53 protein-coding genes and 1 tRNA gene (2 of these 54 cut by a window edge) are annotated in these 56929 nt (G+C 71.2%); 32 read left to right on the plus strand and 22 right to left on the minus strand.

What is annotated here, in order from left to right; translation table 11 throughout:
* The 3 genes in view from FHX31_RS31960 to FHX31_RS31970 are tightly spaced (at most 39 nt apart) and all read left to right on the plus strand, a layout consistent with a single transcriptional unit that may run on beyond the window.
* Positions 1–764: the 3' portion of an acyl-CoA dehydrogenase family protein gene (locus tag FHX31_RS31960; protein WP_091330654.1), read on the plus strand. It extends 403 nt beyond the left edge of the window; 764 of the gene's 1167 nt are visible here — the last part of the coding sequence; the start codon falls outside the window, past its left edge; the stop codon is at positions 762–764.
* Between the two features lie 37 nt (positions 765–801).
* Positions 802–1863 (plus strand): type III polyketide synthase, encoded by a 1062-nt coding sequence (locus tag FHX31_RS31965; protein ID WP_047893201.1) that lies wholly within the window; start codon positions 802–804, stop codon positions 1861–1863.
* Between the two features lie 39 nt (positions 1864–1902).
* Positions 1903–2505 carry a hypothetical protein gene (locus FHX31_RS31970; protein WP_114919051.1) on the plus strand — a complete coding sequence of 201 codons (603 nt, stop codon included), beginning with the start codon at positions 1903–1905 and terminating at the stop codon, positions 2503–2505.
* A 74-nt stretch (positions 2506–2579) separates the two neighbouring features.
* On the opposite strand, the gene FHX31_RS31975 is transcribed toward FHX31_RS31970, so the two are convergent.
* The gene (locus FHX31_RS31975) at positions 2580–3275 is read right to left on the minus strand and encodes a hypothetical protein (RefSeq protein ID WP_184977688.1); all 696 of its coding nucleotides are present in this window, start codon (positions 3273–3275) and stop codon (positions 2580–2582) included.
* A 328-nt stretch (positions 3276–3603) separates the two neighbouring features.
* Here FHX31_RS31975 and FHX31_RS31980 point away from each other — a divergent pair, with 328 nt between their 5' ends.
* The 3 genes from FHX31_RS31980 (at position 3604) to ispF (ending at position 5427) form a co-directional block, all read left to right on the plus strand.
* Complete coding sequence (locus tag FHX31_RS31980) at positions 3604–4089, plus strand: CarD family transcriptional regulator (RefSeq protein WP_013288937.1); 486 nt, start codon at positions 3604–3606, stop codon at positions 4087–4089.
* Between the two features lie 53 nt (positions 4090–4142).
* Positions 4143–4838, plus strand: a complete 696-nt coding sequence (gene ispD / locus FHX31_RS31985) for a 2-C-methyl-D-erythritol 4-phosphate cytidylyltransferase (RefSeq protein ID WP_184977689.1) — start codon at positions 4143–4145, stop codon at positions 4836–4838.
* Between the two features lie 106 nt (positions 4839–4944).
* Positions 4945–5427, plus strand: coding sequence for a 2-C-methyl-D-erythritol 2,4-cyclodiphosphate synthase (gene ispF, locus FHX31_RS31990; protein WP_013288935.1), 483 nt, complete (start codon positions 4945–4947; stop codon positions 5425–5427).
* 37 nt (positions 5428–5464) lie between these two features.
* Here the strand turns inward: ispF and FHX31_RS31995 are convergent, their stop codons facing one another.
* Positions 5465–5995 (minus strand): hypothetical protein, encoded by a 531-nt coding sequence (locus FHX31_RS31995; protein WP_013475028.1) that lies wholly within the window; start codon positions 5993–5995, stop codon positions 5465–5467.
* Positions 5996–6145: 150 nt separating this feature from the next.
* Here FHX31_RS31995 and FHX31_RS32000 point away from each other — a divergent pair, with 150 nt between their 5' ends.
* From FHX31_RS32000 to FHX31_RS32010, 3 genes are read left to right on the plus strand one after another with little or no spacing between them, the layout of a single operon-like run.
* Positions 6146–7522 carry a BTAD domain-containing putative transcriptional regulator gene (locus FHX31_RS32000; RefSeq protein WP_236619411.1) on the plus strand — a complete coding sequence of 459 codons (1377 nt, stop codon included), beginning with the start codon at positions 6146–6148 and terminating at the stop codon, positions 7520–7522.
* 48 nt (positions 7523–7570) lie between these two features.
* A complete protein-coding gene (locus FHX31_RS32005; RefSeq protein ID WP_013475030.1) occupies positions 7571–8722 on the plus strand; it encodes a tetratricopeptide repeat protein in 1152 nt (383 codons plus the stop codon).
* Positions 8723–8767: 45 nt separating this feature from the next.
* Positions 8768–9808: an NAD(P)-dependent alcohol dehydrogenase gene (locus FHX31_RS32010; protein WP_184977690.1), complete on the plus strand. Its 1041-nt coding sequence runs from the start codon at positions 8768–8770 to the stop codon at positions 9806–9808.
* A 55-nt stretch (positions 9809–9863) separates the two neighbouring features.
* Here FHX31_RS32010 and FHX31_RS32015 read toward each other — a convergent pair whose 3' ends face one another.
* Entirely contained in the window at positions 9864–11030 is a 1167-nt protein-coding gene (locus FHX31_RS32015; protein ID WP_184977691.1) for a homogentisate 1,2-dioxygenase, read from the minus strand.
* Positions 11031–11124: 94 nt separating this feature from the next.
* On the opposite strand from FHX31_RS32015, the gene FHX31_RS32020 reads away from it, so the two are divergent.
* The 5 genes from FHX31_RS32020 to FHX31_RS32040 all read left to right on the plus strand — a co-directional run bounded on the left by FHX31_RS32020 (position 11125) and on the right by FHX31_RS32040 (position 15605).
* Positions 11125–11991, plus strand: coding sequence for a hypothetical protein (locus FHX31_RS32020; RefSeq protein WP_184977692.1), 867 nt, complete (start codon positions 11125–11127; stop codon positions 11989–11991).
* 110 nt (positions 11992–12101) lie between these two features.
* Complete coding sequence (gene fahA / locus FHX31_RS32025) at positions 12102–13301, plus strand: fumarylacetoacetase (RefSeq protein WP_047893213.1); 1200 nt, start codon at positions 12102–12104, stop codon at positions 13299–13301.
* Positions 13302–13478: 177 nt separating this feature from the next.
* Entirely contained in the window at positions 13479–13688 is a 210-nt protein-coding gene (locus tag FHX31_RS32030) for a DUF397 domain-containing protein (RefSeq protein WP_013288927.1), read from the plus strand.
* Between the two features lie 113 nt (positions 13689–13801).
* On the plus strand, positions 13802–14284 hold the full coding sequence (locus FHX31_RS32035; RefSeq protein WP_184977693.1) for an SRPBCC family protein: 483 nt from the start codon (positions 13802–13804) through the stop codon (positions 14282–14284).
* A gap of 67 nt (positions 14285–14351) precedes the next feature.
* Positions 14352–15605, plus strand: a complete 1254-nt coding sequence (locus FHX31_RS32040; protein ID WP_184977694.1) for an outer membrane protein assembly factor BamB family protein — start codon at positions 14352–14354, stop codon at positions 15603–15605.
* A 121-nt stretch (positions 15606–15726) separates the two neighbouring features.
* On the opposite strand, the gene hisC is transcribed toward FHX31_RS32040, so the two are convergent.
* Genes hisC through hppD form a run of 4 tightly spaced genes read right to left on the minus strand, consistent with a single transcriptional unit; the run spans position 15727 to position 19831 of the window.
* Positions 15727–16830 carry a histidinol-phosphate transaminase gene (hisC, locus tag FHX31_RS32045; protein WP_013475036.1) on the minus strand — a complete coding sequence of 368 codons (1104 nt, stop codon included), beginning with the start codon at positions 16828–16830 and terminating at the stop codon, positions 15727–15729.
* Positions 16827–17855: an RDD family protein gene (locus FHX31_RS32050; protein WP_184977695.1), complete on the minus strand. Its 1029-nt coding sequence runs from the start codon at positions 17853–17855 to the stop codon at positions 16827–16829. Before FHX31_RS32050 ends, hisC begins: the two co-directional genes overlap by 4 nt.
* Positions 17856–17910: 55 nt before the next feature.
* On the minus strand, positions 17911–18615 hold the full coding sequence (locus FHX31_RS32055) for an RDD family protein (RefSeq protein ID WP_184977696.1): 705 nt from the start codon (positions 18613–18615) through the stop codon (positions 17911–17913).
* A gap of 10 nt (positions 18616–18625) precedes the next feature.
* Entirely contained in the window at positions 18626–19831 is a 1206-nt protein-coding gene (gene hppD / locus FHX31_RS32060) for a 4-hydroxyphenylpyruvate dioxygenase (RefSeq protein WP_013288921.1), read from the minus strand.
* A 140-nt stretch (positions 19832–19971) separates the two neighbouring features.
* Between hppD and FHX31_RS32065 the strand changes: the two genes are divergently transcribed.
* From FHX31_RS32065 to FHX31_RS32090, 6 genes are all read left to right on the plus strand, one after another.
* The gene (locus tag FHX31_RS32065) at positions 19972–20460 is read left to right on the plus strand and encodes an Lrp/AsnC family transcriptional regulator (protein WP_013288920.1); all 489 of its coding nucleotides are present in this window, start codon (positions 19972–19974) and stop codon (positions 20458–20460) included.
* A gap of 121 nt (positions 20461–20581) precedes the next feature.
* Positions 20582–22018, plus strand: a complete 1437-nt coding sequence (locus FHX31_RS32070; protein ID WP_082171225.1) for an outer membrane protein assembly factor BamB family protein — start codon at positions 20582–20584, stop codon at positions 22016–22018.
* 76 nt (positions 22019–22094) lie between these two features.
* Complete coding sequence (locus tag FHX31_RS32075; RefSeq protein ID WP_013288918.1) at positions 22095–23762, plus strand: fumarate hydratase; 1668 nt, start codon at positions 22095–22097, stop codon at positions 23760–23762.
* Positions 23763–24010: 248 nt separating this feature from the next.
* On the plus strand, positions 24011–26992 hold the full coding sequence (locus tag FHX31_RS32080; RefSeq protein ID WP_184977697.1) for an AfsR/SARP family transcriptional regulator: 2982 nt from the start codon (positions 24011–24013) through the stop codon (positions 26990–26992).
* 53 nt (positions 26993–27045) lie between these two features.
* Positions 27046–28446 carry a class II fumarate hydratase gene (locus FHX31_RS32085; RefSeq protein WP_047891146.1) on the plus strand — a complete coding sequence of 467 codons (1401 nt, stop codon included), beginning with the start codon at positions 27046–27048 and terminating at the stop codon, positions 28444–28446.
* Positions 28447–28500: 54 nt separating this feature from the next.
* Entirely contained in the window at positions 28501–29100 is a 600-nt protein-coding gene (locus FHX31_RS32090; RefSeq protein ID WP_091330665.1) for a GNAT family N-acetyltransferase, read from the plus strand.
* Here the strand turns inward: FHX31_RS32090 and FHX31_RS32095 are convergent.
* Positions 29064–29612: a CGNR zinc finger domain-containing protein gene (locus tag FHX31_RS32095; protein ID WP_013288914.1), complete on the minus strand. Its 549-nt coding sequence runs from the start codon at positions 29610–29612 to the stop codon at positions 29064–29066. The genes FHX31_RS32090 and FHX31_RS32095 overlap by 37 nt on opposite strands.
* Positions 29613–29684: 72 nt before the next feature.
* On the opposite strand from FHX31_RS32095, the gene FHX31_RS32100 reads away from it, so the two are divergent.
* The 3 genes from FHX31_RS32100 (at position 29685) to FHX31_RS32110 (ending at position 33101) form a co-directional block, all read left to right on the plus strand.
* Positions 29685–30647: an EamA family transporter gene (locus tag FHX31_RS32100; protein WP_091332117.1), complete on the plus strand. Its 963-nt coding sequence runs from the start codon at positions 29685–29687 to the stop codon at positions 30645–30647.
* The gene (locus FHX31_RS32105) at positions 30644–31324 is read left to right on the plus strand and encodes an HAD family hydrolase (RefSeq protein ID WP_184977699.1); all 681 of its coding nucleotides are present in this window, start codon (positions 30644–30646) and stop codon (positions 31322–31324) included. Before FHX31_RS32100 ends, FHX31_RS32105 begins: the two co-directional genes overlap by 4 nt.
* Positions 31325–31412: 88 nt before the next feature.
* The gene (locus FHX31_RS32110) at positions 31413–33101 is read left to right on the plus strand and encodes a S8 family serine peptidase (RefSeq protein ID WP_030272055.1); all 1689 of its coding nucleotides are present in this window, start codon (positions 31413–31415) and stop codon (positions 33099–33101) included.
* A 68-nt stretch (positions 33102–33169) separates the two neighbouring features.
* Here the strand turns inward: FHX31_RS32110 and FHX31_RS32115 are convergent, their stop codons facing one another.
* Together FHX31_RS32115 and FHX31_RS32120 are read right to left on the minus strand one after the other, a co-directional pair.
* On the minus strand, positions 33170–34357 hold the full coding sequence (locus FHX31_RS32115) for a hypothetical protein (protein ID WP_176739760.1): 1188 nt from the start codon (positions 34355–34357) through the stop codon (positions 33170–33172).
* Positions 34358–34733: 376 nt separating this feature from the next.
* Entirely contained in the window at positions 34734–35381 is a 648-nt protein-coding gene (locus tag FHX31_RS32120; RefSeq protein WP_013475046.1) for an IclR family transcriptional regulator, read from the minus strand.
* A 63-nt stretch (positions 35382–35444) separates the two neighbouring features.
* On the opposite strand from FHX31_RS32120, the gene cysS reads away from it, so the two are divergent.
* Both cysS and rlmB read left to right on the plus strand, forming a co-directional pair.
* On the plus strand, positions 35445–36860 hold the full coding sequence (gene cysS / locus FHX31_RS32125; RefSeq protein ID WP_013288907.1) for a cysteine--tRNA ligase: 1416 nt from the start codon (positions 35445–35447) through the stop codon (positions 36858–36860).
* Positions 36860–37975, plus strand: coding sequence for a 23S rRNA (guanosine(2251)-2'-O)-methyltransferase RlmB (gene rlmB / locus FHX31_RS32130; protein ID WP_091330668.1), 1116 nt, complete (start codon positions 36860–36862; stop codon positions 37973–37975). The genes cysS and rlmB overlap by 1 nt, the downstream gene beginning before the upstream one ends.
* Before the next feature lie 57 nt (positions 37976–38032).
* On the opposite strand, the gene FHX31_RS32135 is transcribed toward rlmB, so the two are convergent.
* The gene (locus FHX31_RS32135; protein ID WP_013288905.1) at positions 38033–39124 is read right to left on the minus strand and encodes an ABC transporter ATP-binding protein; all 1092 of its coding nucleotides are present in this window, start codon (positions 39122–39124) and stop codon (positions 38033–38035) included.
* A 365-nt stretch (positions 39125–39489) separates the two neighbouring features.
* Here FHX31_RS32135 and FHX31_RS32140 point away from each other — a divergent pair.
* A tRNA-Thr gene (locus tag FHX31_RS32140) sits at positions 39490–39566 on the plus strand.
* Positions 39567–39639: 73 nt separating this feature from the next.
* Here FHX31_RS32140 and FHX31_RS32145 read toward each other — a convergent pair.
* From FHX31_RS32145 to FHX31_RS32170, 6 genes are all read right to left on the minus strand, one after another.
* Positions 39640–40881 carry a tyrosine-type recombinase/integrase gene (locus tag FHX31_RS32145; protein ID WP_184977700.1) on the minus strand — a complete coding sequence of 414 codons (1242 nt, stop codon included), beginning with the start codon at positions 40879–40881 and terminating at the stop codon, positions 39640–39642.
* Positions 40881–41141: a helix-turn-helix domain-containing protein gene (locus tag FHX31_RS32150; protein ID WP_402881735.1), complete on the minus strand. Its 261-nt coding sequence runs from the start codon at positions 41139–41141 to the stop codon at positions 40881–40883. Before FHX31_RS32150 ends, FHX31_RS32145 begins: the two co-directional genes overlap by 1 nt.
* On the minus strand, positions 41138–42850 hold the full coding sequence (locus FHX31_RS32155) for a replication initiator (RefSeq protein ID WP_221488180.1): 1713 nt from the start codon (positions 42848–42850) through the stop codon (positions 41138–41140). Before FHX31_RS32155 ends, FHX31_RS32150 begins: the two co-directional genes overlap by 4 nt.
* 68 nt (positions 42851–42918) lie before the next feature.
* Entirely contained in the window at positions 42919–43536 is a 618-nt protein-coding gene (locus FHX31_RS32160) for a DUF2637 domain-containing protein (RefSeq protein ID WP_184977702.1), read from the minus strand.
* Positions 43533–44912, minus strand: coding sequence for an FtsK/SpoIIIE domain-containing protein (locus FHX31_RS32165; protein ID WP_402881739.1), 1380 nt, complete (start codon positions 44910–44912; stop codon positions 43533–43535). Before FHX31_RS32165 ends, FHX31_RS32160 begins: the two co-directional genes overlap by 4 nt.
* Before the next feature lie 426 nt (positions 44913–45338).
* Positions 45339–45767: a hypothetical protein gene (locus FHX31_RS32170; RefSeq protein ID WP_221488182.1), complete on the minus strand. Its 429-nt coding sequence runs from the start codon at positions 45765–45767 to the stop codon at positions 45339–45341.
* Positions 45768–45922: 155 nt separating this feature from the next.
* Between FHX31_RS32170 and FHX31_RS32175 the strand changes: the two genes are divergently transcribed.
* Positions 45923–46123: a hypothetical protein gene (locus FHX31_RS32175; protein ID WP_148062100.1), complete on the plus strand. Its 201-nt coding sequence runs from the start codon at positions 45923–45925 to the stop codon at positions 46121–46123.
* A gap of 8 nt (positions 46124–46131) precedes the next feature.
* Here the strand turns inward: FHX31_RS32175 and FHX31_RS32180 are convergent, their stop codons facing one another.
* A complete protein-coding gene (locus tag FHX31_RS32180; RefSeq protein WP_184977705.1) occupies positions 46132–46857 on the minus strand; it encodes a GntR family transcriptional regulator in 726 nt (241 codons plus the stop codon).
* Between the two features lie 987 nt (positions 46858–47844).
* Between FHX31_RS32180 and FHX31_RS32185 the strand changes: the two genes are divergently transcribed.
* From FHX31_RS32185 to FHX31_RS32195, 3 genes are all read left to right on the plus strand, one after another.
* Positions 47845–49068: a helix-turn-helix domain-containing protein gene (locus tag FHX31_RS32185; RefSeq protein WP_184977706.1), complete on the plus strand. Its 1224-nt coding sequence runs from the start codon at positions 47845–47847 to the stop codon at positions 49066–49068.
* 23 nt (positions 49069–49091) lie between these two features.
* Positions 49092–49559: an NUDIX domain-containing protein gene (locus tag FHX31_RS32190; RefSeq protein ID WP_240638522.1), complete on the plus strand. Its 468-nt coding sequence runs from the start codon at positions 49092–49094 to the stop codon at positions 49557–49559.
* Between the two features lie 248 nt (positions 49560–49807).
* A complete protein-coding gene (locus FHX31_RS32195) occupies positions 49808–50287 on the plus strand; it encodes a hypothetical protein (RefSeq protein ID WP_184977707.1) in 480 nt (159 codons plus the stop codon).
* Between the two features lie 119 nt (positions 50288–50406).
* Here the strand turns inward: FHX31_RS32195 and FHX31_RS32200 are convergent, their stop codons facing one another.
* On the minus strand, positions 50407–50943 hold the full coding sequence (locus FHX31_RS32200; RefSeq protein WP_148062141.1) for a hypothetical protein: 537 nt from the start codon (positions 50941–50943) through the stop codon (positions 50407–50409).
* A 560-nt stretch (positions 50944–51503) separates the two neighbouring features.
* Between FHX31_RS32200 and FHX31_RS32205 the strand changes: the two genes are divergently transcribed.
* Positions 51504–52334 carry a hypothetical protein gene (locus FHX31_RS32205; RefSeq protein WP_184977708.1) on the plus strand — a complete coding sequence of 277 codons (831 nt, stop codon included), beginning with the start codon at positions 51504–51506 and terminating at the stop codon, positions 52332–52334.
* 455 nt (positions 52335–52789) lie between these two features.
* On the opposite strand, the gene FHX31_RS32210 is transcribed toward FHX31_RS32205, so the two are convergent.
* The gene (locus FHX31_RS32210) at positions 52790–53662 is read right to left on the minus strand and encodes a hypothetical protein (RefSeq protein ID WP_184977709.1); all 873 of its coding nucleotides are present in this window, start codon (positions 53660–53662) and stop codon (positions 52790–52792) included.
* A 772-nt stretch (positions 53663–54434) separates the two neighbouring features.
* Between FHX31_RS32210 and FHX31_RS32215 the strand changes: the two genes are divergently transcribed.
* Positions 54435–54914 (plus strand): restriction endonuclease, encoded by a 480-nt coding sequence (locus tag FHX31_RS32215; RefSeq protein ID WP_402881485.1) that lies wholly within the window; start codon positions 54435–54437, stop codon positions 54912–54914.
* 314 nt (positions 54915–55228) lie between these two features.
* Here FHX31_RS32215 and FHX31_RS32220 read toward each other — a convergent pair whose 3' ends face one another.
* A complete protein-coding gene (locus FHX31_RS32220) occupies positions 55229–56002 on the minus strand; it encodes a hypothetical protein (protein WP_184977711.1) in 774 nt (257 codons plus the stop codon).
* Between the two features lie 54 nt (positions 56003–56056).
* Positions 56057–56929, minus strand: the 3' portion of a protein-coding gene (locus FHX31_RS32225) for a BbrUII/HgiDII family restriction enzyme (RefSeq protein WP_184977712.1). Its footprint extends 1125 nt past the window's final position; 873 of the gene's 1998 nt are visible here — the last part of the coding sequence; the start codon falls outside the window, past its right edge; its stop codon occupies positions 56057–56059.

A 56929-nucleotide genomic window follows, 5' to 3' on the forward strand; every position in this document is an offset into this window, starting at 1 on the left:
GGTTGTCCCAGCTCAGCACCGCCTACGAGCCGGTCGACGGCGGCTGGCACATCAAGGGCAGCAAGACGTTCTGCTCCGGCGCAGGCCACCCGGACGGTTACCTGGTGGCCGCCCGCAGCGCCGCCGACCAGTCCGTGGTGTCGCAGTTCCTGGTCCCGGCCGGAGAGGGGATCACCGTCGAGCCCACCTGGGACTCGCTCGGCATGCGGGCCACCTCCTCGCACGACGTGCACCTGGACGTGACGGTCCCGGCCGACCGGCTGCTCGGCGGCGTCGAAGGGCTGGCCCTGGTCGTCGCCCAGCTCATGCCGCACTGGCTGGTGGCGAGCTACGCGGCGGTCTACGTCGGCGTGGCCCGGGCCGCCATCGACGCCGCGGCCGAGCACCTCAACGCCCGCAACCTCGCCGGGCTGCCCGCGGTGCGGGCCCGCCTGGGCCGGGCCGACGCGGCCACCGCCGCCGCCGAACTGGTGGTCGCCGAGGCGGCCCGCCGGGTCGACGAGGCACCCGGCGACGCCGAGACGAACCGCTGGGTGTGGCGGGCCAAGCTGCTCGCCGGCACCACAGCCGCCGAGGTGGCGGCCTCCATGCTGGAGGCGGCCGGTACGTCGGCGACCCGCCGCGGGCATCCGCTGGAGCGGCTCTACCGGGACGCCCGCTGCGGCTCGCTGCATCCGGCCACGTCCGACGTGTGCGCCGACTGGCTCGGCATCGCCGCACTGGGCGGCGACCCGGACCGGGACAGCGCGCTCCCTCGTTGGTGACCAGGAGTCGGTGCGAGAGGTGAGGGAGGGCTCAGGGGTGGGGGACGTGGGCATACCGGTGATCGCGGGTCTGGGTACGGCACAACCGCCGGCCGCGATGCAGGACGAACTGTGGACGGGCTTCTTCGCGAAGCACTTCCAGGGGAACACCCGGGCGCTGGCCGAGCGGATCTTCGCGAACTCGGGCGTGACCCGGCGGCAGGCGGCGGTCAACCCGCTGCTGGAGGACGTCTCGGAGTGGCCGACCGAGCGCCGGATGCGCCGCTACCAGGTCGAGGCGCTGCCGCTGGGCAAGGAGGCGGTCAGCCGGGCTCTCACCGCCGCCGGCCTGGACGCCTCCGACATCGGGCTGTTCATCGTCTGCTCGTGCACCGGGTACGCCACCCCGGGGCTGGACATCCTGCTCGCCCGGGATCTGGGGATGTCCCCGAGCACCCAGCGCATGTTCGTCGGGCACATGGGCTGCTACGCGGCCCTGCCCGGGCTGGGCGCGGCGAGCGACTTCGTCACCGCTCGCGGGCGGCCGGCGCTGCTGCTCTGCGCGGAGCTGACCAGCCTGCACATCCAGCCGCCGGGTGCCCGGGTGGACACCCAGCAGATCGTCTCCCACGCGCTGTTCTCGGACGCCGCGGTCGCCGCCGTGGTCGTCCCCGGCGGCCGGGGGTACGCGCTGCGCGAGGTCACCTCGGTCACCGACACCTCCACCGCCGATCACATGACCTGGGACGTCACCGACACCGGTTTCCGGATGGGGCTGTCGCCGAAGGTGCCGCAGGTTCTGTCCCGGCACGTGCGGACGCTGATCGACGAGCTGCTGGCGCGGCACGGGTGCGAGCGCTCCGACGTGGACGGCTGGGCGGTGCACCCGGGCGGTCCGCGGATCCTCAACGTGGTGGAGCGTGAGCTGGCGCTGCCATCGGACGGGCTCGCTGCCTCCCGGGGGACGCTCGCCGAGCACGGCAACTGCTCGTCCCCGACCGTGCTGCTGATTCTGGACCGGCTGTGGCGTACGGAGCCGTCGCCGCCGCGCTGGGTGGTGATGCTCGCGTTCGGACCGGGCCTGACGCTCTACGCGGTGCTGCTGGAACGGGTGGGCTGACGGCTCGCCCCGCCCGGGCCGCGCGGATACGCTGCCGTCATGGCCTCCGACGAGCGGGACGGACGGGTACCGCTGACCGTCCTGACCGTTCTGGCGCTGGCGGCCGGCGCGGCCTGGTGGCGGTCGGCGGCACCCGAGCCGGGTGCGGTCACGGCCGTGCCGGCGCCGCCCGCGAGCGCCGAACCCGTCGCCCGAACCTGGCGGGTCGACCCGTCGACAGGCGACGCCTGGCCGGCACGACCGGGGCGCGACCCGACGCCCCGGGCACTCCGTGCCCCGGCGACGGCGCCGGACCGGTCGGTGGTGATCCGGGTCGAGGACGACGGCACCTCGCGTGTGCTCCAGGTGTCGCACGTGGTGTGGCGGGAGACGTCCGACCTGACGCCGGACGGGCCGCCCGTCGTACGGCAGGTGAATCCCTCGCGGGGCGACGACTACCGGCTGACGGTGAGCTGCTCCGGGGACGGATCGATCGCCGTGCAGCTGTCCGGCACCGGGACCGGCGACGCGCGGCGGTTCCTCCGCTGCGGCGGGCGACTGGAGCTGCCCTTCCTGGGCGGCACCGGCGCGCCGGTGCTGGTGCGGTTCACCGGTGTACGCGGCCGGGCCGAGCTGGACGCCCGGCTCGAAGCGCTCTACTGACAGCTGTCGCGCGCCGGGCACCGGCAGCTCCCGCCTCCTCGGGCCGGCAGCTCAGCCGCCCAGCCGGCGGCCTGTCAGCTGCCCAGCCGGGCCAGGTCGGCGCCGTAGTCCGACAGCGGGCCCAGCTCCGGCACCACCCGGACCAGCGAGCCCTGCCGGTCCACGAGCAGCGCGGCGGCGGTGCCGGGGTGGGGGGACAGGTGCAGGTAGGAGCGCAGGCCGCCGGCCGGGTCGCCGAGCGGGCGTACCCCGGGGACGCTCGCGGGTCCGGCGCTGCGGCCCTCGGTCACGGTGACCACAGTGACGCCGGGCGGCGCGGCGCGCGCCGCGGTGCCGACCTGCTCGGCGCAGGCGCAGGCGTCGACCAGGATGATCATGGCGGGCAGCAGGCTGCGCAGCGGTACCGGCGTGTCGTCCGCGCCGACCAGGTCCAGCGCGGGCAGCGGGCCGACCGGTTGCGGCGCGGTGGTGGAGCGGGGGAGCACCGTCGGCGCGCCGGACCGCGTGGTGGTGCGCGGCCAGGTGACGGCGGCCAGCCCGGCGAGCGTGACGAGCACCGACACGAGCAGGATCAGCACCGGCAGCCCGAGGCGGGCCGGAACGGCACGCCGGCCGGAGCCCTGCCGCGCGCGGCGCAGCTCCCGGCGGACCTGCCGGGCCTCGTCGGCGAGCGCCGAGGCGTCGTCCGGGACGACCACCCGGCCCCACTCCGGAGGCAGGCCGGGCAGCCCGTCCGGCGGCCCCTGGCCGTCAGCGTCAGGCACGCCCATCGGACCCCCAGGAACGTCTCGGTGAGCGGACGTCACGTCCCTCACCAGCGTCCCGCACCGACCGCCGTAACGCCACACCTGGGCGCGGACGGACTTGCGGAGCTACCATGGAAGGAGCGCATTGCCCTAGATCTGGACGCTCCCGTCACCCCTTACCGGGTTGTCACGTGTTCCTCACGGAGCGTGTCGAAAGCATCGGTTTGACCGCCTGTCAAGCTGAAGAAATACCTCTCACAGGGCCCCTGAGCTGCGCCAACGATCAGGACAGCGGTGAGACATCGGTGCCTGAGCGTGTTACCCTAGACACAGCGAAAGGGGTTTCGAACCTATGGTTTTCAGTGTCGGCGAGACCGTTGTTTACCCCCACCACGGGGCCGCACTCATCGAGGCAATCGAGACTCGGGTCATCAAGGGCGAGCCCAGGGAATACCTCGTCCTGAGGGTCGCACAGGGTGACCTGACGGTCCGGGTGCCCGCCGAGAACGCCGAGATCGTGGGTGTGCGCGAAGTGGTTGGCGAAGAGGGCCTGGGCAAGGTCTTCGACGTGCTCCGTGCACCGCACACCGAGGAGCCGACCAACTGGTCGCGGCGTTACAAGGCGAATCTGGAGAAGCTGGCCTCCGGTAACCCGCTGAAGGTGGCCGAGGTCGTCCGCGACCTGTGGCGCCGGGAGCGGGAGCGGGGCCTGTCGGCGGGCGAGAAGCGGATGCTCGCCAAGGCCCGTGACATCCTCGTCGGCGAGGTCGCGCTGGCGGAGAAGAGCACCAAGGACGAGGCCGAGACGCTGCTCGACAAGGTGCTGACCGAGGCCTGATCCACGCCTCTGCCTCTACCCACCCCGCAGCGAACGAATCCGAGGACCGCGACGTGACCGCGCAGCTCAATCCGCGCGGTGACGTCGCGGTCCTCGTTCCTGCGGCAGGTGCCGGGGTACGCCTCGGACCCGGCGCCCCGAAGGCGCTCCGGCTGCTCGCCGGTGAGCCGCTGCTCGTACACGCGGTCCGCCGGATCGCCGCCGCGCCCTCCGTGCACACGATCGTGGTGGCCGCGCCGGCGACCGAGGTCGAGGCGGTACGCGCGATGCTCGCCCCCGTGGCCCCGGTGACTGTGGTGCCCGGAGGCGCCGAACGCCAGGAGTCGGTGGCGGCGGCACTCGCCGCAGTTCCCGCCGGTCCGGAGATCGTCCTGGTGCACGACGCGGCCCGCGCGCTCACCCCGCCCCACCTGGTCGAGTCGGTGGCCGCGGCGGTCCGCGACGGGCACGACGCGGTGATCCCGGTACTGCCGGTGGTCGACACGATCAAGGAGGTCGACGCGACCGAGCGGGTGCTCGGAACCGTCGACAGGTCCGCGCTGCGGGCGGTGCAGACGCCGCAGGGCTTCCGCCGGTCGGTGCTGGTCGCGGCCCATCGGTCGGCGGGTGACGCGCTGACCGACGACGCCGGGTTGATCGAGAAGCAGGGCGGCGCGGTCATGTGCGTGCCCGGCTCCGAGCTGGCCCTGAAGATCACCCGCCCGTTCGACCTCGCCTTGGCCGAACACCTCCTGACCACAGGCGCCTGAGGCGGCGCCCGCGCGGCACGCAGGCTTCGAGATCTTGGTACGAAACGGCCCTCATAGGGGCCCTTTGCTACCAAGATCTCTCCCGAGGTGTGCGTACCCTCTGGTCATGATCGTTCCTCGGGTGGCTGTCGGCACCGACGTGCACGCGTTCGCGGCCGGGCGGCCCTGTTGGGTCGCGGGCCTGCACTGGCCGGACCAGGACGGCCTGGCCGGTCACTCCGACGCCGACGTTGCCGCGCACGCCGCCTGCAACGCCCTGCTCTCCGCTGCCGGTCTCGGCGACCTGGGCGCGAACTTCGGCGTGGACCAGCCGGAGTGGGCCGGTGCCTCCGGGGTGGCGCTGCTGACCGAGAGCGCACGCCGGGTACGGGCGGCGGGCTTCCAGATCGGCAACGTGTCGGTGCAGGTCGTCGGCAACCGCCCCAAGATCGGGCCGCGCCGGGAGGAGGCGCAGCGGGTGCTCTCCGAGGCGGTGGGCGCGCCGGTGACCGTCTCCGCGGCCACCACCGACGGCCTCGGCTTCACGGGGCGCGGGGAAGGGCTGGCCGGGATCGCGGTGGCCCTGATCTACGAGGCTCCGGCCGGCTGACGCGGTGACCGGGGACGCCGGCCACCGCGTCACCCGATCAGTCGACGTCGGTGCAGACGTTGTGGGTAGTGCCGTGGAGCATCGTGATCGTCTTGTCGTAGGTGGGGGAGAACTCCACCCGGAACCGGCCGTCGACGATCCACAGCCCCTTCGGCAGGGTGCCGGCGTTCTCCCGGAAGCCGAGCAGCACCGGCCCGGTCACGTACCAGGTCATCGAGCCGTCGGTGCGGTAGACGACGAGGGCGGTGCCGCTCGCGTCCGCCGTCGAGGTGGCGCCGGTCTCCAGGTTCGTCACCCGGTTGATCAGAGCGCCGGTGAACAACTCCCGCTTCGGCGTGCCGTCCGGGTAGGTCTCGATCGTCAGCTTCCGCACCTCGTCCACGATCGGCTCGACCCGTACCGCGAACTCGCATCGCGCGCCCGCTGGCATCTCGAACGGCGCCTGGGGCGCCGGTTCCCAGGCACCCGGGGCGGGATGCCGCTCCGGCGCGGCGGACGCCGAGCCTGGTAGGGCCGCGACCACAGCCGCCACGACGCTCGCCACCACGATGCTCATCCTGAACCGCATGTTCCACTCCATCCCTCGCTGGTCCGGGCGGCGAGCATCACCGGGCCCGGTCACCACCGGATCACCGCGTCGAGCGGCAACAGTCGAGCGGGCGGACCCGGCCGGCCGGGTTCCTCACCACGCGATCACCGTCGGGCGACAACCCCGGGCTTGGGCCGACCCGTCCTGTTCGGTATGGAGTTCCGCCTGCTCGGGCCGTTCGAGGCCCGCCACGACGGCCGGCCGGTCGAGGTCGGCAGCCGGCGTCAGGAGCGTTGCCTGCTCGGGGTGCTGCTGCTCGACGTGGGCCGGGTGGTGCCGACCGACCGCCTCATCGACCTGCTCTGGAACGGCCGGCCGCCGGCCACGGCCCGGAGCGCGGTGCAGACGTACATCGGGCGGCTGCGGGGCTCGCTCAACCCGTACGGGGTGCGGATCAGCACCCGGGGCGAGGGCTACGCGGTGGAGGAGGACGGGCACCGGGTCGACGTCGACGAGTTCGCCGACCTGGTCCGGGCGGCCGGGCGTGCCGCCGACCCCGCCGAGCGGGTGCGGTCGCTCGACCGGGCGCTCGCCCTCTGGCGCGGGCCGTTGCTCGCCGACGCGGCGGACGACGAGCTGCGGGACCGGCTGCACGGCACGGTCGAGGAACTTCGCCTGGTCGCCGTGGAGCTTCGGGCCGAGGCGCAGCTCGCGCTGGGCCGGCACACGCGCGCGGTCGCCGACCTGATGCCGCTGGCCGCCCAGCACCCGACGCGGGAACACCTCGTGGCGGTCCTGATGACCGCCCTGTACCGGGGCGCCCGGCGGGCCGACGCGCTGCGCCTCTACAACGCCACCCGGGACCTGCTCGCGGCCGACTTCGGCGTCGAGCCGGGGCCCCGCCTCCGGGAGGTGCAGCGCCGGGTGCTCGCGGGCGACGACCGGCTGGACCGGGCCGCCCGGCCGATGCACGAGATCCGGGTCGGCGACGAGAGCCTGCCGTGGAGCGTGGGCGGCCACCCGGCCCTGGACTTCTGCAACACCCTCGCCGGGTGGGGGCACGAGCCGCCGTTGCCCGGCGCCGAGTGGCTGCGCGGCTACCGGACCCTCGCCGTCTGGGCCGGCCACGTCGGGCTGGTGGACGAGGTCTCGACGAACCGCCTGCTGCACCTCGCACGTCGTGACCCGGTAGCGGCGGAGGCGGTGCTCGACGAGGCCCGTACGCTCCGCGCCGCGCTCTACGCCAGCCTGGTCGACCCGGACGACGGCCCGGCCTTCGAGACCGTCGCGCGGGCCGCCGAGGCCGCCGCCCGTACGCTCGTCTTCCGGCGCGAGACCGACGGACGCGGCAGGTGGTGGCCGGACCTGGCGGCCGGGCTGCGGCTGCCGGTGCACGCCGCCGCGTTCAGCGGCGCGCAGCTGCTCGCCGATCCGGCCCGGTTCACGGTGCGGGTCTGCCCGGACCGGCGGTGCGGGTGGTTGTTCCTGGACGAGAGCGGGCTGCGCCGGTGGTGCAGTCTGGGGACGTGCGGCGGCCGGGCGGGCGTGTCCTGCCGGAGTGCCTGACGCCGGGCACCCTCGGCGCGGTGGGTCCGGGCGGATACGCTCGCCGGGATGCCGAGTGACGCCGCCCCCGACCAGTCCGCCGCCGACGGTTACCTGCAACGCGCCCACCTGCTCGCCGAGCTGGGGCGCTACGACGAGGGGATCGGCGAACTCACCGCGCTGATCGCGACCGAACCGGCGCACGTGCCCGCGTTGACCATGCTGGCCCGGATGCACCTGGCCGCCGACCGGCCGTCCGAGGCGCTCGCCGCCGCCGAGGCCGCAGTGACCGCCGCCGGCGGCCCGCCCGCCCCTGAACCGCCTGCCGTCGGGACGCTCGCCGCGGAGACGCCCACCCGCGACGTGCCGGGCGCCGTGCCGCCTGCTGCCGGAGCCGCCGCCGACGAGGCGTCCGCCCAGGAGGCGGCCGGCGCAGAGACGCCCGTCGCCGGGGCGGTCGTGCCGGCGCTCGTGGCACGCGGGTTCGCGCTGCTCGACCTCGAACGCTGGAAGCCCGCCGCCGCCACCGCCGACGAGATCCTGGCGCGTGCGCCGGGTGACGCGTACGCGCAGCGCAGTGCCGCCGCCGTCCTCTCCGCGTCGCGAAACGGGCAGGCGGCGCTGGACGCGGCGTGGCGGGGTGTGGAGCTGTCGCCGGACGAGCCGGAGGCGCACCTGGTGCTGGGCCTGGTCGCGGTGCGGCTGCAACTGTTCGACCTGGCCGAGCGGGCCTACCGGGAGGCGCTGCGGCTGGACCCAGGGCTGGGCGAGGCGGGGCAGGACATGGGCGTGGCCCGGCTGGAACGACGCCGGTACGCCGAGACGCTGGAACACCTGACCGCGATGGCCGACCTGCCGGTGGCCCGTCCCGACCCGGTCCGGACCGTGGACGCCGGCATCCGGCGTCTCCTGCTGTCGGTGGCCGGGTTGTCCCTGATCGCGAGTGTGCTGGTCGCGGCGCTGGCCCCGGCCTCGCCGGGTGCGTCCCGGCTGTTCGCGGTGCTGGCGGTGGCCGGGGTGGCGGTGCTGCTGCGGCGCCCGGCGACGTGGCAGCCCGGCCTGCGGGAGGCGATGTCGCGCGGCCTGGTCGTCCCGGTCTACGCGGCCGCCGTCGCGGTGGTGCTGCTGCTCGTGTACGCGCTGGTCGGCGGCCCGTTGCCGCTGGTCGGGGCGATCACCGCGTCGGTGGTGGCCGGATTCACCGCGTTCGCTCGCCGGTGAGAGGGTAGGAGGACCGGAAACACCGGCTGAAGGAAGCGGGAATCAGTGCTCACCGTCAATGCCTACGCGGCGACGTCCGCGACCGAACCGCTCGCCCCGACCACGATCGAGCGGCGGGATCTCGGACCGGACGACGTTCTCATCGACATCAAGTTCTCCGGCATCTGCCACTCCGACATCCACACCGCGCGCAGCGAGTGGGGTCCGACCCGCTACCCGATCGTGGTGGGTCACGAGATCGCGGGCGTGGTGCGTGAGGTCGGCTCCGCGGTGACGAAGTTCGCCGTCGGCGACCGGGTCGGCGTCGGCTGCCTCGTCGACTCCTGCCGGGAGTGCGACAACTGCCGCAAGGGCCTGGAGCAGTACTGCCTGAAGGGCAGCACCGGTACGTACGGCGGGGTGGGCCGGGACGGCGAGCCGACCCAGGGCGGCTACTCGCAGGCCATCGTGGTCACCGAGGACTTCGTGCTGCGCATCCCGGACGGCATCGAGCTGGACGCCGCCGCGCCGCTGCTCTGCGCCGGCATCACCACGTACTCGCCGCTGCGGCACTGGAACGCCGGGCCGGGTCGCCGGGTCGCGGTGATCGGCATGGGCGGTCTCGGCCACATGGCCGTGAAGCTGGCCCACGCGATGGGCGCCGAGGTGACCGTGCTGTCGCAGTCGCTGAAGAAGCGGGAGGACGGGCTGCGGCTCGGCGCCGACCACTACTACGCGACCTCCGACGAGGACACGTTCACCGAGCTGGCCGGCTCGTTCGACCTGATCATCAACACGGTGAGCGCGGCCCTCGACATGGACGCGTACCTGCGGCTGCTCGCCGTGGACGGGACGCTGGTCAACGTGGGCGCTCCGGAGAAGCCGCTGTCGGTGCACGCGTTCTCGCTGATCCCGGCCCGGCGGTCGTTCGCCGGGTCGAACATCGGCGGCATCGCGGAGACCCAGGAGATGCTCGACTTCTGCGCCGAGCACGGGCTGGGCGCCGAGATCGAGGTGATTCCGGCCGAGAAGATCAACGAGGCGTACGAGCGGGTGCTCGCCTCCGACGTGCGCTACCGCTTCGTCATCGACGCGTCCACGTTCTGACGACCGCGTGCGAAGGGGCCGCGTCCGTGCCGGGCGCGGCCCCTTCTCGCGTACGTCAGGACTTGCGCGCCCAGGTCCACGCGTAGCCGTCGTCCTCGCAGTCGGCGGCGGCGTCGCAGAGGTCGAGCGGGCGGAACGTGTCCACCATGACCGCCAGCTCGTCGAAGAACTCCGCACCGATCGACCGCTCGGCCGCGCCCGGCTGGGGGCCGTGGGTGAAGCCGGACGGGTGCAGCGAGATCGAGCCCTGCTCGATGCCGGAGCCGCGCCGGGCCTCGTAGTTGCCGCCGGTGTAGAACAGCATCTCGTCGGAGTCGACGTTGTGGTGGTTGTACGGCACCGGGATGGCGGCCGGGTGGTAGTCCACCTTGCGCGGCACGAACGAGCAGATCACGAAGTTCGGGCCCTGGAACGTCTGGTGCACCGGCGGGGGCTGGTGGATCCGCCCGGTGATCGGCTCGAAGTCGTGGATGGAGAACGCCCACGGGTACATGTGGCCGTCCCAGCCGACCACGTCGAACGGGTGGTTGGCGTAGACGTACCTCGTCCACCCGCGGCGGTGCTTGACGAGCACCTCCACCTCCTCGCCGTCGACGAGCAGCGGCGTGTCCGGTCCGCGGACGTCGCGCTCGCAGTAGGGCGCGTGCTCCAGGAACTGGCCGCGTACGGAGAGGTAGCGCTTGGGCGGCCCGATGTGGCCGGACGCCTCGACGGCGAGCAGCCGGGTCGGCTCGTCGCCGGTGGGCACCAGGCGGTGGATGGTCGAGGTGGGGATGACGACGTAGTCGCCCGCTACCGCGTCGAGCACGCCGAACGGCGACTCGACCCGCATCGACCCGGCCTCCAGGTAGAGGCAGTGGTCGCCGGTGGCGTCGCGGAACAGCGGCGACGGCCGGTCGGCGAGCACGTACGCGATGCGTACGTCGTCGTTGGCGAGCAGGTACTGCCGGCCGAGCACCGGGTCCGCGCCGGTGCCGTCGAGCTTGTGCGTGCGCAGGTGGCGCGGCTTGAGCGGCAGGTTGGGCACGCGGGTGACTGTGGGCGGGGCGTACTCCTCGGCGGCGAGGATCGCGGTCGGCGCGTGCCGGTGGTAGAGCAGCGACGAGTCGGAGGAGAAACCCTCCTGGCCGACCAGTTCCTCCGCGTAGAGAGTGTCGTCGGGCTGGCGGAACTGGGTGTGGCGCTTGCGCGGCACGTCGCCGACGCTGCGGTAGTACGGCATCTCGCCTCCCGATATGTCCCGTTCTCCGGCCGGTGGCGTCCGATAATCGGACGCTGTTGTCCGTTCCTCGTAGCGTCCCGTACATTCTTGTCTCGTGTCAACGCAGGTGCCCCGCCTCCTCTCCGGCCTGGTGGACGACGCCGCGGTCTTCCCGCCCGGCAACGCCGCGCTGCCCGACGCGGTGATCGCGCACCGCACCCACCGAACCGCGTGGTACGCGGACATGGTCGGCCCGCTGCTGCTGCCCGCCTCGGAGATCCAGCGCGGGTCGCTGAGCGGCCTGGTGGACCCGGCCGAGGGCCTGGTGATCGGGCTGATCGGCGACACCGGCCTGGACCAGCTCCCGCAGGCGCTGGACGCGCTCGCGCCCGACGGGGTGACCGCCCGGCAGGTCGAGGCGCCGGTCGCCAAGCGCGGCGAGGACCCGCAACCCGGGCTGTCCGAGCTGATGACGCTCGCCGGCCGGCTCGACGGCGCCGCCGTGTACGCGGAGATCCCGCTGACCTTCGGCCTGATGGGCGCGCTCGACACGCTCGCCGAGGCGCGCGCCGCCGGGCTGCCGGTGGCCGCCAAGTTCCGCACCGGCGGGCTCGCCGCGGAACTGTTCCCCACCCCGGTCGAGCTGGCCGCGGTGATCTGCGCGTGCCGGGACCGTAAGCTGCCGTTCAAGCTCACCGCCGGACTGCACCACGCGATCCGGCACCGCGACCCGGAGACCGGCTTCAACCACCACGGTTTCGTGAACGTGCTGGGCGCCACGCTCGCCGCCGTCGGGGGCGCCGAGGTGGACGGCGTGGCCGAGCTGCTCGCCGCCACCGACCCGGTACGCGTGGTCGAGCCGGCCCGGGCGCACCGCGACGCCGAGCGTCCGCTCTGGGTCGGGTACGGCTCGTGCAGCATCTCCGAACCACTTACCGATCTGATCCGGCTGGGGCTGGTGAACGGAGGCTTTGAGGCATGAGCGAACGCACCGAGCGGAGCGAGGGCCGTGAGGGCATGCCCGGCCTGCACCGCATGAGCGAACGCACCGAGCGGAGCGAGGGCCGTGAGGGCATGCCCGGTCGGCACGGCATGAGCTGGGTTCCGGGTGTGGCAGGGTCGCCGTACGGGGTGACGAACCTGCCGTACGGCGTGTTCCGGCACGGCGAGGGCGAGCCGCGCGTCGGCGTCCGCATCGGTGACTTCGCGCTGGACCTGGCCGGCGCGGAGGCCGCCGGTCTGGTGCTGGCCGGCGGCGCGCTGGGCCGGCCGACGCTCAACGCCTTCATGGCGCTCGGGCGCCCGCAGTGGACGGCGGTCCGGCAGCGGGTCGTCGAGCTGCTCACCGAGCCGGAGCACCGGGCGGCGGTCGAGCCGCTGCTGGTGCCGCTGCGCGAGGTCGAGATGGCGCTGCCGTTCGAGGTGGCTGACTACGTCGACTTCTACTCCTCCGAGCACCACGCCTCGAACGTCGGGCAGATCTTCCGGCCCGGCCAGCCGCCGCTGCTGCCGAACTGGAAGCACGTGCCGATCGGCTACCACGGCCGGGCCGGCACCGTGGTCGTCTCCGGCACCCCGGTGACCCGCCCGACCGGCCAGCGGGCCAGCGCGCAGGGCCCGACCACCGGCGCCTCGGTCCGGCTGGACATCGAGGCCGAGGTGGGCTTCGTGGTGGGCGTGCCGAGCCGGCTCGGCGAGCGGGTGCCGGTTGCCGACTTCGCCGACCACGTCTTCGGCGTGGTGCTCGTCAACGACTGGTCGGCCCGGGACATCCAGGCGTGGGAGTACCAGCCGCTCGGGCCGTTCCTCGGCAAGTCGTTCGCCACCTCCGTCTCGGCCTGGGTGACGCCGCTGGAGGCGCTGTCCGACGCGTTCGTGCCCGCGCCGGACCAGGACCCGCCGGTGCAGGACTACCTGCGCGACACCCCGCGCCTCGGGCTGGACCTGACGCTGTCGGTCGAGTGGAACGGCGAGCGGGTCGCCGAGCCGCCGTTCGCCGGCATGTACTGGACCCCGGCCCAGCAGCTCGCGCACCTCACCGTCAACGGCGCGTCGCTGCGTACCGGCGACCTCTACGCCTCCGGCACCGTCTCCGGTCCGGAGCGCGGCCAGGTCGGTTCGTTCCTGGAGCTGACCTGGGGCGGGTCCGAGCCGGTCAAGTTCGCCGATGGCAGCGAGCGGACGTTCCTGGAGGACGGCGACACGGTGACGATCACCGCCACCGCGCCCGGCCCAGACGGCACCGCAGTCGCGTTGGGCGAGGTCACCGGGACGATCCTCCCGGCTCGCTGAGATCCGACCTTCCGAACCGGCCCCGGTCGCACCCGATGTGCGACCGGGGCCGTTTCCTTCGGCGTTGATCGCTCCGGATCACCTACGCCCCGGCCGGCGGCTCCCGGTCGAGCCGGGAGCCGCCCGCGGTGCCGGGCCGGGGCGTACCCGCGGAAGCCGAAACAGGAAGGACCGAGCATGACCGAGTTGACCGGTGCCGTCTGGCGCACCAGCAGCCGCTCGAACGATCAGGGTCTCTGCGTCGAGGTGGCGACGAACGTGGTCGCCGAGCACGGCGTGGTGGGCGTACGCGACTCGAAGGACCCGGACGGTCCGGCGCTCGCGGTGAGCCCGCCGGGCTGGGCCGCGTTCGTCACCGCGCTGCGGGGCGGCGCGCTCCGCGGTTGACCGCTCCTGTGCCACACACCGGTGCCCCGGCCGGGGCACCGGTGGTGGAAATGTCACCGGGAGGCTCCCCGTTTCCGGTCACGGCCCGTACCGTGTACGACACGGGAGGTGCCATGTCGACGGTGACGGTTTCCGCATTCATCGAAGCGCAGGACGCCGATCTGTGGCGGCTGCTCACCGACCTCCCGGCCCGCGCCGACTGGCTCTCGGCGGTGGACGCGGTCGAGGTCCTCGGCGCCGGCGGGTTCGGGCCGGGCACCGTGTGGCGGGAGACCCGCGTCCGGCCGGACGGCGGCACCGAACCGGAGGAGTTCGAGGTGATCGAGGCGGTCGCGCCCGGCCGCCTGGTGCTCGGGTCGCGCGGTGCCGGCGCCGACTACCGGATCACCTGGACGCTGCGCACCGTCGAGCGGCGGCGGCGCGGCTGCACCGAGGTCACCGTCGAGCAGGAGGCGGTGCCGACCCGGGCGTACGGGCGGGTGCTGGCCCTGATCCTCGGTGGCCTGGCCGCCCGCGCGGTCGAGGGCGCGCTCCGGCGCGACCTGGCCGACCTGGCGCTGGCCGCCGGTTCCGCCCGATCCACCGAGGCCGCCTGAGCCGACCCGGCCGCTCCCCGTACCCGGCCCGCACGCGGCCGGTAGGGTGCCGGGGCGGAGGTGACGGATGGCGAAGGCCGCGAGGCGGCGGGCCGTGGTGGCGCTGGTGGCGGTGCTCGCCGTCGCGGCGTCGGTCGCCGTGGTCGTCCGGGTGCTGGCGCCCGCCGAGGTCGACACCCCGGCCCGGAAGCCCTACCCGGCGGCGCCCGCGCCGACCGCCGGGGTGCTCGCGCGGCTGCCGGTGGCGCCCCTCGTCGTGGACGGCCGGCTCCGCGTCTACGCGGGCACCCGTCAGGTGTACGCGGACCAGCCGGTCACCGGACGGCACCGGGTCACCCCGTTCTGGTCCTTCCGCCGCTGGCCGGCGACGCTGGTCGGAGTGCTCGCCGAGGGCACTACGGTGGTCAGCCGCTGGTCCGACGGGAAGCTGGTGGCGCTCGACGCGCGTACCGGACGGGTGGCCTGGCGGGCCGACGGCCCGCAGCCGGGGTCGGTGCCGGAGCCGCGACGCACCTTCGCCGCCACGGTCTGGGATCCGGCCGGACTGCACGTGGCGCGCACGTCCGAGGGGCGGGCCGTGCTGCTCGCGACCGGTCCGGGCGGCATCGGCGGGTACGACCTCACCGACGGCCGCCGGCTCTGGCGCGCGGACGTGAGCAGGGGTTGCCGGTCCGACGTGGGCACGACCGCCAGCGGTGAGCTGGTCGGCGTGGACAGCTGCGACGGCCCGGCCGCGGTCGAGCTGCGGGACGCGGCGACCGGTGCGGTGCGGACCCGCTGGCGGCCGCCGGACGCGCCGGAACAGCTCGTCGTCACGCCGGTGGGCTGCCGCGACGGGCACTCCGGTTGCCGCGGGCTGCGTACCGCCGGGCCGGACGGCGCGGGCAGCCGGGGCTGGCTGGTGACCGACCCGGGTGAGCCGGCCGCCGCGCCGGGCCTGGACCACCCGGACACGGTGCTCGACGGTGAGCGGGCGGTGGACACGTCCGGCCCGGTGGTGGTCGGGCGCTCGGCGCGTACCGGCGAGGAGCTGTGGCGCCGGGCGGACATCCATCCGGCCCGGGTGCTCGCGACCGAGCCGGGGCGGGTGCACCTGCTGACCGACCGGCGGGAACTGGTCACCGTCGACCCGCTCACCGGTACGACCCGGTCGGGTTTCGTGCTCGACCTGGGCCGTGACGGGATCGGCTGGCGGCCGGGCCGGGCGTACGCGGTGGACGGCTACGTCGCTGTGGAGCGGCTGCGGGAGCAGGCCGCTCCGGAGGACGACGACCAGGGCTACTTCCTGATGGCCGAGCCGGTGTTGCTGGCAGTGACCTGATCTGGCGAGTCAAGCCTAAAAACGGACAAAAGCACCTATAGTGCTCTTGTCTGATCGGTCGGACGAAGACGCCCGGCGCCGGTCCGTAGGGGGTTGACGGACCGGCGCCGGGCGCGTCCGGTCAGGCCAGAGCGGCCTCGGCGGCGGCCAGGAACGCATCGTTCTCGGCCGGGGTGCCGATGGTGACCCGGACGCCGTCGCCCGGGAACGGGCGCACGATCACGCCACGCGCCTCGCACGCCCGGCCGAACTCCACCGCCCGGTCGCCCAGCGGCAGCCAGACGAAGTTGGCCTGGCTGTCCGGCACGTCCGGGACGAACTTGCGCAGCGCCTCGGTGACCCGGTCCCGCTCGGCCACGACCAGCGCGCAGCGCCGCTCCACCTCGTCGGCCTGCGCGAGCGCGGCCAGCGCGCCGGCCTGGGCGGCCATGCTGGTGGAGAACGGGGTGACCACCTTGCGCACTGCGGCGGCCACCTCCGGCGCCGCGACCAGCCAGCCGATCCGCAGACCGGCCAGGCCCCACGCCTTGGACAGCGTGCGCAGCACCGCCACGTTCGGCCGGTCCAGGTAGGTCAGGCCGTCCGGCACCTCGGGGTCGGTGACGAACTCCCGGTACGCCTCGTCGATCACCACGAGCACGTCGTCCGGCATCGCGTCGAGGAACCGGTCCAGCTCGGCCCGGCGCACCGCCGTACCGGTGGGGTTGTTCGGGTTGCAGACCAGGACCATCCGGGTCCGGTCGGTCACCGCCGCCGCCATCGCGTCCAGGTCGTGGCCGTGGCCGGCGTCGTTCGGCACCCGCACGCTTGTCGCGCCGCTGGTCGCCGCGATGATCGGGTACGCCTCGAAGGAGCGCCACGAGTAGAGCAGCTCGTCACCGGGCAGGCAGGTGGCGCGGACCAGGTGCTCGGCCAGCGCCACCGAACCGCAGCCGGTGGCGATCCGGTCGGCGTCCACGCCGTACCGCTCGGCGAGCGCCTGGCGCAGCGCCACCACGCCCATGTCCGGGTAGCGGTGCGAACCGGCGACCGCCTCGGCGACCGCCTCCACCACACCCGGCAGCGGGCCGTACGGCACCTCGTTGCTGGCCAGCTTGATCGCCTCGGCCAGGCCCAGCTCCCGGGCCAGGTCGGCGGGGCTCCGGCCGGGCACGTAGTTGGGCAGCGCGTCCAGGTCGGCGCGGGTGAGCCGCGGCGCAGGCTGGTGGCGTCCGGTCTCGGTCATGGGGTGTCTCCCGGGGTGTCGGCGCTCTCGGGCGGGGCGGTACCGGTGTCACGTTTGCGGGGGAGCTGGACCACCACCGTCTGCGCCCGCTTGTCGTGCAGGGCCTGGCGCAGCGGGTGGTCGAACAGGGGCGAGATCGCGTCGATGAGCTGGAGCAGCAGACCCAGCCCGCAGCAGTACCAGAGCAGCGTCGGCAGGCCGAGCGTGCTCCAGCGCCGGGTGGCCCGGCCGAAGCCGAGCGGCTGGTCCGCCTCGACCGGCAGCGCGCGAATGCCCATCAGCCGCTTGCCGAAGGTCTGACCGCGCGCCGCCATCGACGGCACCTCGTACGCGTACCAGAGCGCGGTGGCGATCACGAGAATGGCGATCTGGAGGCCGCCGGCCTGGTCGTCGATCTGGGGCAGCCCTTCGGTGGACGTGTCGCCGTTGAGCGCCCGGCGCACCGATTCACGCAGGTACGGGGAGACGGCCTCGACGTAGCGCCAGACGAACCAGCCGTTGACAACGGCGTTGAGCAGGAACACCACGCCGAAGTCGATCAGGCGCGCGACCAGCCGGGCGCCGTACGACGCCAGCGGCAGTCCGTGTGGGCGGGGGATCGGCTGTGCGCCCGGCCAGTGCGGGTACGGCCAGCCCGGCGGCGGTCCCTGCATGCCCGGCCCGGCCTGGCCCGGCTGCCCGGCCTGACCCGGCTGACCCGGCCACGGGTTCGGTTGACCCGGCTGCCCCGGCCACGGGCCGGCCTGGCCGGGCTGACCCGGTTGACCCGGCTGTCCCGGCCACGGGCCCGGCCGGCCGGGCGCGCCGGACGTCGAAGCCGCGTCGGGGCGGCCGCCGGGACCGGCGGCCTGCTGTTCGGTGGCCGGCGTCGGGGTGGCCGGCGCGGGCTCCGGTTCGGGGGGCGGCGGGCCGTCGGGCGGGGTGACGTCGACCGGGATCGGCGCGCCGATCCAGCCCTCGCCGTCCCACCACCTGCGGGTCTCCGTGTCGGCGGGGTCGACGTACCAGCCGGGTTCCAAACTCACGATGCCGTCCTAGTTCCCGACTGCGGGGCTCGCAGACCCGGCTCACTCCTCGCGCTCACGGGCCAACCTTAACGACGACCGTACCGGCGAACTTGTCGTGGAGGCACTGCTGCCAGGGCTTGTCCCACAGTTGCCAGAAACCGTCGAGGTAGCTGAGGAACGGCACGAACATCCCGCCGGCGAACTCGACGGCCCAGCGCTTGCCGAGCATGCCCCGGGTCAGCGCGGCGTCCGGCTGCACCGGCACGATCCGCAGCTTCATCACCTTCTTGCCGAGCGTCTGCCCGGTCCGGCGGGCGTACTCGACGTGGTAGACCCAGTAGAAGGCGAGCATCAGCAGCAGGACCCCGAGCTCGGCGGCGAGCAGCGGCAGGAACACGCTCGTCCAGACCTCGACCGCGTCGGGACCGTTCGGGCCGGCCTGCTCGATCTCGTCGATCATCCGGAAGAAGACGAGGAAGAACACCGGCACGAACAGCGCCATCGTCACCGCCATGGCGACGGCGGTGTCGATCAGGTAGGCGAGCAACCGGTCGCCGAAGCCCGCCAGCGGCTGCCCGTTCGGCGCCACCGGGGGCGGGACGGGCGCCGGGGCGTACCCGGGTGGGGGATAACCGGGCGGCGGGTAGCCGGGCGGGCCGGCGTACCCCGGGGGAACGTGCTGCGCGGGCACCGCCGGTCCGCCGGGCGGCGCGAAGCCGCCGCCCGCGGCTGGATGTCCGGCGGGCGGCGGCGTCGGGTTCGGAGGAGGCTGGGTCACGCGGACAGTGTTACAGGTTCCCGCGCTTCTCCTGCTCGCGCTCGATCGCCTCGAACAGGGCCTTGAAGTTGCCCTTGCCGAAGCCGAGCGAGCCGTGCCGCTCGATCAGCTCGAAGAAGACGGTGGGGCGGTCCTGCACCGGCTTGGTGAAGATCTGGAGCAGGTAGCCGTCCTCGTCCCGGTCGACCAGGATCTTGCGGGACTGAAGCTCCTCGATCGGCACCCGGACGTTGCCGATGCGGGCGCGCAGCTCCGGGTCCTCGTAGTACGAGTCCGGGGTGTCCAGGAACTCGACACCCGCGGCGCGCATGGCGTCCACGCTGGCCAGGATGTCGTTGGTGGCCACGGCGATGTGCTGGGCGCCGGGGCCCTGGTAGAACTCCAGGTACTCGTCGATCTGCGACTTCTTGCGGGCCACGGCCGGCTCGTTGAGCGGGAACTTCACCTTGCGGGTGCCGTTGGCGACGACCTTGCTCATCAGCGCCGAGTAGTCGGTGGCGATGTCGTCGCCGATGAACTCCGCCATGTTCGAGAAGCCCATGACGCGCTTGTAGAACTCGACCCACTCGTCCATCCGGCCCAGCTCCACGTTGCCGACCACGTGGTCGACCGCCTGGAAGAACCGCTTCGGCTGGAGGCCGGCGTCGATCATCGGCTGCCGGTCCACGATCGGGCCGCGAGCGACGAAGCCGGGCAGGAACGGGCCGGTGTAGCGGGACCTGTCGACCAGGCTGTGCCGGGTGTCGCCGTACGCGGCGATGGACGCCATCCGGACGGTGCCGTGCTCGTCGCTGACGTCGTGCGGCTCGACCAGGCCGGTCGCGCCCTGCGCCACGGCGTGCGCGTACGCGGCGTCCACGTCCGGCACCTCCAGCGCGATGTCGGAGACGCCGTCGCTGTGCTTCGCCACGTGCTCGGCGCCGTCGGCGTCCGGGCGGACCGCGCCGGTCAGCACGAAGCGGGCCGAACCGCTGGTCAGCACGTACTGCGCGTGGTCGCGGTAGCCCTGCTCCGGCCCCCGGTACGCCACGCACGTCATGCCGAACGCGGTGGAGTAGTAGTGCGCGGCCTGCTTGGCGTTGCCCACCAGGAAGTGGACGTGGTCCATGCCCTTGACCGGGAACGGGTCGCGGGTGATGTCGTGGTCGACTGCGCCGACGAGAGCGTCGACGTCGACCTCCTCGGTCGACTGGGGTCGGTCGATCGCCTGGGTCATGGTGGCCTCCCTCGCGTACCGGCCGGCCTCGTGGGCCGCCGTGGATGTGCTCTTCCGGCGAGGATCTACGGACCGCAGTGAGTTGGGCAACAGTTGACGTAATACCTGGTCAGGTTGTGCATTCGGTACGGTCGGACACCATGAACACTGGTCAGGATGTACAGCTCGACGAGCTGGACGCTCGCTTGATCGAACTGCTCGCGGAGGAGCCTCGGATCGGCGTGCTGGAGTGCTCCCGCCGCCTCGGCGTGGCCCGCGGCACGGTCCAGGCCCGGCTCGACAAGCTCGTCGGCCGGGGCGTGGTGACCGGGTTCGGGCCGGACATCACCCCCGCCGCGATCGGCTTCGGGGTGACCAGCTTCGTCACCCTGGAGATCAGTCAGCGGCACGGCCACGACCAGGTCACCGCGCACCTCGCCGCGATCCCCGAGGTGCTGGAGGCGCACACCATCACCGGCTCCAGCGACCTGCTCTGCCGGATCGTCGCCCGGTCGAACACCGACCTCCAGCGGGTCATCGACCAGATCGTCGCCTCGGAGGGCATCCGGCGCGCATCCACCATCATCGCGCTGGCCGAGCAGATCCCGTACCGGACGTTGCCGCTGGTCCGCTCCGCCGCCCGCGGGTAAGGAAGGGCCCCCTGTTAACGCCTTCGGAGGTGGAAGGGCCCCTTATTAACACCCCGGACCGCCCAAGAAGCGCCGCGACACGCACCGCACGCGGCCCGGGGGACCGGTGATCGTCGCTACCGTGTGCGGTGTGAAGGGCCTAGGGGTACGCGGCTGGTTGCTGCTCGGGCTCGTCACCGTGGTCGTACTCGCCGCGACAGGCGTCTGGAACCCGTTCCCGGCGCTGTGGGACTGGGTCGACCGCAGCAAGCCGATCTCCGAGCCGGACGTGGTCTGGCAGCAGCGCGTCGGCGGTACGCCGCGCAGCGTCACCATCGCCGGCGACACAGTGATCGTCGAGCAGCGCACCCGCATCGAGGCGCGCAACCTCGCCGACGGCGGCCAGTTGTGGGAGCGCAAGGCCGACTGGTCGGCGGTCGCGGGCAGCGGCCGGGAGTCGGTCGTCGCCGTGGGCCGGCTGCTCGACAAGGGGTACGAGGTGCTCGACCCGGTCAGCGGCGTGACCCGCCGCCGCGACGACCGCGCGATCGCCGTCTGGACCTACCGGAACCTGCTGCTGGACGCGTACTGCGTGCAGGCCACCGACTGCACGCTGCGCGCCTGGGAGCCGCGCGGCACCGCTCCGCTGTGGAGCGCGTTCCTGCCCGGCGTGCACAGCGGCGTGCTCGCCGACAACCCGGAACTACTGGGCACCCGGCGGCTCGGCGCCACCCGGATCGACGGTGGGGTGGCCGGGCCGGAGTCCGTCCCGCCGCTGCTCGGCTTCCCGGTCGACGGGCGGGTGCACGTGGTGGACACCGCCACCGGCCGGGTGCTCCAGAACGTCCAGCCCGGCCGCGAGGAGCGGCTCGCGGTGGTCGGCGGCCGGCTGCTGCGGATCGCGGCCACCTCCCGCGACGGGAGCTGCTACTACGCCGTGACCGCCGTGGACCCGGCCACCGGTCAGCAGGTGTGGCGGCGTACCGGGATCAACCTGCGCACCGCCGACTACGCCGGCTGCGTGCAGCGGGAGGATCCGCAGGGCGGGCGCAACGTGATCATCGGGGTCGCCCCGGACGGGCGTGAGGCGGTGCTCGACGGGTACGACGGCCGGCTGCTCCAGGTCGGCGCGGACGGCGAGAAGCTGCTCGCCGTGGACGACCGGTACGCCGTGGTGCGCAGCGCCGACAAGGGCTCGCTGCTCGGGCGGGAACTGTCGGCCGATCGGACCCGCTGGACCCGGCCGGCGGGCGGCAAGAGCGGTGCGGCGCTCACCCCGTACGCGGCGGTGATCAGCGAGGAGAAGCCGTCGCGGCTGATCGCGGTCGAGCCGCGGGAGGGCCGGGTGCTGGTCGAGCTGCGTACCTCGGCGAACGCGCTGGCGGTCGGCCCGAACGGCATGATCATCGGCGAGGGGCGGGAGATCGGGTACGTCCGCTGGGGCGCCGGCACGTCCGAGGCGCCGGGGCCGGGCCAGGACGGCGCGCCGGTGGCGCCGGACCCCGGAGGCAGCTGGCGCCCACCCGGCGACCAGGGAAGTTGCGGACCGAAACGGGAACTCTGCGCCGACGGCAAGTGACAGCGGGTGAGAGCGTCGTCCCAGGACCGACCTGCGGGTGCCACCGATCGACAGCTCTGCCCTAGGCTTTTCGGTCATGAGCAGTGCCGCCGCCTTCTCGTACGCACCCCTGCTGCCGACCGGTCCCGACCAGACCGAATACCGCCTGGTCACCGACGAGGGCGTGGACGTCGTCAACGGCCCCGGGGGCCGCCGGTTCCTCACAGTGGATCCGGGCGCGCTGACCGCGCTGACGGCCGAGGCGATGCACGACATCGCCCACTTCCTGCGCCCGGCCCACCTGGCTCAGCTCCGCGCGATCATCGACGATCCGGCGGCCTCGCCGAACGACCGCTTCGTCGCGCTCGACCTGCTGCGCAACGCCAACATCGCGGCCGGCGGCGTGTTGCCGATGTGCCAGGACACCGGCACCGCGATCGTGATGGGCAAGCGCGGCCGGCACGTGCTCACCGACGGCACCGACGCGGAGGCGATCTCGCGCGGCGTCTACCAGGCGTACACCCGGCTCAACCTGCGCTACTCGCAGCTCGCCCCGCTGACCATGTGGGACGAGCGGAACACCGGCAGCAACCTGCCCGCCCAGGTGGAGCTGTACGCCGAGGACCCGGACGGCCACGCCGACGCGTACAAGTTCCTCTTCATGGCCAAGGGTGGCGGCTCGGCCAACAAGTCCTACCTCTACCAGGAGACCAAGGCGCTGCTGAACCCCACGCGGATGATGCAGTTCCTGGAGGAGAAGCTGCGGCTCATCGGCACCGCGGCCTGCCCGCCCTACCACCTGGCGATCGTCATCGGCGGCACCTCCGCCGAGTACGCGCTGAAGACCGCGAAGTACGCCTCCGCGAAGTACCTCGACGCGCTGCCCACCGAGGGCTCGATGAGCGCGCACGGCTTCCGTGACCTGGAGCTGGAGGCCGAGGTGCTGGAGCTGACCCGCAACTTCGGCATCGGCGCTCAGTTCGGCGGGCGCTACTTCTGCCACGACGTACGGGTGGTCCGGCTGCCCCGGCACGGTGCCTCCTGCCCGGTGGCGATCGCGGTCTCCTGCTCGGCCGACCGGCAGGCGGTGGCGAAGATCACCCCGTCGGGCGTCTGGCTGGAGCGCCTCGAAACCGACCCGGCGCGCTACCTGCCCGACGTCACCGACGAGACGCTGGAGACCGAGGAGGTCGTCCGCGTCGACCTGAACCGGCCGATGGACGAGATCCGGGCCGAGCTGTCGAAGTACCCGGTGAAGACCCGGCTGTCCCTGACCGGCCCGCTCGTCGTGGCCCGGGACATCGCGCACGCGAAGATCGCCGAGCGGCTGGACGCGGGCGAGCCGATGCCGCAATACCTCCGCGACCACGCGGTCTACTACGCCGGCCCGGCGAAGACCCCCGAGGGCTACGCCTCCGGCTCGTTCGGTCCCACCACGGCGGGCCGGATGGACGCGTACGTGGAGAAGTTCCAGGCGGCCGGCGGCTCGATGGTGATGCTCGCGAAGGGCAACCGGTCCGCCCAGGTCACCCGCTCCTGCCAGGCCCACGGCGGCTTCTACCTCGGCTCGATCGGCGGCCCGGCCGCCCGCCTGGCGCAGGACTGCATCAAGCACGTCGAGGTGCTCGAGTACGCCGAGCTGGGCATGGAAGCGGTCTGGAAGATCGAGGTGGAGGACTTCCCCGCCTTCATCGTCGTCGACGACAAGGGCAACGACTTCTTCGCCGAGGTCACCAAGCCGGTCCTCACCGTCGGCCGGCGCTGACGGCAGACGTACACGAGGGGCGCCCGGGATGGTCCGGGCGCCCCTCGGCGTGTTCGTCATGCATCGACATCGGTGCGCCTGCCCGGCAGGGTGGCCGGACAGGCGCACCGCCCCCGTCGGATGTCGTCACCGACAACCGGTGACGAGTCTGTGCGCCGTCGCTATCGGATCGCTATCGCCTCGCCGCGCCGCTCGGTGACCGCCGGGCTACGCTGCTGGAAGTTGCATGGCGGCAGGCGGGGGCGCGGATGCGATTCGGGATCTTGGGGCCCTTGCGGGTCGGCGGCGGCGAAGCCACCGTCACCGCGGGCCGGGATCGCACCGTGCTCGCCATGCTGTTGCTGCGCCCCGGCCGGGTAGTGCCGGTGGAGGATCTGGTCGACGCCGTCTGGGAGGAGCGTCCCCCGGCGACCGCGCGGACCCAGCTCCAGATCTGTGTGTCGCGACTGCGGCAGCGGTTCGCGGCGCTCGGGCTGCCGGCCGGGACCATCGTCACCGACCCGGCGGGCTACGGCATCCGGATCGAGCCGGACGACCTCGACGCCGACATGTTCGCCCGCGCCGTGGAGACGGCCCGCGCCGAGGCCGCCGTCGGCCGGTTTGCCGAGGCCCGCCGTCACTACCGGGCGGCGCTGGCGCTGTGGCGCGGTCCGGCGCTCGCCGGTATCCCGGCCCGGCTGGTGCGACTGCGGGCCCAGGCGCTCGACGAGCAGCGGCTCGCCGTGCTGGAGGACTGCGTCGACGTCGAGTTGCGGCTGCGCCGGGGGACCGAACTGGTCGATGAGCTGACCGAGGCGGTCGAGCACAACCCGCTGCGGGAACGGCTGCGAGGGCAGCTGATGCTGGCTCTCTCGGCGGTCGGCCGGCAGGCGGACGCGCTCGCCGTCTACCGGGAGGGCCGCCGGATCTACGCCGAGGAGCTGGGCATCGAGCCCGGCGCGGCGTTGCAGGAGTTGCACCAGCGGGTGCTCGGCGGCGACCTGGTGCTGGGCGTGCCGGAAAGCCGGGTCACCGCGCCGGTCCGGGCGCTGCCCCGGGCGATCAGCGACTTCACCGGGCGCCAGCAGACCGTGGCCCGGCTGGTCAAGGAGGTCGCCGAGGAGGAAAGCCGGGTCCAGCTCCTGGACGGTATGGCCGGCAGCGGCAAGACCACACTGGCCGTTCAGGTGGCGAGCGCGCTCGTCGACCGGTTCCCCGACGCGCAGCTCTTCGTCGACCTGCACGGGCACAGCGACCGCAGCCCGCTGAGCACTGCCGCTGCGGCGGCCATCCTGCTCCAGCAGCTCGGTGTGCCGGCCGAGCGGGTTCCGGCCGACCTGGCGGGCCGGCTGGCGATGTGGCGTTCCGAACTGGCCGACCGGCGGGCCGTGGTGGTGCTCGACAACGCCGCGGACGCCGCGCAGGTCGTGCCGCTGCTGCCCAACGGGCGGGACTGCACCGTGCTGATCACCAGCCGCCGCAGGCTGGTCGGCGTGGACGCGGGGCGGCCCACCTCCCTGCCGGTACTCGATGCCGACGAGGCGGTCGAGCTGCTGGCCCGGGTGGCCGGCGCGGAACGGGTCGACGCCGAGCCGGAGGCGGCGGCGGAGGTGGCGCGCCGTTGCGGACACCTTCCGCTCGCGCTGCGGCTGGCCGGGGCGCGGCTCGCGCACCGGCCGCGGTGGCGGATGGCCGACCTGGCCGAACGCCTGGCCGGGGCGGCCGATCCCCTGGCGGAGCTGACCGTCGGGGAGCGCTCGGTCGCGCGTGCCTTCGCGCTGTCGTACGAGCAGGTGCCGCCGGTGGTGCAGCGGGTGTTCCGGCTGCTCGGACTCCACCCGGGCAGCCGCATCGACAACCGGGTGGCGGCCGTGCTCGCGGAGCTGCCGCTGTCGGAGGCGCAGGACGCACTCGACGAACTGGTCGACGCGCACCTCGTCGAGGAGGTGGAACCCGGCCGGTACCGGTTGCACGACCTCATCCGGGAGTACGCCCACACGCTCGGGGCGGAGCGCGAGACCGGCGACGAGCGGCGGGCGGCGATCGCCCGGCTGCTCGATCATCACCTGCACGTCGCCGCCGCCATCGCGCTGACTCTGGAGCAGACCGCTCCGCACGGCATTTTCGCCCGATCGGAGCCGGCACGGCCCGACCTGGTGGCGGCCACCGTCGTTCTCGGCCGGCCGTGGCTGGAGGAGAACCGGCCGACGCTGACCGCGTTGGTCCGGTTGGCGGAGGCCGAGGGTTTCCTCCGGCAGAGCTGGCAGCTGGCCCGGGTGGGCTGGACCGTCAACTTCTACGGCGGTCACCTCGACGACCTGATCGAGACGCACCAGATCGGCCTGCGGGCCGCCGAGCGTCTGGGCGACGACGAGGCCGTGGCGACGATGCACAACTATCTCGCGTCGGCCGACTACCGCCGGGCGCGCTTCGCCGAGGTGATCCGGCGGATGGAGGTGGTGGTCGGCATCTACCGGCGGCTCGACCGGCCGGTCGAGCTGCGGAAGGCGCTCGACAACCTCGGCACGGCCTACGCGGTGGACGGGCACCACAGGCAGGCCATCGAGATGTACGACGCGTCGGCCGCGCTCGCCCGCCGGCTGGACGATCCGTTCGCGCTGACCAACATGCTGAACAACCTCTCGCTCTGCCTGATGTGGTCCGGGCGGTACGACGAGGCCCTGCGGAAGTGCCGCCACCATCTGGCGCTCGCCCGGCAGGTCGGCGACCCGCGTCAGCTCGGCAACGCCGTCGGCCACCTGGGCATGGTCCGGCACCGGCGCGGCGAGCGTGGACCGGCCCGGCGGCTCCTGCGTACCGGTCTGACGTTGAAGCGCAAGATCGGCAACCGCTACGGCGAGGGCGAGCTGCTCAACGAGCTGGGCATGATGGAGCGCGAGGAGGGCCGGCCGGAGCAGGCCGCCGCGCTGCATCGGGAGGCCTTGATGGCGATGAACGACGCCGGGGATCTGGGCGGGCAGTGTGCGTCCCGGAACCTGCTGGCCCGGGCGATGCTGGACCAGGGGGACGTCGCCAGCGCGCTGGACCTGCACCGCCGGGTGCTCACCGACGCCACTCGGCTCAGCGCCCGTCACGAGCAGGCCTGCGCGCTCGACGGCATGGCCCGCTGCCTGCGTCACACCGACCCCGACCAGGCCCGCCGGTACGCCGGGCGGGCGCTGGCGCTGTTCTGCCAGGTCGAGTCGCCGGACCGGCGGGAGACCGAGAGGCTGCTCGCCGAGCTGGGCTGAGGGCCGCGCCACTTTCCCTGCACACCGACCGGTGGCGCGGCAGGATGGAACGCGTGACGACTCCAGAGGCGACCGGCTACCGGATCGAACGCGACTCGATGGGCGAGGTGGAGGTGCCCGCCGAGGCGCTGTGGCGGGCGCAGACCCAGCGCGCGGTGCAGAACTTCCCGATCTCGGGGCGCGGGCTGGAACCGGCCCAGATCAAGGCCCTGGCGCAGATCAAGGGGGCGGCGGCCCTGGTGAACGGTGAGCTGGGGGTGATCGACGCGGACGTGGCGCAGGCGATCGCCACCGCCGCCGCGCATGTGGCCGAGGGCGGCTACGACGACCAGTTCCCGGTGGACGTGTTCCAGACCGGTTCCGGCACGTCGTCCAACATGAACACCAACGAGGTGATCGCCACCCTGGCGAGCCGCGAGCTGGGCCGTGACGTGCACCCGAACGACCACGTCAACGCGTCGCAGTCCAGCAACGACGTCTTCCCCACCTCGATCCACCTGGCCGCCACCCAGTTCGTGGTGGAGGATCTGATCCCGTCGCTGAAGCAGCTCGCGGGCGCGCTGGAGGAGAAGGCGGCCGAGTTCGAGACGGTGGTCAAGGCCGGGCGTACCCACCTCATGGACGCCACGCCGGTCACGCTCGGGCAGGAGTTCGGCGGGTATGCCGCGCAGGTGCGCTACGGCGTCGAGCGGCTGGAGTCGGCGCTGCCCCGGCTGGCCGAGCTGCCGCTGGGCGGCACCGCTGTGGGCACCGGCATCAACACGCCGCTGGGCTTCGCCGACCGGGTGATCGGCAAGCTGCGGGAGTCGACCGGGCTGCCGCTGACCGAGGCGCGCAACCACTTCGAGGCGCAGGGCGCCCGGGACGCGCTGGTGGAGACGTCCGGCCAGCTCCGTACCATCGCGGTCGGTCTCTACAAGATCGCCAACGACGTGCGCTGGATGGGCTCCGGCCCTCGCGCCGGGCTGCGTGAGCTGCGCATCCCCGACCTCCAGCCGGGGTCGTCGATCATGCCGGGCAAGGTGAACCCGGTGGTGGCCGAGGCGATGCGGCAGGTCTGCGCCCAGGTGATCGGCAACGACGCCGCGGTGGCCTTCGCCGGGTCGCAGGGCGACTTCGAGCTGAACGTGATGCTCCCGGTGATGGGCCGCAACCTGCTGGAGTCGATCAAGCTGATCGCCGCGTCCAGCCGCCTGTTCGCCGAGCGGCTGGTGGCCGGCCTGGTCGCTGACGCCGAGGTCTGCCTGGCGTACGCGGAGGGCTCACCGTCGATCGTCACCCCGCTCAACCGCCACCTCGGGTACGACGAGGCCGCCTCGATCGCCAAGGAGGCGCTGGCCAAGCAGGTGTCCATCCGCGAGGTGGTGATCGCCCGGGGGCACGTCGACTCGGGCAAGCTCACCGAGACCCAGCTGGACGAGGCCCTGGACCTGCTCCGGATGACCCACCCCTGAGCCGGCGCCGGTAATTGCCTCGACCCGTCACAGTGGGCGCGGCATGATCCGACCGTGCGTGACGACGGCGGCGTGTTGCTGGAGACCGCGCGGCTGACGCTGCGCCGGTTCACGATGGACGACGTGGATCGGCTGGTGGCGCTGGACGCCGATCCGGAGGTCATGCGCTTCCTGACCGGCGGCGCGCCGACCCCGGCCGGGACGTACCGGGACGAGGTGCTGCCCCGGGTGCTCGCGCAGTACGCCCGGCATCCCGGGCTCGGCCGCTGGGCGACGCTCGACCGGTTCACCGGCGAGTTCCTCGGCTGGCACTCGCTCGACCCGTCCGACGACGGCGGCGAGGCGGAACTGGGCTACCGGCTGCGCCGCGCGACGTGGGGACACGGGCTGGCCACCGAGGGCGCGCGGGCGCTGGTGCGGCACGCGTTCGACACGGTCGGCGTCCGCCGGGTGTGGGCCCAGACGATGGCCGTCAACGACCGCTCCCGCGCGGTCATGGCCCGCGCCGGGTTGCGCTACGTCCGCACCTTCCACCTGGCCTTCGACGACCCGATCCCGGGTACGGAGCACGGCGAGGTGGAGTACGAGCTGCGCCGCGACGCCTGGCCCGCGACGCGTCAGGAGTGGGACGCGGCGGCCCTGCGGGCCCGGTAGGCGCTCACCGCGGCCCGGTTGCCGCACCCGGCGTCGCAGAACCGGCGGGACCGGTTCCGGGACAGGTCGACGAGCACGTTGTCGCAGTCCGGGTGGTCGCAGTGCCGCAGCCGGCTCAGCTCGCCCATCCGGACCAGGTCGGCCATCGCCATCGCGGCCTCGACCGCCATCCGGGTCGCCAGCGGCGCGTCCCGCGGCACGGCGTGCAGATGGTACGGCTCGTCGTCGTGCCGGACGAGCTGCGGCAGCGCGTGCGACTCGCGCAGCAGCGTGTTGACGATCGTCACCACCTCGTCGGTGTCGGCGTACCAGATGCGGCGCAGCCGGGGCCGCAGCGCGCGGACCTGGCGCAGTTCGGCGTCGGTGTGCTCGTGCCGGCCGCTCCACCCGTGAGCGGTGAAGAAGGCGTCCAGGGCGGCCACGTCGGGCAGCCCTTCCCGATCGTCGCCGGCGGTGTTCACCAGTGCGGCGACGCTGACCAGCGCGCATTCGGTGTCATGGGCGAAAAGCAACTTGACTCCTGTCGGAGGCTACGCCTAGCGTCATCAGCATAACCTCCCTTGACTCATGACCAGGAGATGCCGATGCGTGAACGGTCAAGCGTCGGGCTCGGCCTGGCACTGCTCTCCGCGATCACGTTCGCCACCTCGGGCACCTTCGCCCGCCCGCTGATCACCGGCGAGTGGTCGGCGGTCGCCGTGGTGATCGCCCGGGTCGGCATCGCCGCGCTGGTGCTCGCCGTCCCCGCCGTGCTGGCGCTGCGCGGCAGGTGGACAGTGCTGCGCCGCAACGCGGGAAGCGTGGTGCTGTTCGGGCTGCTCGGCGTGGCCACTGCGCAGGCCTGCTTCTTCAACGCGGTCCGCTACCTCCCGGTCGGCGTGGCGCTCCTGCTGGAATACCTCGGCATCGTGCTCGTGGTCGGATGGATGTGGCTGGTCCACGGTCAGCGCCCCCGGCTGCTCACGGTGGCCGGTTCGGTCACCGCCCTGTGCGGGCTGGGGCTCGTCCTCGACCTCACCGGCGCCGGACGACTCGACCCGGTGGGCGTGCTCTGGGGCCTCGGCGCGGGCGTCGGGCTGGCCGGATACTTCGTCATCGCCGGGCGGATCGACGCGGGCCTGCCCTCGGTGGTGATGGCCAGCGGTGGCATGGCCGTCGGCGCGGTGGCGCTGCTCCTGCTCGGCGGCATCGGAGCGCTGCCGCTCGCGGCCGGCACCGCCGACGTCACCTTCGGCGGGCACCGGGTGAGCTGGCTGGTGCCGATCGCCGGGCTGTCGCTGATCGCCGCCGTGGTCGCGTACCTCGCCGGTGTCGCCGGCACCCGGCTGCTCGGGGCACGGCTGTCCTCCTTCGTGGGGCTGACCGAGGTGATGTTCGCGGTGCTGATCGCCTGGCTGGTGCTCGACGAACTGCCCAGCCTGATCCAGTTGGCCGGCGGGGCGCTCATCCTGGGCGGCGTCGCACTGGTCCGGGCGGACGAACTGCGGGGCACACCGTCGACCTCGGCGACTGCGCCGGCCGAGCCGGTGCTGACCGGCGAGCGATGAGCGGCCCGCGCGGCGCCGTCGTCTTCGACGCCGACGAGACACTCGTCGACCTGCGCCCGGCGGTCACCGGCGCGCTCGTCGCCGTACTCGACGAGATGCGGCGGCGGACCCCGGCGGCGGCCGCCGTGGCGCTCGCGGACCTGGAGGGGGACTGGGGTGCGGTCTTCGGCGCGCTCAGCGCCGCCCCGGTGCAGGAGATCCGGCGGGCCGCCCTGGCCCGTTCGCTGGCCCGGGCCGGGCTGGAGGCGGACCTGGACGAGTTCGCGGCGTTGTTCTTCGCCCGCCGGTACGCGCTGAGCCGCCCCTTCCCGGACGTGCTGCCCGCGCTGGCGGCGCTGCGCCCGCACCACATGCTGGGCTTCGCCACGAACGGCAACAGCCGCGCCGAACAGTTCGCCTTCGAGGTGTACGCGCACGAGGGCGGCGTGCCCAAGAAACCGGCGCCGGAGTTCTTCACGGCGGTGGTGGCGGCGTCCGGGCTGCCCGCCGCGCGCATCGTCCACGTGGGCGACTCGCCGGAGCACGACGTGGCCGCCGCCCAGCGGGCCGGACTGCGTGCCGTCTGGCTCAACCGGGCCGGACTGCCCCGCCCGCGGGGCCTCGAACCGGACGCCGAAGTGTCCACGCTCGCCGGACTGTCCACGGTGCTCACCACCGTGGCGAACGCGAATGCCTAGTTGCCGCCGATAACGGACGTCGATCTGGCGGAACCCGCTCCCGTGATGTGGGATGACACCACGTCCCTCAACGAGAGGATCTGATGTGGTGAGCAAGCGCTTCACCGTCGGCGCGGTCGCGGCTGCGGCCTCGCTGGCACTCACGGTGACCGGTCTGAGCATCCCGGCGAACGCCGCGCCGTCGGACACCCGGACCTTCACCGTGCTGGCCGAGAGCGGCGTCTCCACCGACGCCGCGATCGCCGCGATCGCCGCCGCCGGTGGCAAGGTCGTCGCCCGCACCGACGACGTCGGCCTGTTCCAGGTCACCAGCGACCGGGCGGACTTCGCCAGCCGGGCCACCGCGGCCGGCGCGCTGGTCGGCGCCGCCGAGGAGAAGGCGATCGGCCGCAAGCCGAAGCTGGACCGGGTCGAGCAGGAGCACCTGCTGGCCGCCGCGGCGACCAAGGGCAAGGCCGCCAGGAACAACGGCAAGAAGATGGACCCGCTCGACGACAAGCTCTGGGGTCTGGACATGATCCGGGCCGACAAGGCCCGCAAGATCGAGCCGGGCGACCGCCGGGTCACCGTCGGCATCCTGGACACCGGCGTCGACGCCAGCCAGCCCGACCTCGCGCCGAACTTCAACTGGGCGCTGTCGCGCAACTTCGCCCCGGACATCCCCGAGGTCGACGGCCCGTGCGAGGTGGCGAGCTGCCTCGACCCGGTCGGCACCGACGACGGCGGGCACGGCACGCACGTGGCCGGCACCATCGGCGCCGCCGCGAACGGCTTCGGCCTCTCCGGCGTGGCCCCGAACGTCTCCCTGGTCGAGCTGAAGGGTGGCCAGGACAGCGGCTACTTCTTCCTCAACCCCGTGGTGAACTCCCTGGTGCACGCGGGCCGCTCCGGGCTGGACGTGGTCAACATGTCCTTCTACGTCGACCCGTGGCTCTACAACTGCACCGCCAACCCGGCGGACTCGCCGGAGGCGCAGGCCGAGCAGCGGACCGTCATCGAGGCGATGAAGCGGGCGCTGAACTTCGCGCACCACAAGGGCGTCACGCTCGTCGGCTCGCTCGGCAACAACCACGAGGACCTGGGCGCGCCGCGCACCGACGTGAGCAGCCCGGACTACGGCGCCGACCCGTACCCGCGCCCGATCGACAACGCGACCTGCTGGGACCTGCCGGTCGAGGGCCCGCACGTGATCGGCGTGTCGGCGGTCGGCCCGTCCGGCAAGAAGTCGGACTACTCGAACTACGGCACCGAGCAGATCTCGGTGGCGGCGCCGGGTGGCTGGTTCCGGGACGGCTTCGGCACCGACACGTACCGCACCGACGCCAACATGATCCTCTCCACGTACCCGAAGAAGGTGCTCCAGGAGGAGGGGTCGGTCGACGAGAACGGCGACATCGTCGCCGGCTTCGAGAACTCGGTGTTCAAGCAGTGCACCGCCAAGGGTGAGTGTGGCTACTACACCTACCTCCAGGGCACCTCGATGGCGTCCCCGCACGTCTCGGGCGTGGCGGCGCTGATCGTGAGCAAGCACGGCAAGAAGCAGGGCCGCAACGGCTACGGCATGGCGCCGAACCTGGTCGAGCAGCACCTCTACCGGACGGCGGCCGAGCACGCCTGCCCGGAGCCGCGGCTGCAGAGCTACACCAACGAGGGCCGGGACGCCGAGTTCGACGCGTACTGCGCGGGCTCGCTGAACTTCAACGGCTTCTACGGCTACGGCATCGTCGACGCCTACGCCGCGGTGAAGACCCCGGTCAAGCCGAACGTACGACCGTAACGACAGTTTCCCCGAGGTGGCGGTGTCCGGAGTTCCCGGACGCCGCCACCTCGGCGTTCCGGCGGGTGTCACGGCCGCCACCCCCGGGCCACCAGTGCGGCGCGGATCTCCCGCACCAGGGCGGGGAACTCCTTACGCAGACGGCGGCCGGTCACGTGCAACACGAGCCAGCCGGCCGCGACGAGCTGGTTGAGCCGCCGCCGGTCGAGGTGCATCCGGTCCGCGTCGGAGTGCCACTGACCGTCGTACTCGACGGCGACCCGGAACTCCGGCCAGGCCAGGTCGGGGTGCAGGATCAGGCCGGTCGGCACACGCACCGGATACTGGGCCACCGGGCGGGGCAGGCCGGCGAGGACGAGGCGGACCCGCAGGTGGGACTCGGGCGGGGACTGGGCCAGCCCGTCGGTCAGGCCGAACACCCACGCGGCTCGCCGCCCACCGGGGCGGCAGGCGTTCCGGGCCGCCTCGCTCGCCAGCGCCGACCGGTTCACCGAACCGGTACGCAGCAGCCCGTCGATGATGCCGACCGCCTTGACGGGATCGGCCCAGACCGCTGTCTCCCAGGCACAGGCGGCCGGCTCGGTGCGGGGCGGCGGCCCGGCCAGGATCATCGCCGCGCCGGGGTACGACCCCGCGAACGGGTTCAATGCGGCGGTTGAAGCCGGCGGGGTGGCCGGGCCGTGCGGTCCGGGCGCCCTGCGGGAGTCGGCCGGATTCGGCGATCTGGTCCGGCCCGGTGTGCCCGGTGGGCGGTCCGCCGCGGACGACGCCGCGACGGGCGACCTCGTGCTTGCGGGTGGGCTCGTGTCGGTGGGCGACCTCGTGCCTGCGTATGGGTTCGTGCCGGCGGGTGGGCTCGTTCGCGCGGCTGCGGCGCCGGCGGGGACCAGGAGGCCGCTGCGGGTGCTCGACATCGGGGCGTGGTGCACCCGGACACCCGGCTGAGAGTCGGCCCGGACCGTGGCCGGCAGCAGGACGTGCACGTCGTCGGTGAAGTCGGCGGCGTGCTCGACCCCGTGCAGGTAGGCCGCCGAAGGGCCGGCGATCGCCGCACCGGGTGGCATGCGTAGCAGCGCCGCGCGGCAGGCCAGCGCGTGGTCGCGGTCGAGCCGCGCGTCGGCGTAGACGTCCTGCCGGAGCCGGATCCAGGACGCGCCCCGGAGATGGTGCCGGGACAGCAGCCCGCGCCGGATCGCTTCCGAGCCCCGGAAGACCTGCCAGGCCAACTCCGGTGGTCGATGAGGATGAGGTGGCATGTGACGAGCGTGGCGGCGCACGGGTCGAGATCGGTACCCCTGTGGACAGCCACAGCCGTGCCACCCGCCGCGCCCTGTGGACAACCCCCGACCGCCCCTGTCCGTGTGCTATGGCCCTCGATCAGCGCATGATCCACTCCACATCGGGGAGGTGGCGGTGTCCGGGCCGCGTTGATGCAGCCACGTCGCCGAGCTGGCGTGAGGGTCTGTGGTGTGAGGGTTGCGGGGTGGGCTGGGCCGTGTGGCCGCCGGTGCCTTGAGCTGGCTTGATCGACTTCACCTCGGGGAGGTGGCGGTGTCCGGGCCGCGTTGATGCAGCCACTTCCCCGAGCTGGCGCGAGGGCGTGAGGGCGTGAGGGCGTGGGGGCATGCGGGGTCAGGAGAGCGCGGCGGCGACCGCCTCGGCGGCGGCGGTGACCTGGGCGCCGACGTCCGCCACGTCGAGCGGGGTCAGCGACACCACCCCGACGCTCCCCTCCAGCCCGGGCACACCGATCACCGGCGCCGCCACCCCGTATGCGCCTGATTGAAGCTCGCCGCTGGTACTCACCGGCCCCGGATCGCCGGCCCGCCCGGCCAGTACCGCCCGGCCGGCGGCGCCCCGTTCCAGCGGGTGCCGGGTGCCGGTCCGGTACGCCACGTGGAACGACGTCCAGCTCGGCTCGACCACCGCGAGCGCGACCCCCTCGCCGCCCTCGACCACCGTGAGGTGGGCGGTCGCCCCGGTGCCCTCGGCGAGCCGGCGCAGCGCGGGCAGCGCACCCTCGGCCAGCAGCGGCTGGGCGCGGCGGGCCAGGTGCAGCACGCCCACGCCGATGCGCAGGCGGCCCTCGCCGTCACGCCGGAGCATGCCGTGGCCGGTCAGCGCGCCGACCAGCCGGTAGACGGCCGCCCGGCCGATGCCCAGCCGGTGCGCCGCCTCGGTGACTGTGAGCCCGCCCGGCGCGTCCGCGACCAGGTGCAGCAGCCGCAGGCCCCGGTCCAGGGTCTGTGCCGTCTCTCCCGTGCGCGCCGCCGTGTCCACAGCACGCAGCGTACGACCCGGCTCCGGCCAACCCGGAAATGTGCGGACGGCTACCCTTGTGAGGTGACGCTACGCCTGTATGACACCGCCACCCGATCGGTGCGGGACTTCGTTCCGCGGGAAGCCGGCAAGGTGGGGGTCTACCTGTGTGGTCTCACGCTCCAGGCCCCGCCGCACATCGGTCACCTTCGCTCCGGCGTCAACTACGACGTGCTGCGCCGATGGCTGCTCAGCAAGGGCTTCGAGGTCACGTTCATCCGCAACCTGACCGACATCGACGACAAGGTCCTGGCCAAGGCGATGGAGCAGGACCGGCCGTTCTGGTCGATCGCGTACGCGAACGAGCAGATCCTCACCACCTCCTACCGGGCGCTCAACGTGCTCCCGCCCACGTACGAGCCGCGGGCGACCGGGCACGTCCCGGAGATGCACGAGCTGATCGCCCGGCTGATCGAGACCGGTCACGCCTACCCGGCCACCGACGGCTCCGGCGACGTCTACTTCGACGTGGCCTCCTGGCCCGCGTACGGCTCGCTGTCCGGCCAGTCCCCGGCGGACATGCAGCCCGCCGGCGACGCCCCCGACCGGGGCAAGCGCGACCCGCGTGACTTCGCGCTCTGGAAGGGCGCCAAGCCGGGCGAACCGGCCGACGCCTACTGGCCGTCGCCGTGGGGCCGCGGCCGGCCCGGCTGGCACATCGAGTGCTCGGCCATGTGCTGGCGCTACCTCGGTCCCGAGTTCGACATCCACGGCGGCGGGCTCGACCTGACGTTCCCGCACCACGAGAACGAGATCGCCCAGTCGCAGGCCGCGGACCTGCCGTTCGCCCGCTACTGGGTGCACCACGGCCTGCTCGGCATCGGCGGCACCAAGATGGGCAAGTCGCTCGGTAACACGCTCGACCTCGACTACGTGGCCGCGCTCGGCGTCCGCCCGGTCGAGCTGCGCTACTACTACGTCGCCGCGCACTACCGGTCCCGCATCGACTACTCCGAGGACGCGCTGCGCGAGGCCGCCGTCGCGTACCGGCGGATCGAGGGCTTCGTGCAGCGGGCGGCCGAGCGGGTCGGCCCGGGCCGGCCTGGCGACCTGCCGGCCGGGTTCGTGGCCGCGATGGACGACGACCTCAACACGTCGGCGGCGCTGGCGGCGCTGCACGAGGTGGTCCGCGACGGCAACACCGCGCTCACCGCCGGGGACGATGTGACCGTCCGCACGACGCTGGCCGCCACCCGGGCGATGCTGGATATCCTCGGCGTCGACCCCCTGGACCCGGCCTGGACCGGCGGCGGCCGCACGGACGACCTGCGCGGCGTGGTGGACTCCCTGATCGCGCTGGCCCTGGAGCAGCGCGCGCAGGCCCGCAGCCGCAAGGACTGGGCTGCCGCCGACGCCGTACGCGACCAGCTCAAGCAGGCCGGCGTGGTCGTCGAGGACACCCCCCAGGGCCCGCGTTGGACTATTGGAGAGCAGGACTGATGGCCGGCAACTCGCAGCGCCGTGGCCGGCGACTGACGCCGAAGGCGGGCGCCCCCAAGGGCACCGGTGGCAAGAACAAGGACTCGCTCGCCGGGCGGGGTCGCACGCTGCCCGCCGACGAGCGGCCCTGGCACAAGGCGTACTCGGGCACCGAGAAGCTGCCCCAGCGCACCGCCTGGAAGCAGGACAAGGAGCGCCGGGCCGCCGCCGAGGAGGGCCGCGCGCCCAAGATCGGCCAGCCCGGCACCAAGGACACCACCTGGGGCAAGGGCAGCCGGGCCGGTGTGCCGCTCAAGGGCGGCAAGGGCAAGCCCGGGGGCCGGGGCGGTCCCCGGGTCGCGCCGGGCCGCAAGGCCAACCCGGCGAAGGACAGCCCCGAGCTGCTGGTCGGGCGCAACCCGGTGCTGGAGTCGCTGCGCACCCAGGTGCCCGCGACAGCGCTCTACACCGCGCAGGGCATCGACGTCGACGACCGGGTCAAGGAGATCGTCCGGACCGCCGCCGACCGGGGCATCGCGATCCTCGAGGTCAGCCGCGCCGAGCTGGACCGGATGACCGGCGGGGTGCTGCACCAGGGCGTCGGTCTCCAGGTGCCGCCGTTCGCCTACGAGCCGTTCGACGACCTGGTCGCCGCCGCGCTGGAGCAGGCCGCCCCGCTGCTGGTCGCGCTGGACGGCGTCACCGATCCGCGCAACCTCGGGGCGGTCATCCGGTCGGCCGCCGCGTTCGGCGCGCAGGGTGTCTTCGTACCCGAACGGCGTGCCGCCGGGATCACCGCGACCGCCTGGCGGACCAGCGCCGGCGCGGCCGCGCGCGTGCCCGTCGCCCAGGTCACCAACCTGACCCGGTCGCTCAAGGCGTGCAAGGAGGCCGGCTTCGTCGTGGTCGGCCTGGACGCCGACGGACAGACCGACCTGTACGACCTGGAGGCCGCCGTCGGCCCGCTCGTCGTGGTGGTCGGCTCGGAGGGGCGCGGGCTGTCCCGCCTGGTCGGGGAGACCTGCGACCTGACCGTCAGCATCCCGATGGTCTCCGACGTGGAGTCGCTCAACGCCAGCGTGGCCGCCGCGGTCACGCTCGCCGAGGTCGCCCGCCGCCGGTCCGTCGAGGTCTGATCGAGAGCAACGAAAAGGGGCGGTCCGCCGTGGCGGGCCGCCCCTTTCTCGCGTACGTCAGATCCGCTGGCCGGTGGCGGCGTGGAAGACGTGGCTGCGGCCGGTACGCGGCTTGACGAACACGGTGTCGCCCATGTTCGGCATGCTGCGGCGGTCGGTACGGACCACGAACCGCTCGTTGTGGCCCTCCAGCGCGGCGTGGCCGTAGACGTTGGCGTCCGAGCCGAGGTCCTCGACCAGCTCGACCACGACCGGCATGCCGCCCTCGGACGGGCTGACCAGGTCGCAGTCCTCCGGCCGGAAGCCGACGGTGACCTTGCCGTCGCCGCCCTCGGAGCCGGCCGCCTGGACCTGCTCGCGGGTCAGCGGCACGATCATCTCGGCGAACGCGCCGCCCTGCTCGGTCAGCTTCACCGTCTTGATGTTCATGGCCGGGGAGCCCATGAAGCCGGCGACGAAGACGTTGGAGGGGGTGTCGTAGAGCGCCCGCGGGGTGTCCACCTGCTGGAGCACGCCGTCGAGCATGACCGCCACCCGGTGACCCATGGTCATGGCCTCGACCTGGTCGTGGGTGACGTAGACCGTGGTGACGCCCAGCTTCGCCTGCAGCGAGGCGATCTGGGTACGGGTCTGCACGCGCAGCTTGGCGTCGAGGTTCGACAGCGGCTCGTCCATGAGGAAGACCTGCGGCTCGCGGACGATCGCGCGGCCCATGGCGACACGCTGGCGCTGACCGCCGGAGAGCGCCTTCGGCTTGCGGCTGAGGAACTCCTCCAGCTGGAGCAGCCCGGCCGCCTCCTTGACCCGCCGGTCGATCTCCGACTTCGAGGTCTTGCGCAGCTTGAGCGCGAACGCCATGTTCTCGTACACCGTCATGTGCGGGTACAGGGCGTAGTTCTGGAAGACCATCGCGATGTCGCGGGCCTTCGGCGGGAGGTGGGTGACGTCCCGGTCGTCGATGTAGATCGCGCCGTCGTCGACGTCCTCCAGGCCGGCGAGCATCCGGAGGCTGGTGGACTTGCCGCAGCCGGACGGGCCGACCAGGACGAGGAACTCCCCGTCACCGATCTGGAGGTCGAGCTGGTTGACGGCGGGGCGCTCGGTGCCCGGATAGATCCGGGACGCCTTCGCGTAGGTGACCGTAGCCATGATGGAGCGCTTCCTTTCACCGGCAGGAACGTGCCGGACGATCCGAGTGAAGGAGCGACCGGCGCCCAAGGCGCCGGCCAACGGGGTCGTCGCTCAGGCAGCCGAGGCCGGCCGGAGTGTCGTCCGTGTCACTGCACGGTAAACGGCTTTCGCGATCGTGCCAAGACGTGGCACGTCGGGTGGGACGGATGGCATACGCATAACGGTCAGGAAGGCACTGTGAGGCATCAATCTCCCCACCTGTGAGCGCGGCCGAGCGATGATCCATCGGTCGTACCGGTCGGGATGCCGACGTTTTCCGTGCTCGGGAGCCCTGCGAGGCGGGAATTCCGGGGCTCAGTCGCTATGCTGAGCCCGACGCACGCGCCCCTGTAGCTCAGCTGGCCAGAGCACTCGCCTTGTAAGCGAGATGTCGCCGGTTCGATCCCGGCCGGGGGCTCCAATTCCATCAGGCGTTTCGCGGCGGCAGCCGCCGCGATCCGGCCGGATGACAGCAACGCTGACAGCAACGACGGTCACGACAGCCGCCCGTCGAGCTTGCCGAGCGCCTGACGCATCGCGTCGAGGTTGGCGTGGGCGTAGACCTTCAGCGTGACCTTGACGTCGGCGTGCCGGGCGATTGCCTGCACGACGTGCGGAGGGACGCCCAGCTCCATCAGCAAGGACACGACGGTGTGCCGCAGGTCGTGCAGCCGGACACCGGGCAGGCCGGCGGTCTCACGCAGCCGGGCGAATGATCGGCTGAGGTTGGTGGGCTCCATCGGAGTGCCGCGCTCGGAGGGGAAGACCAGGTCGTGATCCTCCCAGACCTCGGCGAGACCGGCCCGCTCTGCCTGCTGGTGCTCCTGGTGCTCCATCAAGCTCAGCCAGGTGACCTCGGGCAGCGGCAACACCGCCTCGGAATCCTCGGTCTTGGCGTCCAGGACGTGAAGCGCCCCGGCGACCCGTTGAACGGTCTGCCGTACCCGAAGGGTGCCGTCGTTGAGGTCGACATCCGACCAGCGGAGCCCGACCAACTCCCCGCGGCGGAGACCCATCGTGGCGGCCACGACGTAGAGAGCGTGAAGTCGGTGGCCGGAGGAGGCGGCGAGGATCTTGCGCACCTGGTCGACGGAGAGCCCCTTGCCGACCTTGTAGCGGGGCGAGGGGATACGCACCAGCTTCGCCACGTTGCGCGACACCAGCTCCTCCCGCATCGCATGTTGCAGGGCGTTGCGAAGGACCGCGTGCACGAACTGCACCTGCCGAGCGCTCGGGTAGCTCTGGCAGCAGCGGCCGAGGGAGCAGCACCGCCGGCCGACCGGGCGGATCTTGTCGAGGCCGTTGGTGCAGCAGAGGCACTTGCGGCGGAAGCCGTCCATGAACGCCTTGACGTGCTGCACCTGCAAGCCGTCGAGGCGCTTCGTGCCGAGGGCCGGCACCAGGTGCAGCCGTACGGCGCTCTCGTAGCCCCGAACCGTGGTCGGCTTCAGGTCACTCACGTACGTCTCCAGCCAATAGGGCAGGTAGTCGGCCAGCTTCCAGGCCCGGTCGGGGAGGGGGATGCCACGCTGAGACTGCGCCTTCAGCTCGATGAGCTTGGCGTGTGCCTCGTCCCAGGTGGCGCCGTAGACGAACTTCCGCTTGCGGGTGCCGTCGGTGGCGAGCACGTACGCCTGCCCGACCCACCGGCCGTCGCTAGAGCGCTGGTAGATCGAGCCTTCCCCGTTGGGGTTGCGGCGGGCGGTTGACTGTCGTTGCTTCGGTTCTCTGGGCATCAGGCGGCTTCTTCCGTGAGCGTGGCGATGGCCTCGTCGATGGCCGATGCGGGGATGAGCCGGCGGCTCCCGACCTTGAAAGAGCGGAGCCGGCCGGAGCGGATGAGGTCGTAGACGAGCGAGCGGCCGATGCCGAGCGCATGGGCGGCTTCCTCGACGCGCAGCACGCGAGGATTGATTGAGCTGGTGGCGTTCATCGACTGGCCTTCCTCGTGTGCGGAGGTGAGGGAAAGGGATACCGGGCCGACAAGGGCGATCACTGTTCGAGGGCGCCGGCCGCGAGTGCGGCGGGCGCGGCGGCGGTTGTTCGTAGCCGTGCGGTGTCGAGGTCTGTGCGCCAGCGGATGCGGGCGGATATGGCGCGCAGGAGTCGGTGTTCCAGTGGTGGTACGTCGGGGTCTTCGGGTCGGGCGAGTTCGAACCGGTACCGCTTGGATCCGTCCGTGTCGTCGGCCGCCTGGTCGTGCTCCTCGGTGTCGGCCATGCCGCCGGCGAGGATGGCGCGCACCCATGCCCGGTTGTCGGCCCGGTGGTCGGCGAGAGTCTTGCCGGACCATTGGCGGGAGACGAGGACGCGGCGGCCGGTGAAGCCGAGGGTGGAGCGTTGGTGGACCTTCCCGGTGCACCGGCCGGGGGTCAAGCCCGCCTTGACGCCGTCCGGCTGGACGCCGTACAGCAGCCAGTTGGCGCATGTCGGCGAGCAGGGCAGGACCGACAGTTCCGCGTGGAGCCGGTCGAAGTGCGCCTTCTGCGGGTCCGAGCGGGGCTTAGCCTGGTCGGTCAGATCCTTGGTGACGTACTTCGTCACGTAGCGGATGGACCGTTCGGCGTCCTTGGTGCCCTGCTCGATGCCGCGGGCGTCGATGCGGCCGAGGCGGGCGACGTAGGCGGGCCGGCTGTCGGGCTCCTCCAGGGCGTCGAGGGCTTCACCCCAGGTGGGCAGCGGCTCGCGGGTCTTTGGGTCGACGTATGCCTGCCGGTCGACGTCCCACACCGGCGGCTTGTCCACCCGATAGACCGGCTCGTCGAACGGTGGCCACCACACCTGGTGGTAGGTGGCGGCGGCGATCTGCTTGAGCAGCCGACGCGGGAGAGTGCCCCGGATAGCGAAGTGTGCATGTGGGGCGAGACGGCGTTGCAGCTCGACCGCTCCGGCGTATTGGACGTTCCAGCCAGCGGCACGGCGGACGTTCTGCCACCACCGGTCGAGAACCCGGGCGAAGTGGATCGCGTCCAACGCCGCCCGCCGGTAGTCGTAGCCGGCGGGATCGACCGGCGTGGCGAGGAGGTCGTCGTGCGGGCCGTGCCGGGTACCGCATTCACACGGCGCGACGTAGGCGCCGCGTCGCAGGTGGGAGTGCACCGGCCCGTGCGAGTCGAGCGTCAGCGTGACCAGCATCGACGGCCGGTAGGTCTTGCCCGCCCGGCCCGAGTAGGCGCGACCCACCGTGCGGGGATCGACGGGCAGCCGGGGCAGGTCCGGTGAGTCTTGGCGCCGCCGGGTGGACCGCTTGCGGCGGGGGCGCTCGTCGCGTTCCTTCGGAGTGAGATGCCCGCGCAGGCTGGTTTCGCCGAGGGCTTCATCCAGCTCCGCAATCGCGGCGTCGATCTCGGCCACCTGCGCGGCCCGCTCATCCGGGGTCATCGGCTGGTATTGGACGGCTTCGCGTTCGAACTCCAGATGCGCCCGCACCCGCACCAGGGCGAGCGCGTCCTCACCAGGCTTGTCGGGGCGCACGGCCGGCTCGTCAGCGAGGTGCCAGCCCTCCCGGATCTGCTGGATCCGCAGCCGCCGGCCCTTCTCCGCGCACGGCTTGCACTTCACGGCCAAGGTCGCTCCGCACGGCACTTCCACGACCTCGGTCAGGCCGGTGGCGGTGTCGGTGCGGCGTAAAGCGAGGGGGCGGACGCAGACGCCGTGTGACTCGGCGAGTTGCTTGAGCGCGTCCTTGGCGAGGGGCTTGCGCATCCGGTCGGCCCGCGACCCGGGCCGCGGCTGCGTCTCCGACGGAGTCTCGGGAATGAGGGGAAGTTGGGTCACTGGTCACGCTCCGCGCCGTACGAGGTGCCGTTGCGGGCCGTGAACGCCGCTGCGGGCACGGGCACCAAGCCGGGCCGCTGCACCGCTAACGCCGCCGGCCGGACCGGTTCGACGGTGACCGCCTCGTCCTCGTCAACGGCGTCGACCACGACGGGCCGGTGATCCTCGGTCGGGTCGTAGCCGGGTGGCACCTCGCCCCGGTCGCCGCTCGGCTGCTCGACGGGCGCCTCCGGGGCGGTGGAGAAGACGAGCTTGGACAGGCCGAGAAACGCCAGCGCGGGCACGGCCGACAGCAGCCACCCGGACGGGCTCGGCTTCGCCACCGCCAGTTGCGCGGCGAGAGACAGCGCGACGGCGCAGACGAGCAGGAACAGCGGGTACCCGACCGGGCCGCCGGTGCGGCGGCGTCGCCGGATGGTCAGCAGCGCCGCGAGCGGGAGCAGCTCGGAGATGGCGGCATTCGCCCAGCCGAACCAGTCCCCAGTACCGGCCGGCGAGTTGGCCATGGTCCAGTCGTGCACGTGAGTGAACGATGCGGCCCCGGCCAGTCCGCCCACGATGAGGACGATGAGCACCAGGACGAGCCCTTCCACGCGCTCGGTGTCGGCCTTCACGGGGTCACCTCCTGGTCGGTGTCGTCGCAGAGGCGGCGGTAGTCGCGGCCGAGCTGACGGATGTCGTCATCGGTGAGGTAGGCGAACCGCACCCGGACGGGTTCACGGACGCCGTCGAGGACCACGAACCCCACCCCGGGCGACGACTCCGGAATCCGGTCGCAGAGGGCTCCCCCGTCACGGGCGGCGTCGCCGAGGACCATGTCCACCTGCTCCGGCTCGGTCAGCCGCAACCCGATCCGGGTCGGGAACAGATCCCGGAACGGCAGCACGTCCTTACGCGGATCCTGCAAGGCTGCGACCACGTGCACGCCGACCGCCCGGCCCTGCGACAGCAGCAGCCCGAGCGATTCCTTGATCCGGTCACGGACCTTCCGATCCGTGATGTACGCCGTGAGCGCGGCCAACTCGTCGACGACCAGGACGAGCAACGGATCCTCCGGCGTCGGCACATGCTGGCGGGTCACCCCGCGCAGCCGGGCCGCCCGCAGCCGCATCCGCTTCACGGCCTCTTCCAGGACCCCGGCCATGCTGTCCGGATCGTCGTAGGCGAACCGGGCGAACAACGGCACCCCGGCCGCCAGCTCCATCCCGCCCTTCGGGTCGAACGCCCACACCTCCACCAGGCCCGAGCGGATACCGCCGGCCAGGGAGCGCAGCAGCGACCACAGCACTGAGCCCTTGCCCGAGCCGGTCGCCCCCGCGATGAGCACATGCGACCCGGCCAGCCGCAGCCGGTAGGGCTGCCCGTCCTCGTCAACGCCGAGCGGCAGCGCGTCCAGTTCCGGCACGTCGACCACCGGCAGCGGCGCCACGACATTGGCGAGAGGGTCACGGCGCACGAGGCGCACCACCACCCGATCCGGGCGGCCTGTGGAGCGGGCCTGTCCGCTGCGGCGGCGGAAGGCGTAGGCGAGGCGTTCCGCGGCCTGCCCCCAGTCGTCCGGGATCTGCCCCGGCAACAGCCGGACAGTCAGCTCGTCACCGAACCGGTCGCAACGCACCCGCAGGAGCTGCGGCACGTACCGGTCACCGGCGAACGCGGTCGCCAGCCCGCACGTGGCCATCACCGACGCCCACCGACGCCGGTAGACGAACAGCGCCCGGACCCTGCTGACCATCGGGTACCAACCGAACCGCAGCCACGACGACGGATGCCACCGCCACCACCCCACGCAGCCGGCGACGAGGGCCAGGACGACGCCGGCCAGGACCAGGCCGCCGAACTCCGCCCGCACCCATAGGGCCAGTGCGGCGGGGGCGGTGAGCCACCAGTACCGGACCGCCAGGACGGTGAGGCGGAACAGCCCCCGGGCCAGCCACCACAGCACCAGCAGCCAACCCGGAACCCGCCACGCGGGAAGGCGCACGTTCATCGGCGCCATGGGGATCTTGTCCCCGGGAATAACGTTGATCAGAGGCACAGGTCACCACCCCGAGCCGAACGCCCCAACGTCGAGACGCACGACCGGCACGACATGCGGCGCAGGTCAAACCGGCGCGGCTTCACCCACCGGCAGCAGCGGGGGCAGCGAATCGCCCACACGCGCGCCGAAGCCGGCGGCAGATGCAGCACCGACCGGACGGCGGCCTCCACCTCCCGGTACGCGTGCCGCACACCGACCAGACGAGTACGCGACATCAGGACCACCACCCCGACGAGCGGCGCCGCGAAGGGCCGAGGGCAGCAGGAACTACGGTGGGCATTACGCCCTCCTTCACCAGACGAGGGGTGGGAGAGCGCGGGACGGGTCGGGACTCTTGGCGGGGAAACGACCCGCCCCGCGCGCACAACAACCGAGTCAGGCAGCCACCGCACCCGGCACCGTCGACGCCGGGCGGATCGAGGTGGCCCGCAGCGAGTACGCCATCCGGGAACGGCAGTCACCCGAGGAACGACCCGGCTTGCACCGCTGCGAGTCGACATACGGCGTGAGGGTCAGGCCCTCGAACTCCACCGCCGGCGGATAGCCCGGCACGGTCGACGGCGGCGGCACCGGCTGCTGCGGAGCCACCACTTTGACCTTCACCTCGGTCGACCGGCCGAACTTCCCGGCCTCGGGGTCCAGGTCCATCACGCGCACCACCCAGACCCGCTCGCCGGTGTCCTTGTCCCGCGCCTGGTTATCCGCCTCCGCGCGGCGCTCGAAGTCAATCTGCGGGGAAACGCCGAGGCATAGCGCCCCAGCGGGGAAGACGTACTCGGACGGGACCGGCACCTTCAGCGTCATTGGAACCACTCGGACAGCCTCCTAGCTTTACCAGTCGTCCTACTGACAACCGGTTGGGCTAACAAGTTACGTCAGCTTGTAAGTACAAGCAAGAAGAACATGAGTCGAGTGCACAATGTGGAGACTGGCTGGCCGTGAACCCGAGGGAGAACGCGATGCAGGAGCGGGTGACGGTCGAGCGTCTGACGCTGGTAGACACCGTTGACAGGTGGTTCTGCCTGGACCGGCCGGTGTTCATCGCACCCGGACAGTCGTACTGGGCCGACTGGGAGGCCGGCGAGCTGTACATAGACCGGGGAGATGGCCAGATCACGCGGATCCCCCGTGCGCCATACCGCCCCGATCAGCCGCGCTGAACCGTGGATCAGGATAGGGCGTACGTGTCCTCGAACTCGTGTCGGCTGCCCGGCATCACCAGCATCGACGTCATGATCGGGTCGCCGGATGCCTGGTGGACGGTGATGACTACGCTCATCACTGCTTCGTCAGCCGGAACGTCCAGCGCATCCGCCTCGGCCGGGCTGACCCGGCGGGCGGTCATCCGTTCAGTGGCGTAGTCGGCGCGTAGGCCCTTGTGGCGGGCGATGAGGTCGAGCAGACCGCCCGGGATCGGAGCCGGCTTGATGATGTCGGTGCCGGCGGCGATGTCCACCGGCACGAACGTGGCGATCAGGTCGACCGGGCCGACCTCCGAGACCCTCCGGCGGCGCCGCTCGTAGACCGGCGTGCCTGCGGGGATCTTCAGCTCGGCCGCGATCCGCGGCGAGGCGAGCACGGGGCCGACGTGCAGGATCTCCGTCTCCCCGGTCTCGTCCAGTTCGACCGCGTCCCGCGCGTACTCGGGAGAGATGCGACCGGAGGCGGGCCGACCACGAACGAAGCTGCCCTTGCCCTGCTGGGACTCGATCCAGCCATCCTGCTTGAGGATGCCGAGCGCCTTCAGCACCGTCGGCCGGGACACCCCGAACTCCGTGCAAAGCTGGCTCTCCGATGGTAGGGCCGCGCCCGGCGCGTAGTCGCCGTCTTCGATGCGCTTCCGCAGCGTGTTCAACACGCGCAGGTATTTCGGCGTCGGAATCTCGTACGCCATCGCGGGCCACCCCACCTAGGAACGCTGCCTGAGTTACAGCAGCTTATGAGTTGTTTGCATGTCAGGACAAGTTGCGTCGGCCGTGCGGCTTCAACGGCGCGAAGTGGAGAGGAGGGATCAACGGGTCGGACCGTGGGGAGCGAACAGCCGAATGGGCACGAGGATCTGAGTGCGTTCGCCTCGCTGGGTGCGCGGTGCCACCTTGGTTCCCTCGACCCAGATCCACTCCTCGCGCTCTGGGCGGTTGAGCACCAGGCGGACGCCGGTCACGCGAAGCATTATCGGTCCGTCGGCAGGGCGGTAGCGGTCGGCCGCCTCCACACGGAGCACTGTGCCGAGCCGTACCCGAAGGTCAAACACCACGCCTCCTTGCCGTCCGCGCCGGGGTTGGCGACGGAACGCTGGATGAGGGGCCGATCTGAAGTCCCGCGATCTGCGCAAGGACTTCGCGCCGGGCCAACGCTTGCCCGTCTCTTGGGTTGATGACGTACTCGGTCAGCCACACCCAGCCGTCAAAGGCCGGCCAATCGCCGACGGCGGTCACCCGTAGCCAGAGAGCCCGATCGCCGCCGAATTGCACCGACGCGCGACCGTCGAGGAGGACCAGTGCGCCCGGCTTGGGTGCGCCTGGCGGAACCGGCTGTCGTCGGCGGGGCGCCGGGGTGGGCGGGCTCTCTCGGGATCGACGTTCGGGTCGCGGTCCCATGCCAGCACCCACCCCGGGCCAGCCTCAGCAGGTCGCCGCGCGACCGGAGCCCACGCAGTCCATGCAGGACCGCCGGGCCAGGGAACGGTTCCGCTCCGACCCCTGCCCCAAGACCCGCACAGCGGACCGCGCAAGCGTGTACTTCCAGCCGGCACCCGAGCAGGATTGGCAGTTGGTCGATACGTTCAGCCCCGTCATGGAGACAGGTTGTGGCACAAACCGCCCAGTGACCCGGAAAATCCTTCCGGGGTCGCAGCCGGCCGAGGGGAGAAGGTGAAACGGTGCAGGGGACAACCAAAACTCTGACCATCGGCGAGCGCGTTGCCTGGTACCGCCGCCGCCGCGGCCTGTCGCAGGAAGTCCTTGCCGGGCTCATCGGCCGCACCGCTGATTGGCTCGGGAAGGTCGAGAACAACCGCATCGAGCTGGACCGGCTCTCCGTCATCAAGTCCCTCGCCGAGGTCCTGGACGTATCCCTCGGTGACCTACTCGGCGAACCCGTGCTGCTCGACTGGACCGCCGACACCGGCACCGAAACCGTCCCCGCTCTCCGGGCGGCGCTGATGAACTACCGCGCCATTGCCCCGTTCGCCGGCACTCCCCACGGCGAGCCCCCGACCGTTGCCGTGCTCCGGAAGGACGTCGGCGCACTTTGGGACGCCTACCAGGACTCCCGATTCGGATACGTCACCGGCCAACTACCCGATCTGCTCCGCCGCGCCCAGGCCGCCGCCGACCACCACGACGGTGACGACCAGGACCAAGCCCGCCGGCTCCTCGGCCTGGCTTACCAGCTGACCGCGACCCAGCTCACCAAGCTCGGAGAGGCCGACCTTGCCTGGATCGCCGCCGACCGCGGCTTGGCAGCCGTTCGGCCCACCGGTGATCCGCTCATCACCGGCTCGTTGTTCCGGTCCGTCGGTCACGCCCTGCACGCCACCGGTCGCTACACCGAAGCCGTACGCCTCACCGAAGACGCCGCCGGCTACCTGGAGCCCCACCTGGCGCATGCCTCGCCGGCCCTGCTCTCCGTCTACGGAACTCTGTTCCTGTCCGGCTCCATGGCCGCCGCCCGCGCCAACGACGCCGGCACCACCCGTACCTTCCTCGCCGCAGCAGAGCACGCCGCCGGCCAGCTCGGGACCGATGCCAACCACCTCTGGACGGCGTTCGGCCCGACCAACGTCGCCATTCACCGCGTCGCCACCGCAGCCGAGTTGGGCGATGTTCAGGTTGCCGTCGACCTCGGCCCGCGCGTCGACACCACCGGACTCCCGATGGAACGGCGGGTGCGGCACGCCCTCGAAGTCGCCCGCGCCTACAGTTCGTGGAACCGCGTCGACGACGCCCAAGCTGTGCTGCTCGAAGCCGAGCAGATGGCGCCCGAGCAGGTGCGGCACCACTTCCTCAGCAGGCAGCTCGCCCTGGCCTGGGTCCGTCGGCAGCGCGGCAAGCCGCCAGCCGAGCTGGTCGGCCTGGCTCGCCGGCTGAAGGTGCTCGACTGAACCGAGGCATTTAGGCTGCCCTGGTGACGGCCAACGAGATGCCACCCGTGGCGACCCCACGCGTCGCCGCCGGCGCCCTGTTCTTCGACGATGAAGGCAGGGTGATGCTCGTGCGCCCCAGCTACAAGAAGCATTGGGACATCCCAGGCGGCTACGTCGAGCCCGGCGAGTCACCTCGGGCAGCCTGCGTCCGGGAGGTCCGCGAGGAACTCGGGCTCACGCCCGCACTCGGACCGATGCTGGTCGTGGACTGGGCGCCAGCCGAGCACGAGGGCGACAAACTGCTCTTCATCTTCGACGGCGGGTCTCTGGGCGCCGAGCAGGAGCGCGCGATCCGCTTCGCGGACGGTGAACTCACCCAATGGCAGTACGTAGACGCAGAGTCGGTAGAACACTACGGTCCCTCCCGGCTTGGCCGTCGGATCCGCACCGCAATCGCAGCCCGCGGCGGTAGCGTCTCCGCATATGCCGAGCACGGCAGTGCTGTCTGACGCGCAGGCCTACTCAAGACCGCGCACAACGGGCTCCACCCTCCGCTGCGGATGCGCGGACCTTCGTCGACGCTTTCGCGACAGCACTTAGCGCGGGGTCGGCCACGGGCACGACGTCCGTCGAGCACCTCGGCGAGACTCTTCCGAGAGGTTCTCGTATCGTCACGCAAGTGATCATGGGGGAGGTTCTGCCTAGGTGGCGGTCGGGCCGAGTCCGGCAGGCTAGACATCCTGTGCGGTGGCCCTGGGTGCTGTTGGCGTTGGTGGTGATGAGTTGCGCTGGCCTTGTGGCGGTGCCTGCCTCGTGGGCCATGCGTAAGCAGTTGGAAGCAGAGCGAGGCGAGGCGACACCGGAGGCCGCAGCCCGGGTGTGGCTGTTGAAGCTCAGCGCTGGTGAGGAGTTGGGACTGTCGCGGGTGCTCGCTGGCGCGCGTCATGACGAGCTGCGGCAGCAGTGGCGGGACTACCGGGCCGAAATGACAGGGACCGGCCGGGAGCCTTCGAAGTTGGAGAGCGTGGGGCCGAGTGCTATCGAGCACCAGAGCGCCGAGCGGGCGACGGTGACCGAGCAGGTGCGCGCGGTGTGGTGGGACGACGCACAGATTCTCGCTGGCACTGCGCATCCTTGGCGGTGGGAGCTTCGCAAAGACCGGGGCGGGTGGCGGGTGTGGTCCGTCAACCTGCCGCCATGGTGCGGGGTGCACGTCCGCGCGGACCTTTGTCCGTGATGAACGGAAGGCCGTTGACCGAGTGCCGGGTGGGCAGGAGGTCGACGGCGTGTCTAGTCCCACCACATGCCTGACACTCGCGTCCCAACACATGCTTGACGTTTGGGCTAGGCGCTCGATCACAAGCTCGGCGGTGTGCTCGATGCAGCGAACGTCTTCACGGCCTGGAGCAAGCGGTCGAGGAAGGTAGACAGGTCTGGGGCAGCCATGTCGAAGCGCGGGTCTTCGGAGGTGTAGACGCCGTCGAGGACGAGGTCCGGTGGGAGTCGGTAGACGGGTGAACCGGCAGGCGTGGCTAGCGCGTACTGGGTGCCGCCACCATCGCTGGCGAAGACGACAACGTCGGCGTCGTGGCGGCCACGTACGTGCCAGAGGTTGCGTGACTCGTGGATGTGGGCCACGTCGGAGGCCGTGTGCAGGAAGAACCCGTTACCGATGTCCGGTAGGTCGACGGCACCGACTGCCGCGTACACGTCTACGAGGTCGGCCGGGATTGCGGGACGGACAGCAGCGAGCCGCGCAGCAGCGATCGTGTCCGGCTCGCTGACGACGTTCTCGTCCGGCGGATACCCGTAGCGGTCTTCGAAGTCAAGCACTGCGGAGGCGACTCCCTTCCGCAGATCCTCGCGCCAGGTCCTCAGCCGGCTGGGATCCACGCATCACCTCCGGGTCACACTGAACAAGCCGGGCCGACTTCACACGCCGCCAGCCACTGGTGTCAAGCATGTGGTGGACGCGAGTATCAGGCATGTCCCGTGACACGACAGGAGGTTGACGGACGACACTGCCGAAACAATCTCATCAGGATCAAGGCGCCGCGCAAGCGCGGCACATGAACGCGCCACGTCCGCCCTGCGGGCGGCCTCCGGCCGTCCTCGGGCAGCCGGAGCGCGTCATTCGCCGGTTCGCTGCTTGCCCGAGTACCGGGGCCCACGCGGCGGGAAGCTGCGGTACTGCGAGGGCGGCCGTCCGTCCGTACGAGCAGTCTAGGTCCGCTTGACGTGCCGAGCCGGACGGCGGCTCACTTCCCAGGGTGGCGGCTAGCTGCAGCAGGAGGGATGGCCGGAATCAGGGATGGGAAGTACGCTCTCGCCGTTACTGAACCTGGTCACGTCGGTGGGGAGATGATTTGAGTCGCAAGGGCGTCAGGAGCCGCTTCGCTATCCATCTTTGGGGAAGCGCCGGCAGTTGCTTCAAGCGAGCTATCCACGCGTACGTGCAGCGTGACTACGTTGACTTCTATCTGCACTCTGGTGTTTCTCTGGAATATCTGCTTAAGTCTCGCCTCGCGGCTATCGCCCCGACCTTGATCGCTAACCCCAAAAGCTTCTCCTCGATGCTCCTCCTCGCTCAACTCCCAGATGATCAATTGCCGGCCCCAATAATCAAAACCATTGGAATCGTTGATAGCTTGCAGCGGTGTCAGACACTGGTCACTTCGCTCCACACCTACGCTGACCGGCTGAAGATGTTGATCAGCTATAGAAACGGGGCGGCGCACGCCGCGCTTGTAAACGAAGCGGAAGCGTCCAAAGATCTTGCAGCTTTCGTTGGGGCCACAGACCTATTAATTAGAGATCTGGACCAACCTCGGGAGCCGTTCTACGGAGACTTCATTCACTTTGTGAACGTTCGGCTCGACCAGTCTCGGGATGAGGCTGAAGTTGAAGCGAAGGCTGCCATTGCAAGCGCGGCGGCTGAATTCAGGAGGCGCTATCCAGACGCCACTAATGGATGGGCATTGGGAGAGGCCTTACATGGATGGCTACTTGAGCGCAAGTACGAAATAGAACGGTACGACTGCCCAGCCTGTAATTCCCCCGCCATGCTTCACGGGGACTCGGATCTTGAATGGGATGCGGACGTTGACGACAAGGGCAACATTAGCGGTGTATTGCCGATAGTCCACTTTATTCCGTCGCAGTTTGAATGCAGGGTATGCGGGTTGCTGCTGCGCGGACGGCAACTGCCTGCGATCGGTGTACCAGGCGACATTATTCTGCGCGATGTGGATCCAAGCTACTTTGTCGAGTTGAGTAACGAGTGACTAACAGTCATGAGGGTTCGTCACTGAAGGTGTAGATCACTACAACCAAGATGCTTTCAACGCTTGGCGCGGGGCAATCCATCGCCTCACGGCGGATCAAGCCGCGGCTCAGTCCTGGCGGCGCGGGCGGTACAGCTTCGCTCATCTCCTTGGTGCAGCGCTGGTCGGTCCGGGCGGTGCCGAACCGTCAATCGCCGGTCCTGTCGTCTATGGGTCTGGCTGAACTGAGGGCTTCTCTACGTCGGCCAAACCAGCAAGGCGGAGCGGCGGCTGCGCGACTTGGCGATTGGGGAGAGCCAGCGTCTCGCTAACACCTTTCCGCCCGAAATCTCGTATAAGATCGTCGTCGTGGCGTGGCCTCGCTCGGGCTGCTTGATCGGCGCAACATGTTTTCACACTCGGTAACGGTCCAGCCTGTTGGCCGCCCGCAAGGGCGACTCGCAGGGCGGAATCACCTACGGGATCGGCGACCTGCCTCGCCGCTTGCGCCAAAAGCGATGCCAGCGCACGCGCAGTGACACCTTGGGTTCTGGGGAGGGCTCCACCCCCATCGCACGCGCCCTTGCCGCAGCATTCGCCCGCTCGGTCGGCGCGTACGCGTCATTTTCAGGATCGTCGTGTACAGCTTCAATGGGCTGTGCAACGTGTCGCCGCCACCAGCGGCCACTGGCGTCTCGGAAGATCAATGTAGTGCCAAGGCCGGGCTGACCAGGATGGTCAACGTTAGGCCATACGAACTCGACCGTGTGATCGCTCTCCGGGTCGACTGCGTCGACCACCAGGGAAAAGGAGCTGTAAAGCTTCTTCCGGCCAGTATTCACGACCTGTATTTTGGCCGGGCCGATCAGCTCCTTGCTTCCGTTGTGGATCGCGGCAGTGAGTTGAATTACGGGTACGAGCGCTCGGTAACGAGCTGTCTCATTGGGCGAGGTGGACTGCATCAATTCTATGCCACCGACGGCTTTGCCGATTCTAGCGCCGCTCGCTAGCATCTCGAACTCAGTGCCAGGCTCGTGAAAATTTTGGGCAATGTGTTTAGAGTAAACAAGCCGCGCCTGCTCCTCGCGGCGTATTTGAGTACTGCGCCAATAGGAGATAGCAGCCACCATGAACGCCATGGATGTTCCGATGGCAGCCACCCAGTCAGGCCACGAGCCAAGAGTAATCTTGTCCAGTAGACCCGACGAATGATCAATCACGTTGACCAATCCAGTGGCCGACGGACTGGGGGTCGGGTTGCTGGATGGAACCGGGACCACCACGGGAGAGACAGCAGAAGGCGATGCCATACCTGTGGGCGTTGGGAGGGGTGCCAGAGCAATGAACACGGAGGCCAGTATGCCGCCAAGGGTCAAGGGGCCACAGGCGGCGGACGACGGGGCCTGGGTGTCCCTGGCGCTCGGATCGGCTGGGCTGCCGACGATTTGCAGTCAAACTTTCTGTAAGTCTTCAAGGCGGCCCTTGACGGGCCGCACGCGCCGGTGCCTGGGCGCGCGCCGGCCGCTGCCGCTGTCGCTCTGCGGCCGACACGCCTGACGCCCGGCGGCTGGCGCGGAGAGCGGGGAAGCCCGGTGGGCCGCCGCGGAACGACAGACAGTTGACCGGTGAGGTGTTGGGTCGGCAGCCGGCCGGGCCGCGCGGCCACGAGCCCGCGCGGCGTGAGGGAGCGCACGCCGGCCGCGTCGGCGAGCTGGCGGCGGTCACGGGGCTGCGGTTACTGCGCCTCCGGCGGGGGCGCTCGGGCTCCGGGACAGCCGGGGCTCCGCCGGCGGGTCACGGTCCGTGGGTGGTTGCGGTAAGGCATCCCGCCTGCCATCGACCCGGGCAAGCCGAGCAGACCACCGCCCGACCCGCCAGCGTCCGCACGAGCCGTCAAGGTCCGCGTGACGTGGCGGGCCGGGCGGCGGCCCGCTCCCCAGGAGGGCGGGTCGACGGCATACGGGATGGCCGAGGATGCTGAGCAGCGTCAACCCGGCCTGAACGGCGTCGACTCCCATCCACAGGGCTCATTTGCATCTCGCCAATTTTGGCTATGATTTCCCAATGCCTACGTCTTCCCACAGCCGGACCAGCGATCCCGCGTGGCGGCGGTATGAGTTGATGGTCAGCCGATCGTTGGCCGCCATTGACCCGAACGCAAGGATACGGCACAACGTGAAGGTCCCCGGGCGGCTGAGCCGGATAAAACGTCAAATTGACGTGTGGGCTATAGGGCGGATTGCAGGAATGGACATGACCGTTGCCGTCGAATGTAAGCGGCTCGGGCGGGCGGTAAATGTGGAACGGGTAGATCAGTTCATTGGGAAGCTCTTGGATATCGGGGCGGATCGAGGAATGCTCTACTCCTGCTCTGGCTTCACACCCGGCGCTCGCAACCGTGCCAGCTGCGCGCGCAATCCAGCGGTACTGGCGGTCGAGACAGAGGAGAGTGAGTCGATTGGGGGGATTTGGAACATGACAGAGGTTCCTGTCGAACTCTTCACACCTAGCAGGCCCCGACTTAACTCGTGCCGGCCAGCACCACTTATCGACACCAAGTTGCTTGAAACGTGGCTTACAACCCAGGAGTGGCCCAACTAGCGGCTCTTGGCTGTTCCGGACCGTCAAAGGCCGACCAACAGTGACCTAGGGCGACCAGCAACACCCGAAGAAACAGCAGGTGGAGGGTACGGAGCGTGCGAGGCCGCCCCTCGGGTCAAGGGCGCTTCTGCGTCGCTGCGGGCTGGCCCTGGCGGGGCCGCTCTTGACCCCCGGAAGCCTCTGCGACCCCGCGGGCCAGCGTAGCCAGCGGGCCAGGAATCTGCCCGGGTATGCACTCGCCGCATCCCACCACGGCCTTGTCGACTCGCATCCGGTCCGCTCTAAGGAGTGCAGCATCAAGTAGCGGTCGGTTCTCAGCCGCCGTCAGCGTCAGGGAAGTCCAACGCCTCAATCAGGTACGACATGCGTTGAAGGTCGCTGATCAGTGCGGCGTCCCGAAAGGGGCAATTCTGGTGATCTAAAAGACCGCCAGCGAAGGGCGTCACCCCATAGCTGGCAAGAGCGGCCATCAAACCAGCCGGGCTTGTGGCGACTAGTCCTAGCAAGGCCAGTGCCGGCCCCGCCTTCAGGATGCCAGTGTCCCTTGTCAGGAAGACGTGCATATCGCTGCCTAGCGCTTGCCCGATCAAGTCGCGGTCGGCACCATTCGGTAGCCGTGAAAGAACATCTTTCTTGCCCTCAACGGCCTCCCCGGAAAATAGGTCCAGTTGACCATCGACCTCAGCGCGGTATGCGGCTTCAACCGGCAAATACCATTCTGAAGGGTGGCTGTTGAATTTCCGGCTTTCGAGACTAAGAGCGCTAACGAGCCGATCAATCATGTGCTCTCTCGCTTGGCGCCGCCTCGCCGTCAGCTTGCGCTTCGCGTCATTGACCGTCCGAGGCATCACATGGAAACTCACGTCCCGCGTTGACCAAATCTGTATCAGCTGGCCCAGCGCTTCGACCTCATTCTGGTACCCGGGGTCGGACAGTTGGAGGGGCTCACCTTCCCACAGGGTCAAACCGAAAGTTTGGTAGTCGATGAGGACGTTGGTATCCCAGACTATGTCAAGCGAGCCGCAGGATCCTCTGCCCAGGAACACGGACGGGCAAGCGCGATAACAAAAGCCGAGGGCATCCACCATCCGCCGAACTCCATCTGCGTAACGACTCTTCAGTCTATTTAAGTCAACCTTGACTCACGTGACCTCGGGTGTCGACTGCCCGGTCGAATCATCGGCGATAGAGTCGAGCAGCTTCCGCACTCGCCCAATGTCCTCTGATCGATTGATGTATTCACGGTAACCGTCGTATGCGTCCTGCAGTAGCTCTTCATACTTAAGCACTCGGATGTTCTTAGCGGCCAAGACCTGTCGTGACTCCTCCCGGCCGTATGGCTGCGCCCAGTCGCGCAGGTCCCGTCCGACAATGCAGACCACCTCGACCGGTTCGTCCCGCCCAACGTCTCGGAGGTGGCGGAGTAGCGCGTTCCGATACTTATCGACTTGCTCAAGCAGCGTAGCCGTGGTGGTAATGACGGAGTTTCGCTTAAGCTCCACGATTACGTGCGTGCCTGTGACCTTCTTGTATCGGATATCGATGCGGGAATTCGCTTCTTCGTCGGTCAACTGATCTCTGATTTCAGCGAATCGCCTTCCGATCCTCTCCTCCATCGCTCGATCGGTGGCCCGCTCCCAGGACGGGTCCAAGAGCCATAGATTTTCGAAGAGATGTTCCTGAAGTACGCGTTCCAGGGCGTTCTCGTCCATGTGCGCGCGCAGCTTGTCAATGACCCGGAGACGCTGCACGACAATCTGATGGTAGAGCGCGGACTCTAGGTCCTCGATACCAGTGAAGACGGAGGCGACTGCAGCGTAATCGCTGGCCTCCATGTCATCTAGTGCATCAAGATTGTCCCGATATCGGAGGGTCTCAAAAGCGAGCACAGAGTGCGCGAACAGCTCTTGGCGCTGGCGCTCGTCGTCTACAGTTAGCTGGTTGATTTTACCGAACAGCCGCCGGGCTCGCTGACGGCTCTTACCCCTCAAAGAGTCGAACCAGTCCCTAATATG

The organism is Micromonospora sp. CNZ286 (assembly GCF_014207755.1).

What these genes read in the sequence shown, in the direction of transcription:
- FHX31_RS32035 (WP_184977693.1), top strand. Translation starts at nt 13,802, where the DNA reads ATGTCGACGGTGACGGTTTCCGCATTCATCGAAGCGCAGGACGCCGAT.
- FHX31_RS32030 (WP_013288927.1), top strand. Translation starts at nt 13,479, where the DNA reads ATGACCGAGTTGACCGGTGCCGTCTGGCGCACCAGCAGCCGCTCGAAC.
- FHX31_RS32100 (WP_091332117.1), top strand. Translation starts at nt 29,685, where the DNA reads ATGCGTGAACGGTCAAGCGTCGGGCTCGGCCTGGCACTGCTCTCCGCG.
- FHX31_RS32135 (WP_013288905.1), bottom strand. Translation starts at nt 39,124, where the DNA reads ATGGCTACGGTCACCTACGCGAAGGCGTCCCGGATCTATCCGGGCACC.
- FHX31_RS32155 (WP_221488180.1), bottom strand. Translation starts at nt 42,850, where the DNA reads ATGCGCAAGCCCCTCGCCAAGGACGCGCTCAAGCAACTCGCCGAGTCA.
- FHX31_RS32170 (WP_221488182.1), bottom strand. Translation starts at nt 45,767, where the DNA reads ATGACGCTGAAGGTGCCGGTCCCGTCCGAGTACGTCTTCCCCGCTGGG.
- FHX31_RS32215 (WP_402881485.1), top strand. Translation starts at nt 54,435, where the DNA reads ATGGTCAGCCGATCGTTGGCCGCCATTGACCCGAACGCAAGGATACGG.
- FHX31_RS32005 (WP_013475030.1), top strand. Translation starts at nt 7,571, where the DNA reads ATGCCGAGTGACGCCGCCCCCGACCAGTCCGCCGCCGACGGTTACCTG.
- FHX31_RS31975 (WP_184977688.1), bottom strand. Translation starts at nt 3,275, where the DNA reads ATGGGCGTGCCTGACGCTGACGGCCAGGGGCCGCCGGACGGGCTGCCC.
- FHX31_RS31995 (WP_013475028.1), bottom strand. Translation starts at nt 5,995, where the DNA reads ATGCGGTTCAGGATGAGCATCGTGGTGGCGAGCGTCGTGGCGGCTGTG.
- rlmB (WP_091330668.1), top strand. Translation starts at nt 36,860, where the DNA reads ATGGCCGGCAACTCGCAGCGCCGTGGCCGGCGACTGACGCCGAAGGCG.
- FHX31_RS31980 (WP_013288937.1), top strand. Translation starts at nt 3,604, where the DNA reads ATGGTTTTCAGTGTCGGCGAGACCGTTGTTTACCCCCACCACGGGGCC.
- FHX31_RS32175 (WP_148062100.1), top strand. Translation starts at nt 45,923, where the DNA reads ATGCAGGAGCGGGTGACGGTCGAGCGTCTGACGCTGGTAGACACCGTT.
- FHX31_RS32080 (WP_184977697.1), top strand. Translation starts at nt 24,011, where the DNA reads ATGCGATTCGGGATCTTGGGGCCCTTGCGGGTCGGCGGCGGCGAAGCC.
- ispF (WP_013288935.1), top strand. Translation starts at nt 4,945, where the DNA reads ATGATCGTTCCTCGGGTGGCTGTCGGCACCGACGTGCACGCGTTCGCG.
- FHX31_RS32015 (WP_184977691.1), bottom strand. Translation starts at nt 11,030, where the DNA reads ATGCCGTACTACCGCAGCGTCGGCGACGTGCCGCGCAAGCGCCACACC.
- FHX31_RS31970 (WP_114919051.1), top strand. Translation starts at nt 1,903, where the DNA reads ATGGCCTCCGACGAGCGGGACGGACGGGTACCGCTGACCGTCCTGACC.
- FHX31_RS32220 (WP_184977711.1), bottom strand. Translation starts at nt 56,002, where the DNA reads ATGGTGGATGCCCTCGGCTTTTGTTATCGCGCTTGCCCGTCCGTGTTC.
- FHX31_RS32105 (WP_184977699.1), top strand. Translation starts at nt 30,644, where the DNA reads ATGAGCGGCCCGCGCGGCGCCGTCGTCTTCGACGCCGACGAGACACTC.
- FHX31_RS32075 (WP_013288918.1), top strand. Translation starts at nt 22,095, where the DNA reads ATGAGCAGTGCCGCCGCCTTCTCGTACGCACCCCTGCTGCCGACCGGT.
- FHX31_RS32065 (WP_013288920.1), top strand. Translation starts at nt 19,972, where the DNA reads ATGAACACTGGTCAGGATGTACAGCTCGACGAGCTGGACGCTCGCTTG.
- FHX31_RS32180 (WP_184977705.1), bottom strand. Translation starts at nt 46,857, where the DNA reads ATGGCGTACGAGATTCCGACGCCGAAATACCTGCGCGTGTTGAACACG.
- FHX31_RS32040 (WP_184977694.1), top strand. Translation starts at nt 14,352, where the DNA reads ATGGCGAAGGCCGCGAGGCGGCGGGCCGTGGTGGCGCTGGTGGCGGTG.
- fahA (WP_047893213.1), top strand. Translation starts at nt 12,102, where the DNA reads ATGAGCTGGGTTCCGGGTGTGGCAGGGTCGCCGTACGGGGTGACGAAC.
- hisC (WP_013475036.1), bottom strand. Translation starts at nt 16,830, where the DNA reads ATGACCGAGACCGGACGCCACCAGCCTGCGCCGCGGCTCACCCGCGCC.
- hppD (WP_013288921.1), bottom strand. Translation starts at nt 19,831, where the DNA reads ATGACCCAGGCGATCGACCGACCCCAGTCGACCGAGGAGGTCGACGTC.
- FHX31_RS32165 (WP_402881739.1), bottom strand. Translation starts at nt 44,912, where the DNA reads ATGAACGTGCGCCTTCCCGCGTGGCGGGTTCCGGGTTGGCTGCTGGTG.
- FHX31_RS32115 (WP_176739760.1), bottom strand. Translation starts at nt 34,357, where the DNA reads ATGCCACCTCATCCTCATCGACCACCGGAGTTGGCCTGGCAGGTCTTC.
- FHX31_RS32145 (WP_184977700.1), bottom strand. Translation starts at nt 40,881, where the DNA reads ATGCCCAGAGAACCGAAGCAACGACAGTCAACCGCCCGCCGCAACCCC.